This window comes from Novipirellula rosea (assembly GCF_039541335.1).
GTDB classification, from domain to species: Bacteria; Planctomycetota; Planctomycetia; order Pirellulales; family Pirellulaceae; genus Novipirellula; species Novipirellula rosea.
The window spans coordinates 1-57,671 of record NZ_BAABGA010000058.1; the positions used below are offsets into that span (position 1 = coordinate 1).

42 protein-coding genes and 1 other RNA gene (1 of these 43 running past the window's edge) are annotated in these 57,671 nt (G+C 54.6%); 16 read left to right on the top strand and 27 right to left on the bottom strand.

What is annotated here, in order from left to right; genetic code table 11:
• Positions 1–459: 459 nt before the first annotated feature.
• Positions 460–2,631 (bottom strand): Tex family protein, encoded by a 2,172-nt coding sequence (locus ABD971_RS22205; RefSeq protein ID WP_345325679.1) that lies wholly within the window; start codon positions 2,629–2,631, stop codon positions 460–462.
• A 304-nt stretch (positions 2,632–2,935) separates the two neighbouring features.
• On the bottom strand, positions 2,936–3,478 hold the full coding sequence (locus ABD971_RS22210) for an ATP-dependent metallopeptidase FtsH/Yme1/Tma family protein (protein WP_345325681.1): 543 nt from the start codon (positions 3,476–3,478) through the stop codon (positions 2,936–2,938).
• 87 nt (positions 3,479–3,565) lie between these two features.
• Here ABD971_RS22210 and ABD971_RS22215 point away from each other — a divergent pair, with 87 nt between their 5' ends.
• The gene (locus tag ABD971_RS22215; protein WP_345325683.1) at positions 3,566–4,660 is read left to right on the top strand and encodes a linear amide C-N hydrolase; all 1,095 of its coding nucleotides are present in this window, start codon (positions 3,566–3,568) and stop codon (positions 4,658–4,660) included.
• A gap of 186 nt (positions 4,661–4,846) precedes the next feature.
• Positions 4,847–5,374 (top strand): TFIIB-type zinc ribbon-containing protein, encoded by a 528-nt coding sequence (locus tag ABD971_RS22220; protein WP_345325685.1) that lies wholly within the window; start codon positions 4,847–4,849, stop codon positions 5,372–5,374.
• Positions 5,375–5,592: 218 nt separating this feature from the next.
• Here ABD971_RS22220 and ABD971_RS22225 read toward each other — a convergent pair whose 3' ends face one another.
• Entirely contained in the window at positions 5,593–6,453 is an 861-nt protein-coding gene (locus ABD971_RS22225) for an NAD(P)-dependent methylenetetrahydromethanopterin dehydrogenase (protein ID WP_345325687.1), read from the bottom strand.
• Between the two features lie 342 nt (positions 6,454–6,795).
• On the opposite strand from ABD971_RS22225, the gene ABD971_RS22230 reads away from it, so the two are divergent.
• Positions 6,796–8,316 carry an MBOAT family O-acyltransferase gene (locus tag ABD971_RS22230; RefSeq protein WP_345325689.1) on the top strand — a complete coding sequence of 507 codons (1,521 nt, stop codon included), beginning with the start codon at positions 6,796–6,798 and terminating at the stop codon, positions 8,314–8,316.
• 10 nt (positions 8,317–8,326) lie between these two features.
• Positions 8,327–9,331: a Rossmann-fold NAD(P)-binding domain-containing protein gene (locus ABD971_RS22235; protein ID WP_345325691.1), complete on the top strand. Its 1,005-nt coding sequence runs from the start codon at positions 8,327–8,329 to the stop codon at positions 9,329–9,331.
• Between the two features lie 128 nt (positions 9,332–9,459).
• Here the strand turns inward: ABD971_RS22235 and ABD971_RS22240 are convergent, their stop codons facing one another.
• Entirely contained in the window at positions 9,460–10,893 is a 1,434-nt protein-coding gene (locus tag ABD971_RS22240) for a Gfo/Idh/MocA family protein (RefSeq protein ID WP_339946337.1), read from the bottom strand.
• Between the two features lie 331 nt (positions 10,894–11,224).
• Between ABD971_RS22240 and ABD971_RS22245 the strand changes: the two genes are divergently transcribed.
• From ABD971_RS22245 to ABD971_RS22260, 4 genes are all read left to right on the top strand, one after another.
• Positions 11,225–12,586, top strand: coding sequence for a leucine-rich repeat domain-containing protein (locus ABD971_RS22245; RefSeq protein WP_345325694.1), 1,362 nt, complete (start codon positions 11,225–11,227; stop codon positions 12,584–12,586).
• 64 nt (positions 12,587–12,650) lie between these two features.
• On the top strand, positions 12,651–13,196 hold the full coding sequence (locus tag ABD971_RS22250) for a DUF2760 domain-containing protein (protein ID WP_345325696.1): 546 nt from the start codon (positions 12,651–12,653) through the stop codon (positions 13,194–13,196).
• Positions 13,197–13,595: 399 nt separating this feature from the next.
• Positions 13,596–15,380, top strand: coding sequence for an Hsp70 family protein (locus ABD971_RS22255; protein WP_339946340.1), 1,785 nt, complete (start codon positions 13,596–13,598; stop codon positions 15,378–15,380).
• A gap of 113 nt (positions 15,381–15,493) precedes the next feature.
• Positions 15,494–19,015, top strand: a complete 3,522-nt coding sequence (locus tag ABD971_RS22260; protein ID WP_345325698.1) for a tetratricopeptide repeat protein — start codon at positions 15,494–15,496, stop codon at positions 19,013–19,015.
• A 513-nt stretch (positions 19,016–19,528) separates the two neighbouring features.
• Here the strand turns inward: ABD971_RS22260 and ABD971_RS22265 are convergent.
• From ABD971_RS22265 to ABD971_RS22320, 12 genes are all read right to left on the bottom strand, one after another.
• Positions 19,529–20,503 (bottom strand): DKNYY domain-containing protein, encoded by a 975-nt coding sequence (locus ABD971_RS22265; RefSeq protein ID WP_345325700.1) that lies wholly within the window; start codon positions 20,501–20,503, stop codon positions 19,529–19,531.
• A 151-nt stretch (positions 20,504–20,654) separates the two neighbouring features.
• Positions 20,655–21,074, bottom strand: a complete 420-nt coding sequence (locus tag ABD971_RS22270) for a hypothetical protein (protein ID WP_345325702.1) — start codon at positions 21,072–21,074, stop codon at positions 20,655–20,657.
• Between the two features lie 97 nt (positions 21,075–21,171).
• Positions 21,172–21,678, bottom strand: coding sequence for a hypothetical protein (locus ABD971_RS22275; RefSeq protein ID WP_345325704.1), 507 nt, complete (start codon positions 21,676–21,678; stop codon positions 21,172–21,174).
• Between the two features lie 43 nt (positions 21,679–21,721).
• Entirely contained in the window at positions 21,722–22,309 is a 588-nt protein-coding gene (locus ABD971_RS22280) for a hypothetical protein (protein ID WP_339946345.1), read from the bottom strand.
• Positions 22,310–22,825: 516 nt separating this feature from the next.
• Complete coding sequence (locus ABD971_RS22285) at positions 22,826–23,590, bottom strand: cupredoxin domain-containing protein (protein ID WP_345325706.1); 765 nt, start codon at positions 23,588–23,590, stop codon at positions 22,826–22,828.
• 104 nt (positions 23,591–23,694) lie between these two features.
• Positions 23,695–24,306: a hypothetical protein gene (locus ABD971_RS22290; RefSeq protein ID WP_345325708.1), complete on the bottom strand. Its 612-nt coding sequence runs from the start codon at positions 24,304–24,306 to the stop codon at positions 23,695–23,697.
• Positions 24,307–24,986: 680 nt separating this feature from the next.
• A complete protein-coding gene (locus ABD971_RS22295) occupies positions 24,987–25,568 on the bottom strand; it encodes a hypothetical protein (RefSeq protein ID WP_345325710.1) in 582 nt (193 codons plus the stop codon).
• Between the two features lie 567 nt (positions 25,569–26,135).
• The gene (locus tag ABD971_RS22300; RefSeq protein WP_339946349.1) at positions 26,136–26,318 is read right to left on the bottom strand and encodes a hypothetical protein; all 183 of its coding nucleotides are present in this window, start codon (positions 26,316–26,318) and stop codon (positions 26,136–26,138) included.
• Between the two features lie 104 nt (positions 26,319–26,422).
• Entirely contained in the window at positions 26,423–27,217 is a 795-nt protein-coding gene (locus tag ABD971_RS22305; RefSeq protein WP_345325712.1) for an SMI1/KNR4 family protein, read from the bottom strand.
• Positions 27,218–27,490: 273 nt separating this feature from the next.
• Positions 27,491–28,114, bottom strand: coding sequence for a hypothetical protein (locus ABD971_RS22310; protein ID WP_345325714.1), 624 nt, complete (start codon positions 28,112–28,114; stop codon positions 27,491–27,493).
• A 98-nt stretch (positions 28,115–28,212) separates the two neighbouring features.
• Entirely contained in the window at positions 28,213–28,836 is a 624-nt protein-coding gene (locus tag ABD971_RS22315; RefSeq protein WP_339946352.1) for a hypothetical protein, read from the bottom strand.
• 2,071 nt (positions 28,837–30,907) lie between these two features.
• The gene (locus ABD971_RS22320) at positions 30,908–32,371 is read right to left on the bottom strand and encodes a sulfatase family protein (RefSeq protein WP_345325717.1); all 1,464 of its coding nucleotides are present in this window, start codon (positions 32,369–32,371) and stop codon (positions 30,908–30,910) included.
• Positions 32,372–32,642: 271 nt separating this feature from the next.
• On the opposite strand from ABD971_RS22320, the gene ABD971_RS22325 reads away from it, so the two are divergent.
• Positions 32,643–34,088 carry a sulfatase-like hydrolase/transferase gene (locus ABD971_RS22325; RefSeq protein WP_345325719.1) on the top strand — a complete coding sequence of 482 codons (1,446 nt, stop codon included), beginning with the start codon at positions 32,643–32,645 and terminating at the stop codon, positions 34,086–34,088.
• Positions 34,089–34,226: 138 nt separating this feature from the next.
• Here the strand turns inward: ABD971_RS22325 and ABD971_RS22330 are convergent, their stop codons facing one another.
• Genes ABD971_RS22330 through ABD971_RS22340 form a run of 3 tightly spaced genes read right to left on the bottom strand, consistent with a single transcriptional unit; the run spans position 34,227 to position 39,159 of the window.
• Positions 34,227–37,373 (bottom strand): efflux RND transporter permease subunit, encoded by a 3,147-nt coding sequence (locus ABD971_RS22330; RefSeq protein WP_339946355.1) that lies wholly within the window; start codon positions 37,371–37,373, stop codon positions 34,227–34,229.
• Positions 37,370–38,542: an efflux RND transporter periplasmic adaptor subunit gene (locus tag ABD971_RS22335; protein WP_339946356.1), complete on the bottom strand. Its 1,173-nt coding sequence runs from the start codon at positions 38,540–38,542 to the stop codon at positions 37,370–37,372. The genes ABD971_RS22330 and ABD971_RS22335 overlap by 4 nt, the downstream gene beginning before the upstream one ends.
• A complete protein-coding gene (locus ABD971_RS22340) occupies positions 38,539–39,159 on the bottom strand; it encodes a TetR/AcrR family transcriptional regulator (RefSeq protein ID WP_345325722.1) in 621 nt (206 codons plus the stop codon). The genes ABD971_RS22335 and ABD971_RS22340 overlap by 4 nt, the downstream gene beginning before the upstream one ends.
• 460 nt (positions 39,160–39,619) lie before the next feature.
• Between ABD971_RS22340 and ABD971_RS22345 the strand changes: the two genes are divergently transcribed.
• A complete protein-coding gene (locus ABD971_RS22345) occupies positions 39,620–40,837 on the top strand; it encodes a DUF1559 family PulG-like putative transporter (RefSeq protein WP_339946358.1) in 1,218 nt (405 codons plus the stop codon).
• A gap of 113 nt (positions 40,838–40,950) precedes the next feature.
• A complete protein-coding gene (locus tag ABD971_RS22350) occupies positions 40,951–41,133 on the top strand; it encodes a hypothetical protein (protein WP_345325725.1) in 183 nt (60 codons plus the stop codon).
• Positions 41,134–41,370: 237 nt separating this feature from the next.
• On the opposite strand, the gene ABD971_RS22355 is transcribed toward ABD971_RS22350, so the two are convergent.
• The 3 genes from ABD971_RS22355 to ABD971_RS22365 all read right to left on the bottom strand — a co-directional run bounded on the left by ABD971_RS22355 (position 41,371) and on the right by ABD971_RS22365 (position 47,859).
• Positions 41,371–43,620 (bottom strand): serine/threonine protein kinase, encoded by a 2,250-nt coding sequence (locus ABD971_RS22355; protein ID WP_345325727.1) that lies wholly within the window; start codon positions 43,618–43,620, stop codon positions 41,371–41,373.
• Between the two features lie 608 nt (positions 43,621–44,228).
• The gene (locus ABD971_RS22360) at positions 44,229–46,940 is read right to left on the bottom strand and encodes a PQQ-dependent sugar dehydrogenase (RefSeq protein ID WP_345325729.1); all 2,712 of its coding nucleotides are present in this window, start codon (positions 46,938–46,940) and stop codon (positions 44,229–44,231) included.
• A 73-nt stretch (positions 46,941–47,013) separates the two neighbouring features.
• Positions 47,014–47,859 carry a sugar phosphate isomerase/epimerase family protein gene (locus ABD971_RS22365; RefSeq protein WP_345325731.1) on the bottom strand — a complete coding sequence of 282 codons (846 nt, stop codon included), beginning with the start codon at positions 47,857–47,859 and terminating at the stop codon, positions 47,014–47,016.
• 254 nt (positions 47,860–48,113) lie between these two features.
• On the opposite strand from ABD971_RS22365, the gene ABD971_RS22370 reads away from it, so the two are divergent.
• On the top strand, positions 48,114–48,716 hold the full coding sequence (locus ABD971_RS22370; RefSeq protein WP_339946628.1) for a DUF2141 domain-containing protein: 603 nt from the start codon (positions 48,114–48,116) through the stop codon (positions 48,714–48,716).
• A gap of 89 nt (positions 48,717–48,805) precedes the next feature.
• On the opposite strand, the gene ABD971_RS22375 is transcribed toward ABD971_RS22370, so the two are convergent.
• Together ABD971_RS22375 and ABD971_RS22380 are read right to left on the bottom strand one after the other, a co-directional pair.
• Positions 48,806–50,167: an EF-hand domain-containing protein gene (locus ABD971_RS22375; protein WP_345325733.1), complete on the bottom strand. Its 1,362-nt coding sequence runs from the start codon at positions 50,165–50,167 to the stop codon at positions 48,806–48,808.
• 61 nt (positions 50,168–50,228) lie between these two features.
• Positions 50,229–50,975, bottom strand: coding sequence for a hypothetical protein (locus ABD971_RS22380; RefSeq protein ID WP_345325735.1), 747 nt, complete (start codon positions 50,973–50,975; stop codon positions 50,229–50,231).
• A 318-nt stretch (positions 50,976–51,293) separates the two neighbouring features.
• Between ABD971_RS22380 and ABD971_RS22385 the strand changes: the two genes are divergently transcribed.
• Together ABD971_RS22385 and ABD971_RS22390 are read left to right on the top strand one after the other, a co-directional pair.
• Positions 51,294–52,568, top strand: coding sequence for a prolipoprotein diacylglyceryl transferase (locus ABD971_RS22385; RefSeq protein WP_345325737.1), 1,275 nt, complete (start codon positions 51,294–51,296; stop codon positions 52,566–52,568).
• Between the two features lie 84 nt (positions 52,569–52,652).
• The gene (locus tag ABD971_RS22390; RefSeq protein ID WP_339946624.1) at positions 52,653–53,387 is read left to right on the top strand and encodes a methyltransferase domain-containing protein; all 735 of its coding nucleotides are present in this window, start codon (positions 52,653–52,655) and stop codon (positions 53,385–53,387) included.
• A 60-nt stretch (positions 53,388–53,447) separates the two neighbouring features.
• Here ABD971_RS22390 and ABD971_RS22395 read toward each other — a convergent pair whose 3' ends face one another.
• Complete coding sequence (locus ABD971_RS22395; RefSeq protein ID WP_345325739.1) at positions 53,448–53,573, bottom strand: hypothetical protein; 126 nt, start codon at positions 53,571–53,573, stop codon at positions 53,448–53,450.
• Position 53,574: 1 nt separating this feature from the next.
• On the opposite strand from ABD971_RS22395, the gene rfbB reads away from it, so the two are divergent.
• Positions 53,575–54,630: a dTDP-glucose 4,6-dehydratase gene (rfbB, locus tag ABD971_RS22400; RefSeq protein ID WP_345325741.1), complete on the top strand. Its 1,056-nt coding sequence runs from the start codon at positions 53,575–53,577 to the stop codon at positions 54,628–54,630.
• A 94-nt stretch (positions 54,631–54,724) separates the two neighbouring features.
• Here rfbB and rnpB read toward each other — a convergent pair.
• An RNA gene (gene rnpB / locus ABD971_RS22405) (RNase P RNA component class A) lies at positions 54,725–55,165 on the bottom strand.
• Positions 55,166–55,394: 229 nt separating this feature from the next.
• Between rnpB and ABD971_RS22410 the strand changes: the two genes are divergently transcribed.
• Complete coding sequence (locus ABD971_RS22410) at positions 55,395–56,708, top strand: MerR family transcriptional regulator (RefSeq protein WP_345325743.1); 1,314 nt, start codon at positions 55,395–55,397, stop codon at positions 56,706–56,708.
• A 133-nt stretch (positions 56,709–56,841) separates the two neighbouring features.
• Here ABD971_RS22410 and ABD971_RS22415 read toward each other — a convergent pair whose 3' ends face one another.
• Positions 56,842–57,671, bottom strand: partial view of a serine/threonine-protein kinase gene (locus ABD971_RS22415; protein ID WP_339946620.1) — the 3' portion only. The gene runs 673 nt beyond the window's last position; the window shows 830 of its 1,503 coding nt (coding positions 674–1,503); its start codon lies beyond the right edge, outside the window; the stop codon is at positions 56,842–56,844.

The following is a 57,671-nucleotide window of genomic DNA, read 5'->3' on the forward strand; positions in this document are numbered from 1 at the left end:
AAGGGAAGCTCTCGCTCCCCCGAATAATGTACATCGAATGCTAGTACCTCAGCATTTTCCGTAGTTTGGGAGAGGTCGAGCAGAGCCTTCAGCGATGCTCGGGTGAGGGCCGTCCGAGCAAGCCAGCGGCCCACTGCAAGTTCCGTTGCGCGGTCGGCCCTCACCCGAACGAGGCCTAAAGGGCCCGCTACTACCTCTGCCGAGCTGAAGCTCGGCAGAGGTGGCTTGTTTCGTGTCACCTCTCCCAAACGTAGTTTGGGAGAGGTCGAGCAGAGCCTTCAGCGATTGCTCGGGTGAGGGCCGTCCGAGCAAGCCAGCGGCCTACTGCAAGCTCCGTTGCGCGGTCGGCCCTCACCCGAACGAGGCCTAACGGGCCCGCTACTACCTCTGCCGAGCTGAAGCTCGGCAGAGATGACAGTACGCGATCGTCTTGGCAGATGTTATTTCAAAAATAACCGATTAAAACTTGCGTGTCACCGAGATTCGTTTGCGTGGCAGATCGATCTCCAGCACTTTCACTTTGGTGACATCACCTACCGCCACGACTTCGTTTGGATCTTGTACAAACGTGTTGGCGAGTTGTGAAATGTGAATCAGCCCGTCTTGGTGCACTCCGATGTCGATAAAGGCGCCGAAGTGAGTGACGTTGGTAATCACACCTTCGAGCACCATGCCGGGCTTCAGATCCTCCATACAGTTGACGCTGTCATCAAACTTCACCGCACGGAATTCACTGCGTGGGTCGCGTCCTGGTTTCGCCAACTCGGAAATAATATCCGCCACCGTTGGCAAACCAAATCGCTCGTCCACAAACTCGTTTGGCTTCAATTTCTGGCTCAGCGTTGCATTGCCAACCAGCGAACTTGAATCGGTCCCCAATTTCTTAGCCATCTGGCTGACCAACACGTAGCTTTCTGGATGCACGGCGGAATTGTCCAGCGGTTCATCGCCACCGCGAATTCGCAAAAAACCCGCCGCTTGCTCAAACGCCTTCTTGCCCAATTTCGGCACCTTGCTCAACTGTTTGCGATTCCCAAAGCGACCGTTCGCGTTGCGATACTCGACAATGTTCTCAGCCAACTTGGGACCGATCCCCGCGACATAGGAAAGCAGCGGAACGCTCGCCATGTTCAAATCCACGCCGACGCTGTTTACACACGACTCGACCGTACGGTCCAGGCACTTGCGAAGCTGCGTTTGATTCACATCATGTTGGTATTGCCCGACGCCAATCGATTTCGGATCCGACTTGACCAATTCCGCGAGCGGATCTTGCAAACGACGCGCGATACTGATCGCACCTCGCACCGTGATGTCCAAATCAGGGAATTCCTTTGATGCCAATTCACTTGCCGAGTAGATCGATGCTCCCGCTTCGCTGACCATCACTTTGGTAACGTCAAGCTTGTGTTGGCGAATCAGATCGCCGACGAAACTGTCGGTTTCTCGCGACGCCGTCCCATTGCCGATCGCAATCAATTCGACATTGTACTTTTGGATTAATGCCAACAACGCTTTACCGGCAGCGGCGGTATCATTTTTCGGCGGCGTGGGGTAAATGGTCGTGTTGGTCAGAAATTTGCCGGTTCCGTCGACGACCGCGACTTTGCAACCGGTACGAAAACCGGGGTCAATGCCAATCGTCACCCGTGGACCAGCTGGAGCGCTCATCAGCAATTCACGCAGATTTTTTCCGAACACTGCGATCGCTTCCTCGTCCGCTTTTTCCTTCAGCGTTTGCATCACGGTCGATTCGGTGGCGGGCATCAACAGCCGCTGATAACAATCGTCCACGGTTTCAAGCAACTCGTTGCGAAATTCGAAATCACGATTAGGCACAAGCTTTGGCTTCAATTCGGCGAGCACTTGCGAATCTTCGAGCTGGATGCCGACTTTCAGCACCCCTTCGGACTCGCCTCGCATCATCGCCAACAAACGGTGCCCAGGGATCTTTGCGGCCGATTCGTTGTGGTCGGTGTAAAGCTCGAACTTTTCGGCTTGATCTTTCTTACCCCGTTTGATCGACGACGTGATCCGTCCTTGCGAAAAAGCCTGTTTTGTCATCCAGGTCCGCGTGTCGGCGTCCTCGGACCATTGTTCGGCGACGATATCCAGCGCACCTTTCAGCGCCGTGTCGGTATCGGGAACCTCTTTGGCCGCGTTGACAAACGCCTTCAAAACATCGTCTTTCGATTTGCCAAGCTTGCTTTGGCTGAGCAGCAGTTCGGCCAACGGACCAAGACCACGCTCCCTCGCGATCGTCGCTCGGGTACGCCGTTTCGGTTTGTAGGGCAAATAGATCGCTTCGAGCGTTTGCATGTCGCTGCAATCTTCGATCTGTTTGCGAAGGGCAGCCGTGAGCAACCCTTGCTCGTCGATCGTCTTCAGCACCGTCGTTTTTCGTGCCGCAAGTGCCATTGCTTTTTCCAAGGCATCTTCGATCGCACGAAGCGCGATTTCATCGAGTCCGCCGGTGGCCTCTTTTCGATAACGGGCAATAAACGGAATCGTATTGCCAGCATCGAGCAGTTCGACGGCCGATTGAACCTGTTTCAGTGGCAATGACAGCTCTTTTGCGATCGCTTTGGTCGCAGCATCGATATCAAACACGTTTTCCGTTTTCGTAGCCATCGGGTTTCTCAATGAAATGTTTTGTCGATTTTGTCAGCAGGGCGGCGGATTCTAGCTAGCCGCCACTTCAATGTCATTAGCATCTTTGAAAGCAACTTGGTCGCCTGTATCGCTAGGTGCGGGCGGCTCGAAAACACTCGAAAGTCTTGACGACTCCCATTACCTAATGCTTCGTCAATCTTTGATTTTGGGGTAGTGGAGCTTGCTAAAGATCCTTCCACAACCATGAAACAGGGAGCTTTAGCAAGCTCCACTACATTAGAAACCCCAGTTGTAAGACTGGACCAAACACTAGCACGTTTTGCTATTTGTCATGCTGCTTGATGGCCATATTGAAAAAATGCCGAACGGCACGGCCGCTGATCGTCGTTTTCGAGAGTAGTTCTTCCGCAATCAGCATGATCGCTTTCGCATGCCCCTCTTCACGGAGAATGTGCGCAGTTTTGTCGACCAAGCGGCGTTCAATCCGCTCCATTTGCTGTTGCGTTCCAGGGCGTGTGTGCAGCAACCGCCGAGCGGTACGCAGGTCCTGAGCCGCGCCCGATTCGCAATATTCGCCGGTGATGATCGCTTCGGCGACCATTCCCGCAAACAGGATCAACACTTCGTCCTCGAGCCAATCTCGGCTCGACTTGGTCCGCCCTTTCTGGATTTTACAGGCCCCCAGCCGCACTCCCTCGACTTGCAGTCGCCGCGGCGAAATCGTCACTTTATCGATCGGCCGACCTAGCGACAGTGCCATCACGGCATGCCCCGCTTCGTGATAGGCCGTCGCAACCAGCCCCGGGCTCGGACGCTCGGTGGGTTCTTCATCCGATTTTTCCATCGGCTGTGGTTCTTGTTTCATTCCTTCAGTGTATCGGACATAATGGCTTAAACAAACGGCGTCACGGCATCTTCCTTTCTCTCTCCTGCCACAAACGAGGTTCCCGCGATGACATCACGGAACATTCGAATTTCGATCCTGCTCGCCGCGTTCGTCTGCACGCCCTCGTTGAGTGGTGAAAACGTTGCCGATGCATGTACGGTGATGCGATTTTCATTCGATGGTCGCATCGTCGTCGCACGCAATCATGATTGGGGTTTCGGCGAAGGCTTAGTGGTGGTGAATCCACGCGGAATTCAAAAGCAGGCGATCTCGCCGGTCCAGCCTGCCAAATGGGTGTCCACGTACGGCAGTGTGTCTTTCGTGCAATTCGGACGCGAAATACCGTTTGCAGGAATGAATGAACAAGGACTAACCGTCGATCTGCTGCAACTGATTCAAGCGGAGTTCCCGGTCATCCAACCGGGTAAACATTCAGTGAATGTGGTCCAGTGGGTGCAATATCAACTCGATACCGCCGCGACGGTAGCGGACGTGGTCATCAGTCTCGAGAAGATCTACCCGACACCGATGGTCCCCAGCATCGAACGAGTTCACTACTTCGTCACCGATGCGTCGGGCGACGTTGCGACGATCGAGTTTTTGGACGGTAACCCCCACGTGCACCGCGGCAACGAGATCCAAGATTGTGCGCTCGCCAATTCAACCTGCATCGATTCACGAGAGGCGTTTCACAATCAACAGTGGCGGAACAATAGCGAGCGACGGTATTACCAAGCCGTATGCCAGGTCCAGATGGCGAACGAGGAGGTCACGCCAGCGGACTCGATCGAATATGCTCGCCAATCTTTATCGAAGGTGGCTCAGCCCGGTTTGACGCAGTGGAGTATTGTGTATGAGCCCGCTGAAAAACGGATTTCCTTTTCGACCCGTGTGGCGAAAGAGCTTCGCACGCTCGACCTCGACGATCTCGACTTTGACCCCGCCAGCGATGCGATGACCGTCGATATCGACAAGGATGTCGCGGGTGATCTGATGCCATATTTGAAAAAATATACAGCGAGCGACAACGCCAGGATCGTCAATTTTGCGTTTGACCGAACGATGCCCAAAAGTTTCGTGCGAACCGCCGTCAAGCAGCTCGTGCTCAACTACCCCGCCACATTGAGCGTGGTAGGCGAATCTGCTGCTGTCGGTGAGTAAGTCAGCGGAATCAAGCAAATTTGGGGTGATCACCATCTCTGCATCTTGTTTTCTTGCTTGATTTCTCCAATTTTGCGCCCTGTCTAGCCAACGTTCATGCCTTCGGTATTAAGGCACGACATCGCGGAGCTGCTATGTTGTTTTACACATCAAAAGTCTAATGTCCGCTGCGATAGAGGAAGGTCAATGTTGGAAAGCTTAACTTGCAATTCGTGCGGGGCACCGATGCAGGTTCCCGAGTCAGCCCGATTCGTCAAGTGCAATCACTGCGGTGCTCAATTGGCGGTGCGTCGCGAGCGTGACGTGACCTTCACCGAGGCGGTCGACAAGCTAACCGAAACAACCAAATCACTGAGCGACCAAGTCAGTCGGTTGACAGCGAACCAGGAAATCGCAGACCTTGATCGACAATGGGAATTACAACGCAACGACTTTATGATCACCGGAAAAAACGGTCGCTCCCATCTTCCGACCGAAGGAACCGCGATGGTGGGCGGCGTTGTCGCGGTAGTGTTCGGTGGATTTTGGACCGTGATGGCATTTGCGATTACATCACGATCGCCGTTTGGCATGGCCAAGATTTTTCCGCTGTTCGGCCTGGTGTTTATCGCTGTTGGCATTTTCGGCGCGATGCACGCCAGCAACAAAGCGAGCGAGTACAAACGTGCCAAACGTCGCTACGAGTCCGAACGTGCGAGATTGAAACGAAAGTAACCTGTAGGAAGTTGCCCGGAGCCCATACCGTAGCGGAACGCGCCAAAATTTTCGTCCGTGGCCGTGACTCGTCGAAACTCTTGATGGGCTGTTCATTTAATCGAAATGCGAATCGTATTGGTGAGCCGTGGGCCGTAAGGCACCGGGTAGTGTGTGGAACCCGGCCGCTCACGCGCGAGCGGCTCACTAAATCAACAGCCCGTTGACGAGTTCCGCTACTAGATGGTTTTGGCGATCGCGTAGATCTCGCGGTAATCGAGCACTCGGTCGTTGGTTTGAAACAGCGACGCGATCGCTGCCCGATGCGTTTTCATCTTCAATCCGCCGACACCGATCGCGCCGTAGACTTTCAGATCGCCGATCGATTTGCTTTTGTCCGTCACCCCGATGCCCTCGATCCCTGCGGGCGGCACCGCATTCAAATCGATCGCGACCTTTAATGACGAGCTGCTTTTCAAGGTCGCTTCGTTCACGATCTGGACGCCCGCGGCCCCACACGCAATCAGGATTTTCGCATTGGTAAGCAGCTTTTTCACATCGTCGGGACCATTCGCAGCGGCTGCGGTGACCGATCCCCCTTCGGTTTGCTCTGCGATCGCGTCGGCGACTTCGTTTGCCCGATCCAGCGATCGGCTGGTAACAATCACATTGGCGCCATCGGCTGCCAGTAAACGAGCCACGCGTTCACCGACGGGCCCAGTTGCACCCATCACGACCGCAGTCGCCCCTGCCAGATCGACTTCGCGTCCCGCGTAGACCACGGCCGCTGCCGCCGTGGTGTTGCACCCGTTGGCGTCGAGCATGACGGAATTGCGAACCGGGCCGAAAAAGCTCTCCGTCACTTTTTTGAGCAGTGTTTCCGCGTTTCGAACATTCGATCCGCCAATAAAGATCGCCGTGTTCTTCAGATCATCGCCGCCGCGAGTAAACATCGCTCCGTGTACCAAAGGTGTCACGTTATCAGACGCTACCCCTGCATGGCTCAGTAACGCATCAATTCCGGAATCATACGCAACCACACTATCAAACGTGCTGGCGTGAGAATCCGTGTCGAGCTGGATCAAAATCTTTCGGGACATGATGGATTTTCGGGGGTGAGCTGTGTGAATCGTTTTGATGTGCGAGCTCGCAATTAGAATCGCTCGTCGCGGTAGGGGGCAACCAGTCCGATTTTCCTCGCCAAAAATAGCCGTCGCGAAATCGCAGAGAGTTTTGGAGCGGCCGAAATCGGTGGCGATTTTCGCAACGGGCAAATTCGATATTGTGCAATTCCCTACCGCTGCCTGAACCCTTCGCTCGGGCCGGAAATGGCGGTTCAGTATTGACGCTCCTCGTGACGATCCCGTAAGGCATAGCCACAGCCCATCCCCCCAAACACTTGGCCTCCGACTTTCGTCGTTTACTCGTAGCGCTTTCGTCAGATGACTTTCACCAGTTTAACATTTCTGATTTTCTTGCCGCTCGTGTTCATGCTGCACTGGGCACGGCAAAATCGCTACTGGCAGAATTCGCTTTTGGTGCTTGCCAGCTATCTCTTCTATGGCTGGTGGGACTATCGTTTCTGCGGCTTGATGATCCTGTCGAGTCTGGTTGACTATGGACTGGGGATCTTCGTCGCCCACGCAAAAACGCAGGCACAACGCAAACTCGCGTTGACAACCAGTGTCGTTTGCAACTTGGGGTTACTGGGCTTCTTTAAGTATTTTAATTTTTTCTCTGAGAGTTTGGTTATCGCCCTTGGGGAAATCGGATGGACGGTTCATCCGCTGATGTCGGAAATTTTATTGCCGGTGGGGATCAGCTTCTACACGTTTCAAACGTTGAGCTACACGATCGACATCTACCGTGGCAAATTGCAGCCGACAACCAATCTGATTGATTATCTCGCGTTCGTGTCGTTCTTTCCGCAACTGGTTGCCGGCCCTATCGAACGCGCAACCAACCTGATGCCACAATTTTCGCGGGCACGAATATTTTCGAATGACCAAGCCGTTGCAGGTTGCCGCACGATTCTATGGGGTTTTGTAAAAAAGCTGATCATTGCCGATCATTTAGCCGTCTGTGTTGACACGATCTACGCTCACCCCAGCAGTGCCTCGGGGCTAACCCTATTGATCGGCACTGTCTTTTTTGCATGGCAAATCTATTGCGATTTTTCTGCCTACAGCGACATCGCGATTGGGACGGCAAAATTGTTTGGCATCGATTTGATGCAGAATTTCAGTTACCCCTACCTGTCGCGGAGTGTGATTGAGTTTTGGCGCCGCTGGCACATTTCACTGTCGACTTGGTTTCGCGATTATGTCTTTATCCCGCTTGGCGGCAGCCAGGGCACGAAGCTTGAGACCTTCCGCAACCTGATGATCACCTTTGTACTATCGGGTTTGTGGCACGGGGCCGCTTGGCGTTTCATTATCTGGGGCGCCATCAACGGTGCGGCTCTCGTCTTAGAAAAAGTGGTTAGCTCGTATGTTGAAAACGGCCGAAGTCGCCCGTTTTCCATCTTCGGCCATCGCGTAAACCCAATCGAGGGCCAAGCCAACTGCGGCCAACCCCCTGTTGCGGGTCAAGCAGCGCTACAAACGATATTCAGAATGACGTACACGTTTTCCGTCATCTGCCTTGGCTGGGTATTCTTTCGAGCAGCATCCACTGCCGAAGCGTTCACAATTTTGTCAAAAATTGCAACGATCCCATTGCACGATCTCAACGCCTCCGCGTGGAAAGCGACATTGGCCACTCATCCGTTGATCGAAAAAATGATGATTGTTTTGATCGGCTACTCAATTCTGGAATGGACGATGCACCTCAATCTCGTCCCATTACGTTTCCTGCAATGGCCCAAGCCAGCTCGGTGGGCCGTATTCACGCTGGCCATCTGGGGCACGCTCCAGTTCACGCTGACCACGAAAACGAATCCTTTTATTTATTTCCAATTCTAAGGCACTTACGATGCGCACGTTTATTCGAAACGCAAGTCTGTTTTGTGCCATCCAGCTCGTGATCGGCGGCTTGCTGATTCTGAACGCGACTCAACAGCCGCAGTACGGATTCATGGCGGCATTCGAAGACAAGATTCGCTTGTTACGCGAACATGACGAACCGACCCTGATTGTTCTTGGCGGTTCAAATGTGGCATTTGGAATTGACAGCCCCACCCTGCAACAGCACTGCGACATGCCCGTCATTAATGGTGGACTCCATGCCGCGCTGGGTTTGCAGTTCTACCTGGACGTGGCGACCGATTGCGCCAAAGAGGGAGATGTGGTCGTGCTGATGCCAGAGTGGATGCTGCTTACCGGAGGGACCAAGCCGGCCCCTGATCTACGGCTATCCATGGTTCAAGAGTCCCCCGCATCTTGGCGATACTTTTGCCATCTGGATTGCAGCGAACTCAAAACATTCGTTGACGACCAAGCGTTCTGCGTTCTTACAAGCCTTGTACAGTCGGGGAGCAAGTTGCCAACGGAGTCTCGGATTCAACGCAAATTTGAAGAGGCTCAGCTCCCAGACGCTTACTCTCGATTAAAGTTCAATGCAAACGGAGACTTTGTCGGACACCACGACCTGGGAACGACGAAAGAAATTGAGAAGATGAAAGCGGATGTAAAATTCAAACCGGCCGTAACGCTGGAGGCAGCGGAGCGAATCAATGCCTGCGCTCAAACGCTTAGAGAACGCGGTGCTAAGGTCTACTTGGCCTACTGTCCGGTCCCTGAACCTCATTTTGACAAGCACCAATCGTCTTACGATTCCCTTCACGAATTACTGACCAAGAATCTTGACGTCCCAGTTCTGCATCATCCCGACCAAGTCAAATACCCAACGTCCTATTTTTACGACACAGTCTGCCACCTTAACCTCACTGGCAAAATGACACGGACTAAATTGGTTGCTCAATCACTGCACGGTAAATTCCGTGTTGCCAGCAAACCCGTAGAGAAGACGCTTCGATAGCCCGGGCAATTCAACCTCATGCGGAGGGCTGATGACAGGCTGGAAGCCTATCCTACGTTAAAACGAAAAAACCGCACTGGCTTTTGATGGCCTGTGCGGTTTCAAGTCACTTTAAACAAAGCGTTGCGTTAGCGCGATGCGGTCGCTGCGACCTTGGGGATTTCCCAGCCTTTGCGATATTCGCGTTGCACGAATTGGTTGACTTCGGGCACGTTGGTGCTTCGCATGGTCTTCGCGTCCCATTCGATTCGTTTGCCTTCGCCCGCTCGTAGTGCAAGGTTGCCGACCAAAATGGTTTCGGTCAAGCGGCCAGCGTAATCGAAGTTTGCCATCGTGCCGGGCTCGTAGTCGCCTTTGACCGATTGCACAAACTCCCATTTTTGACGCTCATCGCCACCGCCCTTGTAAGGAATACGTGGCAACGATTGTGCTGGTGGTTTGAAGTCAACGAACTCACCACGTGGCAACAAGATGTACTGGGCACCGTAATCATCCGGTGAAAACAGAACGCCCTTGGTGCCGACAAGCACAGCACCACTGGTTTTGCCACCACCGGCACGTTGGTTGGCAATCTTTTTCTGGAACGATTCAGGCAATTGCTTGATGATGTCGTCCGATGGCAATTCGCCACCGTCGTACCAGTGGAATTTGCAAGCGGACAAGCCATCACGCTCGGGGAACTCGAACATCAACGACGAGCTGGCGGGGAACGTTTCACCTTCGAAGATACCGGGGTTCTTGACCGCGGTCACAGCAACGGGATCCCACAAATTCAGAGCCATCACCGACAAATTGGTCGTGTGGCAAGCCATGTCGCCGAGTGCTCCGGTACCGAAGTCGACCCAACCACGCCAATTGAACGAGTGGTATTCGCCTTTCTTGAACGGACGCATCGGTGCGGGACCGATCCAAGCTTCCCAGTTCAAATCCTCTGGAATTGGATCTTCGCCGGCCGGACGTCCCTTGCCTTGTGGCCATACGGGACGGTTGGACCAGATGTGGATCTCGGTGACGTCACCGATCACGCCACTGCGAATGACTTCGACGGCTTCTCGCATACCGTCGGCCGAGGTGCCTTGGTTGCCCATTTGGGTGACCACGCCCATCTCCGCAGCGGTCTCGCGCATCAAGCGAGCTTCGCTGATCGACCACGTCAGCGGTTTTTGGCAATAAACGTGCTTGCCCATCCGCATCGCACGAACCGCAGCGGCGGCGTGGGTATGGTCCGGAGTGCTGACGGTGACAATGTCAACTTTGTCGCCAAGCTTGTCGAGCATTTCGCGAAAGTCGGTGAACTGTTCCGCGTCTTTGAATTCGCGTCCCTTCTTGGTCAGCGTGCCGCCATCGACATCGCACAAACCGACGATGTTAACGCCTTGTTCGCCGATGTGGCTGGTATCGCTGCCGCCTTTGCCGCCAACGCCGATACAGGCCGCCGACAATCCTTGCAGCGCCGAGTCCTTGCCGTGGCTAATCAACGAAGTGCCCGACCAGAAACCAACGCCCGCAGTAAATGCGGCACTTTGGCCAATAAAATTTCGACGTGTTGTTTTCTTGCTCATCAAAGGTCCTTAAGGAGGGAATTACAGGATAGGGTAGGTTGAGAGAATGGGCCGTAAAACCGCAAAACTACCATAACAAGGGAGTATCGAAGCGGCAACGATCCGCATTGTAGCATTTTAAATCGACTCGACATGATTGCCACAATCGGCCCCACGCTTTAATATTTTCTCGAGCAAAAAAGAACGCAAATAACATCTTTTGTCAGGCGGACGCCGCTCGACTTGCTCCCCAATTCAATTGTCCCTCGACGAACCGGCTCCCTTTCGACAACTCGCCAATTCGATAAAATGGCGGCCCCACCTCCTTCATCCCTCAGCCCAAGCAGCTTCCATGACCCAAAAACACTCCCTCGACCGTCGTTTTCGTCCAATCGTTGCTGGAACTCTCAGCTTGGCGATTGCCGTGCTGAGCGGGTGCTCGCGCTCGGATTCCGATGGAGTGAATACGCAGTCACAGCCAGGCGATTCGGCTGCGGTTGAGCAGCCCAAAACCGCCCCGGTCATCGCGGATAATGACGAGGATGTCGAAGCGTTGGAGGAAGCGGGATATGTGCTCGAGAAAAACAAAGCGGGCAACGTCGTCGAGCTTTCAGTTTCCAGCGACGTCAGTATCGCCGAATCGCTAAAGCATTTACGAGGCCTTCCCAGCGTCGAAGTGGCCATTTTCAACGGTCCCGGCGTTGACGATGAAGGAATGCAGGCGATCGAGTCACTCAGCAAACTCAAGCGATTGACACTGACCGATTCGGCGATCAGCGATCTCACACTCGAATCGGTCGGCAAGCTCGAAAACCTCGAAGCTTTATTTCTGCGTCGTACCGGAGTGACCGACGCGGGGCTCGAAAGTTTGACGTCGCTTAAAAAGCTGCGAGCGATCGATTTACGTAACACCAACATCGCGGACGCGGGACTGGATTCGTTGGCGAAAATCAAATCGCTAGCCGATATCCAACTCGAAAAATCAAAGGTTACCGATGATGGCGTCGCAAAACTCGATGGACTCTCTCTGAAATCGTTCAATGCCAACTACTGCACCTCGATCAGCAACAAGTCGCTCGAAGTGCTTGGCAAAATGAAATCACTCGAATCCATTCAACTCGATTACACCAAGATCGACGACGAAGGGATGCCAGCACTCGAAGGACTTTCCAAATTAAAGCGGCTTCGCATTCGTGGTTCCGATGTGACCGGCGAAGGGCTCAAGTCGATCGCCGGACTGAAGACGCTCGAGCGTTTGGAACTCCGTGATACATCGCTTGATGACGACGGAATGAAAATCATCAGTGAATTGCCCAACGTCAAGTTCCTCGATATCAGCGAATGTCGGCTGGTCAGCTCCGAAGGCCTACAAACCATCGCTAACTTGACCAAATTGACCTACCTCGGGCTGTGGGAAACGAAGACCGACGACGAAGCGCTGAACACCTATGGCAAATTGACCAATTTGACCGAACTGAATTTGATGTCGACCAAAGCAAGTGACGAATCAGTCGACACATTGATGAAATTGCAAAACCTTGAACGTCTGAATGTCGCCGGAACGAGGTTCACCGACGAAGGGTTCAGCAAACTTGCATCGCTACCCAAATTGAAGTACATCAACGTCGCAAACACAGACATCGGATTCTTGTTGGTCGAAGAGTTAAACGAGAAATATAAGAACCTAAAAGTCGCTGAGAGCGAAAACGAGTAACCCCGGGATAGGCTTTAGCCTGTCATCACGATACCTTTACAGCCTTATTTTTAGGGACATCAGGATGGGCTTAGGAATCGCCTTTCGAGCGTTTTCAGCAGCAATTTTCAACAAACAAGCTTCCGAGCGAATTCGCCAGGCGCTGCAGCCTGAAACGTCGCAGGAAGCAGAACCGAAATTGCTGCCCAAAACGGAACCGCAGCCCGCAGCGGCCCCCAAACCGGTTGCGGCCAAGCCCGTGCGAAGCGATGCGATCACGCTGTTGTCGGCTCTGCAACGCGAGGCCCGCTTTGTCGATCTGATCCAGGAAGACCTGACCAAATTTGCCGATGCGCAAGTCGGTGCCGCCGCTCGCCCCTGTTTACAACAGTGTGCATCCACGTTGACAAGATTCTTTGAACTCGCGCCGGTCAGCGATGTCGGTGAGGGATCGCAGATCGAAGTCGGCGAAGATGGATCGCCCGAACGCTATCAGTGGATTGGCGAAGGCTCGTCGACCTCAGGCAAACTGATCCACCAAGGTTGGCAAGCCACGAAGGTCGAGTTGCCCAAATACAGCGGCAGCGAGCGTGATGCAAATGTGATCGCACCGGCACAAGTCCAGCGATAGAAAAACATTCGTTCCAAGGCTCCCACCTCGTCTTTGCACGCTACCCAGGCAGGAGCCCAATTCCGTGAACGATTTCGTAGCGGAACTCGTCAAGAGTTTCGGGAGGAGGACTTGGGACGAAAGTCTTGACGACTTCCGCTACGCCAAATAAGTGATCGAAACTCTTGGCGAGTTTCGCTACATTGATTGTCGCAGCCGATAATCGACGCGTAACGCAGCACGAGACTGGACCGCGTTGGTGATAGAGGCCGAGATCGGGTCACAATCGCGTACTAATGGGTATCCTCGCCGCTTCGGCAAAAGGCCACGTTTGCACGGTTCGAATTGGCGGCGACAATACCACTGGAGGGGCCATCCTCCTCGACTTCTCTCTCGATAGACTCCACAGACTCTTCCAATATGAACGCCCGTTACAGTATCGGAATCGACCTCGGCACCACCAACTCGGTGGTTGCGTTTTGCCCGCTTGATGCCCCTGACGATCTTCAACTGATGAAGATTCCGCAGCTCATCCAGCCGGGCCAAATCGAAGCCCGCGATTCACTTCCGTCGTTCTTATACCTGCCGCGTGAATCCGAAGTCGAATCGTTGCGAACCGCCTACAACCCGGATCCCGCCGGCGGCGTGGTCGGTGCCTATGCCCGATCTCAAGCCGCCGACAATCCGCAACGGGTTGTCGTCGCCGCCAAGAGTTGGCTCTGCCACAGCAGTGTCGGACGCACCGATGCGGTGCTGCCGTGGCAATCACCGCCCGAAGTCAACAAGGTATCGGCATACGAATGCACCGTCCGATTCTTGTCGCATCTGGTCGCCGCGTGGAATGAACAACACCAGGACGCTCCGCTGCGTGAACAGCAGGTGGTATTAACCGTGCCTGCATCGTTTGCACCTGCGGCGCGTGAATTGACACGGCAAGCCGCGGTAGCAGCCGGACTGCCCGAAACATTCGTGTTGCTCGAAGAACCGCAAGCCGCCGTGTATCGTTGGTTGTCGGCCAAGGGTGACGATTGGCGACAATCCCTACGTGCCGACGATGTGTTGCTGGTCGTTGACGTCGGGGGCGGAACAACCGACCTGACCCTGGTAACGGTCTCGCAGAAAGATGGCGAATTGAACCTCGAGCGTCTTGCCGTGGGGAATCATTTGCTGCTTGGCGGTGATAACATGGACTTGGCACTCGCTCACTTCGCCAGCACCAAGTTCGCTGAATCAGGCCACGAATTGGATCCCTGGCAAAGTGTTGCACTCTGGCACGCCTGTCGTGATGCAAAAGAACAACTGCTGTCGGCCGATGGCCCCGAACAACAAACCGTCTCGGTGTTGGGACGCGGCAGTTCGCTGATTGGCGGCACGATATCCGCAGAAATCGGCAAGGCGGAAACTCAGCAGTTGATCGTCGAAGGTTTCTTCCCGAAATGTGAAGCCTCGGCGCGTCCCGAACACAACGCGGCTTCCGGATTCCAGGACATCGGACTGCCTTACGAAGCCGATGCGGCGGTCACGAAACATGTTGCCGCCTTTCTGGCCGACCAATCGGGCGACGATACTGCGACCAGCGTCACGCCAACGCATGTGCTGTTCAACGGCGGTGTGTTTCGCAGCGAAACGCTTCGCACGCGAATGCTCGACACGATCAACGGCTGGTATGACGACGATCCCGTCGTGCTAGGCGGACTCGACGATCTGGATACCTCTGTCGCGATGGGGGCTGCCTATTACGGATTCAGCAAACAAAGCGGCGGAATTCGTATCCGCGGCGGGACAGCCCGCTCCTATTACGTTGGAATCGAAACCGCCGGATTGGCGATTCCCGGGGTACCACGACCGCTGCGTGCATTGTGCGTCGCCGCTCGAGGGATGGAAGAGGGGACCGAGACCGAGGTGCCGAGCGAAGAAGTCGGTATCGTCGTCGGCAAACCTGCCCAATTTCGTTTCTTTAGTTCCGCGGTCCGCTCGGATGACAAAGCCGGTTCGAAACTCGATCGCTGGAACCAGGACGAAGTGGTCGAGATTGAACCGATCACGGTCCATTTGACGTCCGAATCGACATCAGGCGAAGCCTTCATTCCCGTGAAATTTGCCAGCCGAATCACGGAACTTGGCATGTTCGAATTGTGGTGCCACAGCACGCGAGGCGACGAAAAATGGAAAATGGAATTCAACGCCCGTGAATCGGCCAAATAAGAATTGGGCGAGACGTGGTTTGCGGTTAAGATGATTGCCACCTGGGGCTCGGGCCTGCAAGCGATCTCGCTCGTCGGTATCCCAGGGGCAACCCTTCGCATCGGATAACGGACGTGTCTCAATCGAATCCTTTTTCGGAACAATATCCGCACCCTCAATCCCAACCGGCACCCGCGTCAACCAAGCGTGTGTTGATCATTGTCGCCGTCATCATGGCGGGAATTGCGTTGTTTTGTGCGGGTGTCGGCACCATCGCCTTTGTCGCGATGCAGCGAATTGCACGCCCAGCACCAGAAGTCGAACTGGAGCCACGCGAAGACGCATTTACGCGAGACGCCGACAATTTCAATCGATCGCTGGATCGATTGTTCGACGAGAAACCGACGCAAGCACCGCCTACCGTCGACCCGGCGATTGCCCAGTTCATTGACGACAGCAACGCGAAGCTCGAAAATGGTGAGGATATCCCGTTCAGTCTGACGCTGTTCATCGAAGCCGTCGCGATGAGCGACCATAGCGGCGGTTCGCTCAGCATCATGAATCGCTTGGCGCTGCAAAATTGGCTATCGCAATTCCAACCCAATCCCGATTCCATCTCCGGTGAAATACGCCTCCTCGATGTTCGTCTTGACTCGACTGGCAAATTGGCGGTGGTCGACTTGCTGGGGTATTCCGATTCCGATCAAGCGGAATCGTTACAGTGGTTCTTGGTCCATGAAGGCGGCGAGTGGAAATTCTACGACTGGCAGCGACTCGAGTTCGGTCGCCGACTTTCCGACGAGTACGCGTCCTATCTGCATGGCGAGTCGCCGCTGGACGAGGGTTACGACAACGCGTTGACGGAGTTAAGCGAAGCAGAGGTTGCATGGTATGACGGCGATCCCGAGCGAGCCAAACAGATCATCCGCAACGCCGAAAAAATGCCGATGCTTCCGCAAGACCGTCCGGTGCTGCAGTTGCAAGCCGCCTACACTTGGATGCGATTGGAACAATTCGATGAAGCGGTGAGAGTCTTAAAATCGGTTGAAAATCCCGACTCATTATGGGGCGTGTGGCCGTCGTTGGCTGTCTGTTACTACAACCTCGAGCAATACGAACCCGCGCTGCAAGCGGTCAACAAAGCTCAAAATCTATCACCGAATCATCCCAACGGATTCTGGATCGCATCGCTGATTCATGACGAATTGGATCAAAACGACGAGGCTGCCGACGCCGCGATGAAAGCACTTCGAGTCTGTCCTTTGGATTCGGTGATCTTCTACAACGCGATCGCCCAGGGACGTCCGCAGGATGTCAAAAAACTGGTCGATATCATCGCCGAAAATGACGAGCAATATCAATGGACACACTTAGTCTCGCAAACGTTTCGTAAGTCTTCGGAATTCCCTGAGGCTGTTGTCGCCGAACTGAAGCAGCGTGAAAACTTGCCAGCGGGTTTGCTGGAAATCGCCTTAGGAAATTTGGCTTGGAGCGACGAACTGCTCGACCAAGCCGCCGGACACTTCTTGAAAAGCCAATCAATCGCGGAATCCGAATACATTAAGTCAATTGCAAACGAAAACCATCTCGATGTTCGATTGCAAGAGGATGACTTCGAGCAACTTTTCGCAGAATCGAACGCTGCCGACGCCCTGTTCCGCAGCCTCGTACTTCGTGCTTACGATGATTCGCTGTACTGTGACGTCGAAAAATTGCAGACCGCCTTGCAGTCTCACTCACCCGAGAACGAAAACGGCTGGCACACCGCACTCGCCGCTTGGGCAAATTACACCAACGGTGACTATGAACAAGCAGTGACATCGTTCGATGCATTCCTCGCGTGGCACAGTTCCGCAGAATCGGATCCTAATCGGGATCTGGAAAACAGTGAGGAACTTGAAAATGCGGCCGAGCCTGAAGCCCTGGAAGAAATTGACGCGGACGATGACGCTTGGATCGACACCGTAACAGCCGATTATCTCGTCGACGCGCTGCTACAGCTTGGCCGTCCGCTAGAGATTATCGAGCGTTGGCCCGAGGACACCGGCAAACATAACCAAATCGGCAGCTTTCTACTGCTTCGCGTGAATTCGACGCAAACGAATCGCTTTCTCGAAACCACATCCACGACTCACTCCGATTCGGTTCAGATCCAACGACTACGACTGCAAGCTGCACAGTCAATGGACCGAAACGAAACCGCGCAAGCCACGGCGTATCATCGCGAGGCCATTCAACTGGCATCATCGGTTTACGATAGCGAAGAAAGCTATTACCTCGACGAACTGATCCGTCAATTCGCCCGTGATTTAGTAGTCACAAAAAACATTGCTACCGGCGATGTTCTCAGCGACCTCGAGGACACGATGGATCTCGATGTCTTGGTGAATGCCGCAATTCGTGAATCCATCCGACTATCGGACGACGACGAGCTTGCCGCTTGGTTGCGCCGTGCCGCACAACGACCGCAACCGACGGACGATTCCGATGCCGCTTTGAAATCAGAAGTAGCCGACTACTATCTAAGCAAAAACCAACTCGAAACCGCAATCGACGCCTACAAACAGAGCGTACAGAATTCGGGTGATGACTCGTGGAGCCTGCCTCGACGTATCGAGTCGGCGATCGTCGCCATGGTCCGTGCCGGGCAGGTTGAGGAAGCAAAAAAGTGGGTTTTGGCAAACCCGATTCCCGACAGTGAAGTCGCCGATCAAGCCATCGTCGACATTGCAAACGGTGATTTCACATCACTACAGAAACACCTTGCTGCCGTCGACAAGGCAACAGCGACCGATTGGCTGCAACGCCAATCCCTATCCACTAGTTTGACTCGCCACATCGAATCACCCGAGATCGACAAGCTCGTCCGCCAGTATCCTTTCCGAATCTCTTATATCTCGGCCGCTTCATCTGGAGAGCTGTTCCGTGATGCCAAGTCGCCAATCGAGCCTAACGCAATTGCAGCCGCAATCGAAGCAGCCCTTGGCGAATCGTTTACCGCAAAGGTCGTGTCGGACGAGGAAAACAGTCGCAAGAAAACGTCGGAGCAGGCATGGCTGTTTCAGTCGCCCGGCGGCCAACGCATCTTGGCCAGTTGGAGTGAACGCCAATATAAAACGGAGAACCTATCGGATTGGCTCGCCGAACAATTGAGCGAGCCGGTCACGCGGATCAAGTTTGCAATTTTGGACGACCAACCAAATCCCACGCGACGTCTGTTTGCAATAGCGTCCGGGCAAGCAGGCGACGACATGATTGCATTTACGTGGTCCGGTGGCAACGAAATTTGGTCAGGGCCTCAATTGAAAGAACAATTGGTGTGGACTGACCGCGTTCCGGTGCAGCGTGCCAAACAAGCACCTCCGATTGTAGAGATCCCGCTTGAAGATACGGACACCGATTACGAATACGTGGCGATCGACGAGTGGGACCAGCACCTGAAGGATGCCGGCGCGAGCCTCGATGCGATATTGACAATCAATGCAAACGGAGCTCGTGAGACGATTCCATGCACGATTAGCAAAGTCGACGCCGAGGAGTATGACATCTACGTTTCGCCCGCTCGCGCCAGCGTCCTATTGCCATTCGTCAAAGCGGGTTTCACCTACACATGTGGCCCCAGTAATATGTCGATGCCGAAGACCAAGTCAAAATGAGCATGGCGGACCGGCAGCCAAATTCCCCGTAGCGGAACTCGTCAAGAGTTTCGAACCGCCACCCCATTACAAATCGAAGCACCTTATACGAATAGGCCAGTTCGCTCGACTCGCGCGACAGCAGCGAGTGATTCGCAAGCAATTGCGTTGACCCATCAATACTCTACTCGCGACTTGGGGCGAGTAGAATGATGTTTCCTCTCCGTCATTCCAATCTTGCTGTCTGTCATCCGTTATCACCAGAGGCGTGCAAACAAACCGAATCAGTCTGCACCGCGCTGCCCACCGAGCACTTCTCACACCTCACACCGCAAGGATTACCTGCAACGCGACGCTAAACGATCGACAGGTATGTTCCACCATTGCAATGTCCTATCGGCAGGCAGAGGCGAATCATCACGGTTCAGCGGACGGTGACGAGCGACTCCACTACAGTTAAGACGGGAACCACCGCGGCTGCGGCGTCACCGCCGGAGCTGCCTGGAATCCCAAGGTAAACTTGCCCGGGGCAGGTTAGGGATGGGGGCGAGTCGTAGCTTCGCCGTTCTCGTGCCGCCAAGGCCCGTCACGCTCTTCGATTTCGTTGTAGGAATAGAAATGGTCCTTGTCGCGTGCGAAGGGACCGTGGCCACTTGGATGCTGAACGCTCGACGGGAAGAATTTTAGATACTTGCTTCCTAGGACTTCAAATGTTTTCGGATCCGCACCAGCGATAATATGCCGCTCCCAGTAGACTTTTTTGCCGTCTTTCGCATAGCCTGCAAACTTTAGGTCCTCGAAGGTATTGGGATCGACGGTGTCAATGCGTTTGTTGCCAAAAAACACATTGCTCGCGTCGCGGTTCCATCCCTCAGTAGCATAGGGGCCTTTGTGATAACGGCCTCCAGACCAAACGTTGGAGATGTAACCCGGCGACGTTGCCTGGAACGTCGCGGCCACTGCTGGAAGCGTAGTATGTCCTAAGTACGCATGCTTGTCGTCGACCGAAAAATCCCCTTTCAACCGTCGAAACGAACCGGGATCCGCTCCTTCGATTTTGATGGCACGGTAATAAACGTGATCTTTATCGCAAGCGAATCTCCCCGCTTCGTCCAACAATCGGAATGTGGCGGGGTCGGCGCCTAGTATCTCGATTTCACGGACAAGCTTTACAAAAACGTGGTTTTTGTCGACAGCGAAAAGCTCTCCTGGGGGATGGTGCTCCGGAAATACCTGTTCAAAAGCACGAAATGTCTCGGCGTCAGCATCTTCGACGGGCGTAAGCCCCCGTTTACCTGTAAACGGGATGAATCCTCCCGCGAAAACGGCTTGTCCATCGATCACGTGAAAGCCGTAACTTACGGGTTCGTTCTTCTTTGGCTTGATGGATGCCTCCGAAGGTGACTCCAATCCCTGCGTTTCAGTAACGCTTCGGTAGGCAAAATACGTGAGGCCCACGACCAGAATCACGATCGACAAACCGATGATGCGAATCTTGTGTCCGTGCATTATGTAGAGGCCCAAAGGTTGATTGTCGGCCAAGGCAGCGATGTGTTGGCCGTGTGTTGGCTGTACAACGAGCCGCTTGCCATCAGCGGGCGTGGAGAGTGATGCATCCACTGCTGAAAACGGATCACCGCCACTCCGTTGTATCCGCCTGTCACCCGACGTATTGAGGCATCGCGAACATCGTGAACGCCAAGGTAACGGCTTCAGTGGCGGTAAGCAAGCAATCCCCAACACGAACGAGGTCGGAGTTGCAACCACGAAACCAGAATACAGTTACGACGAGCACTATCATCGCCGCAACGACCATTCGTTCAACGTGGGTTAGTGTAATGCCCCAGACAATGGGAGTGTGCCAATACGACGCGCCAGTTTCGGGCAGCGAAACAATCAGCCAAAACATGTGCCAGCAGTAGTGGAACACGAGATAGACAATAACCGTGGTGTGAATAGGTGAAGCCACGAATAGTGGGTCGCGAGCAAATCCACGCGGGCGTTTCGTAAAACCGCGATTCAGCCGCCAGTCGGCAAGCCACAGTCCAGTCGCGACAACAGGGATCAACAACAGAATCAAGGTGGATCATCCCAATCGTTACGAGATGGAACGGCGTGTGTCTATTGAGCCGGTTAACGGCGGAATTCATGGCGTCGCGGAGTTTGAGCATCCAGATTTAGTCCGACCAAACAATCTCTTTTTTCTCGATGAAAAACTGTTCGGCTAGAGATCTCAAGCGAACAGGTTGCGTGGTTGCTTTGCCGACAGGGACCGGTACAGAAAGATGATAACGCAAATTGACTACTTTCTTACCGAGTACGTCGTCCTCAAGCGACTGTTTCTTGAAACTGGCCGAGGTCGCACTTAGGTAAAAGTGGTAGCCAGCGGGAAAACACTCCTCTGCGAGGACGACTTGCAATGCCTTCACAATCAGCATCCGATCTTTTTTGTCGCTCTTTGCGAGCCGCTCGATTGCCACCGCAACCGCCTCGCGGAACCGACCAACCGTAATTGGTACAGGGTCAAGCACCGCGTATTTGGCCTGCAGTTGCTCATTGATCCGCAATACGGTTTTGTCCAAGCTTCGCTCGTCCGGTGGAACCGGTTCCGACGCACCGCTGCTTCCAACAAAGCACAACAGGAGAATCAAAAGGGATCGCGAAATAGTTTGCCATCGAAACATCGATAAATCTCGAATTGTGAACGTACGGGACGATCGGCCGCTATCACCTAGGGAGGCCGATGGATCGTCCATTTCTGAAACCTCGCTCGCCCAGATGCGTTACCCCTGATGGTTCCGCCTCCTTGTCAGCGGAGTTCACTTGGACATCAAGGAGATCAAGTTGTTCATCCAGTAGCGGTTGCATGTATTGCGCATATTCTGGCACTCGCTCCATCGTCGCGCGCAAATCACGTACTCGAGCAACCGCTTCAGCAACATCGTCCGGAATGTTGTTGTAGAACGACCATTGCCACGTGCAGCTACCAACGTGTGCAGATGCAAGGCGACCATCAATGGTCACGATCGTGTGCTGGTCGTAGCTGCGTTCGGAAGTGAAGCCGTAAATCACACAGCGTCCATAGTTCTCGGACCATTGTGGTGACGCGATTGCAAGCATGTCTTGCGTCGTAGCGTCAGCGGGCAATATCCCGTCAGCAAGCGCGATCACGATCGGATCACTCACGGACCGCATCGCACGATAGTTGCGGAAGTCATCAAGCGATCGAATACCGGAAGTACCACAGTAGAACGCTACAGCAACCACAGCGGTGATTACGAGCAGCGTGATTGTTTGTAGCGTCCGAACAGGCATTGTATTGTTGGTAGAACGTCGGTTGTCACCCCGTCCGCGTGGAAGGGGCACCATCAGGCGAAGAATTTTCTTAGAGGTCTCGGTACCCCGTCCTGGCGGTCTTGGTGCGGGCTTTATCCCGACCTTCAAAACGATTGCACACCAACAGGATACCAGAGTTCGATCGGCGGCGAATGATTTTCCTACGAACGCTGAAGCATTGACCGGCGACTCCGTTGACTCTGCGACCTCCGGTTCACCACGCCCACGGCGCCGAATCATGTCGAGCTTTGACCGCACCAACGCGAACCACAAGATCGGCCTCGCAATTTGGCGATCAAATCATCGCCCGTGCAGATCACGCGCACCAATTCGACTGCAAAATTTCGGCCATGCCAAAACAAGAACGTTTTACGTGCGCCAAATAGTGACTTACCAGGTTGGTTAGTGAGATGCTGCCCGAGTGGTTGAGCAACCACTGCCCAAAATTGCTTTCAAAGCCTCGATTTTCATCGCTTTGTTACCTGGCGTTTTAGTTCAGTTGGGCTGTAGTGACGTAGCTGGCACAAGGATATCCCCAAGATCGTTCACACCCTCGACAAGATCGACACTGAATCGGCTCCGCGGCCACTCGGTCTCCTCGCCCAAAATACCCACACGATTAATTCGCCCAGCCTCGTGAAAGACTCGGAACGTCAGCCTTGTATTTGCGGGCAATCCCGCAATGCGGATGCTACCCTCCGAATCAGAGCAGGCTACAAATGGATGATCCAGAACGAACACGTAGGCATGCATCCATGGGTGTCGATTGCAGTCAACCGGAATGGGTGCGGGCTCCGGTCGAGGCACTGGAATCAATCTAGACACGCCTGGTGGAATCTGCACGTCGCGTGGCTGGTTCGCAAAGAAACTGAGGACGGGATTGTGTTGAACTCGTCCGCGATTCACCAGTTCAATCGCATCCCCGGCTTGAGCAATCAAAACATGAGGATCAAACCGATCGTTCGACATTGCCAAACGATGCCTGTTGTCACTTCGTGCAAACGGACCGAGTTTTGTTTCGCCACGGTCCGTGTGGGCGTAAACGACAACGTTTCGGATTCCTTTTGATACGGGATCAATTATCAGTCGTTCATCCAGCACAGGACCGCCAGCTGGCGCGAGGGCAGGTACGATGTTGATCTGCTTGACCGGGGGTGGGACGCCGTCAAAGACGAAACGCATTTTTAGCGTCGCAGTCTCGCCTTGGACATTTGTAACGGCAACCAAGAAGCAGCAAAACGCAGCAACGATATATTTCAAGGGTAAAACTCCGTTAGTCACACAACACCGACCGTCACCAATGGAAGGACGGTAAAGCATCCAGTCGTGTCATTTTGCAAGTCTATTTCTGAGACATCGGGTTTCTATGCATCGTCGGGAGGAACACGCTGAATCGTGAAATCTCGATCGAGCTTCAAGTCATAAAACTCCGGTATCGAAACGTCAATCTGGACGTGCAGAATAACATGTTTCTGCGTCATCTGTTTGACGGTGATGAACGACTCACGAATATCTGAACGAGCGGTGATGGAACCAAAGTGATCTCCGAAAGTGGTAACAGTGAATTCATGGGGCAGCATGAGGGTGAACCGTTGCTCATGCGGGTGGAGCTCACCAGAGCGTGTTGCGGGAACCGGTGAAAGCGTCAATTGGTCACCTTCGACAACATCCAGCGGTAGCTGGAAAGCGACGACGTAGCCGCCATTTTGTCCATACTTCTCGTGCTGCGATTGGGAGTGATGCAGTACCACACAACTCCCCAGGCCATTGATCTGACCTTGGTATTGCCAACCGGAGTCTCGACGTTGCTTCGCAACCCCATTGGAATAATCGTGCCAAAAAAATCGATCGACAGCACGGTTGTCATCTTGGCGAGCAGGGAGACGCCAAACAGTAAAGAACGCTGCAAAGATGCCAACGACCGCAGTGATGGCGACGAGGACTAATAACGTGCGAACGACGAATCGTGTATTCAAGTTTTTCATTCGTCAGAACAGTAGCGATCTGCCGGTCGGGGGAGTTGACGAGCATGAACGCGACAAAACGCCCCATCCGCAAAAGGACAAACACGGGCAAAAACATGCTTGGCAAAAATATGAAGACAAAAGAATAATGGCACTCAACACTCCGATGTTTCAATCTTCCTGTCGCAACAATTTTTCTGTCCGTCACATAGTATTGTCTAGGTATTGTCTAGCACGTTCGAACACGACGAGGCAGCCTGCACCTCGCTCGCTGCCAAGCACTCCTCACTCCTCACTCCGTGTCTCCGTGTCTCCGTGTCTCCGTGTCTCCGTGTCTCCGTGTCTCCGTGTCTCCGTGTCTCCCTGTCTCCATGCCTTGCATCCACCCGCTCGTGTTCAAGCCATTTCCTGTCCGCAACGTGCACGTGCGTCTAGCTATTTCAAGAGCGGTTCGGAGACCTTGCTAGGCTTTTCATCGCCAGAGCCCATCCAGAATTCACCAGTGGTTGAGTCAATGACATAGTATCCGAAGCCGATACCGCCTGTACCGTTTGTAAATGCGGAAATTTGGAAACGCCCAGCCGGCGAACGACCGGCATCACTGGGCGGGGAGAGTAAGGTTGTCCATTTCAAATCCGGCCGCACGCCGCGCTCCGTGTGAATGCCATGGTTGCCCGCAATGTTGGGCCGGCTCACCAAAAACCAGTGCGCTGAGTGATTGAGCTTGAATTCGGATCGACATAGTATGTTGCGCCACCCCCGTCAGGCTCGCTGGGACTGTAGTATACCAGCGATCCTGCGGGACAGTCCCATCCAATGTGACCGAAGCGCAAATCGAACATCTTGCAATCGACAACCTGGCCTTCGTCCATGAAGCCACCACGTTCGACCGCAGAGTATTGGCCGTACTCCTGCCATAGTTCGTCAAGATAAGACCTAAATTCACGTTCAGGCAGTTCGTACCGTGCGAAGTAACCATTCGCGTGTTTGTGCATGAAGATGTCGGTCGCTTTCTCCGGCAAGTATCTACGCGACCGAAAATCAGGAACGTCGTCATAGGAATCGTAGTGAAAGGCTCCAAACCTGACGGTGTCGACCGCCATCATGATACCCGTGCAAGAGGGAATGAACGCGATCAATCCGAATGCTGAGCCGAAGACGAAAGCTTTCGCCCTAGTCAATTTTGGAGGATACGGAAAAGCCGTATAGGCAAGCACCACAAACAGCATTACACCGCATGTGATCTGAAACGGTAGTATCACAGGCCAAAGCATGTACTTTTCAATGTCGAACGATCAGTCCGATAACGGCAACGATCACCCAGTCGCCGCAATTTTAGTTTGTGTTCACGAATCGATCGCGCCGGCGATTTCGGTGCATCGTATTGTTTCTCGATGTTTTGCCGCTGGCCACCCGGATGTTTTGCCGCTGGCAGCCCGTTGATTGTAGCGAGTTGATTGACGTGATCCAAATCCTCGTTCGGCGCACTGCCTGCCCACTGTACACCCATCTTCACAGCACAAAAACCGGCAACGAATGAAACCACAGATAGACGCCGATGAACACAGATTAGCTCCTCACGCATCTGCGTGAATCCGGTTTTATCTGTGGTTCCCACTTCTCAAGTTCCCCGTTTTGCAATCCGACACTCGTCACGTTTGCAGCACAAAAAAAACATCCTCGGCTTCTATCCGTCAGACCACGTTGGACCGCCAAGTCCAATTCATCGAATACTTATTTCCAATCGGAGAACGGTAGCAATGTGCAAGCAGCGGGAGTTGACTTGCAAGCAGACGAAATCGGCGACCACCGCCGCTCCGTCACCATCGCATGGTTACCCGTCATTTGGAGTGTCGAGTTGCAATCAAGTCCGTCTTGCCACCGTTCCATTCAGTCGGCATGGTTTGCTCGCCAGCAATTGCGCCTCGCGGATCCAGCAGATGGATGACCACGCGGTCCTGCGGTCCGCCTGCGTGAGCAGCGACGGCGATCGCAGCAAGCAAAGTTGCAATTAGAATTCGCATTAGTTCAGTCGGGTAACGGCGGAATTCACGGTTGTGGCGGGAGTTGATCATCCATTTCGAATCGCACGGCCACCACCACTCCCGTGCATTTCTCTGGTTCGGCATCATTCTTGTTTTAAAGGCTCACTCTTGAATTCGGAACCAACGATTGCTGATATAACGCGCAAAATCGCAGCTTCTTGTTCAGGTGGGTAGATTGATGTAACGACGAATGTTTGATTGGCTTTTCTTTTCCCGAAGCGAAACTCCGCACCCAAATCCACAGCAAACATAAGCGCGCCGTGCTCGTCTCTATCCAACCTTGACGGCTGAATCAACTCTTCGCATCGATCAAGGAATTCTTCCAAGGTGTGGATCGAGCCAATTGGCGAAAGCAATCGTTGCTGCATATTCGTCTCTACGACTGGGCGGAACACCGGAGAAGATGGTCCAAGCTCTTCAATGCTACCATCGACAAATCTATGAAGAAACAGGTTCCCAAATCCAAGCGGTATCTGCGTAGGCGACGAGTCTGCCCAATCGTGCGAACGCCACATATGCCAAAGCGTTTCTGGCTGGGAAGGTGAGGAAAAATAGTAGTCACCCCAAGCGGTCTTGGCGAAAGGGACAGCATCATGGATGGAATTGCGGGGGATAACAGCGAGTTCATCCAATGAGTCGCAAAATGACAACCATTCGGCCAATACTTGCTTACGTAAAAAGGGCGTCTGCTCCGTAATCGCTTCCGGAGTCAGCACGTCGATGTCGTCCAGGCTGCCGTAACCGAATTCTTTCACAAATAGAGCATAACCTTGCGGAAGTTCTCCACAGGACCGCTCGATCTCATCAATTTCAGCGTCCGTTGCAATGCGACTATGCTGTGAAACGCGATAGATCAAACCCCAATCGAGTCGGTTCAACTTGTGATCTTCAATAGCTGACCTCGCGTTTGGCGTCGATTGCTCTTGCTTGCGATTGCATGCCGCACTAATCAGAATTGCGAACGCTAACAGCAATAGAGTTTTAGAATTCAGGTGCAGCATTCTTCAAGCGACCATCAGCCAGATCCGGAAATCTGGAATTAGCGAAATCATCGAAACGTAGAATAGACGAACGACCGCCATCAGCGGGTGGCGGGAGTTGACTTTTCTTGCACAAAACGCTGGGCACCGCCACTCCGGTGGATGGCATGGTTATCCAGGGTTGTAATGCGTCGCGTTGACAATCTGCGGTACGGAGCGAATTGTTCGCCCCTTAACGTCTAGCTCGCACCACAAAACGGCATGCTCAGAGCGGCCATCACCCTTTCGACTTTCAAAAGGCGAGTAATCTGGTCCCGGACGAGCTCCCCAGTTCCATACCCAACGTCGTTTAGCGAATTCTTCAAGTGGTGTTTCCGCGTAGATATTTCCCGGGGAGATCAAAGTCACCTTGGCGCTCACTCGCAAAACTTCGTATTTCTTCCCCGGAGCGACCGTGACCGTCTCTTCACCAAGTGCCACAGTCGCTTTGTCGCCTCCAATCATTCCCGTTTCCTGTCTCGAACCGAGGTGGAGAGGCCAATGAGTTCCGTTCGATCCGGAAGCACACAAACGAATGCGATTTGGCGAGTAGGTCTTGGGGACGTCCGCAGCTGTTGATGTGCCATTCACAATCGTGATCACAATATCGAAGTTCTCCAACCGTTTCCAATCGCCGTCAGGAGCCTCAATATCGGATTGGAGGATTAGTTGGACGCGAACATCCAATTGGGCGAATGCAGCACCGCCTGTCGAACAGGCAGCCACACAAAGAAAGAGGAGAAGTCGCAAGAGCATGGGTATCTCACGTGGATAACGACACGGATCACGCGGTCGCCGCGAGCAATCCACCACTTCATTAACCACGACTCGGCGACTCGTCGTGCATCCGATTGTTATGGCTTCTTCTTTGGTGTGATCCAGAACATCAGACCACGAGAGACCCCCTCGGGTTCGCTATGGGTGGTTGGCGAAGTCTGTTCATATAGCCGCCGACGATGAAGGATGATCGGTTCATCAAACTTGCAGACCTGTGGTCCGCTTCGTCCAGCGGTTTCGAGAGACGCCGATCCGTTTATGAACTCTTCACGTGATAGCGATATGCGATCGCGAACGGTGTTTCCGTTTCCAAAATTAATTTGCAACATGTAACCAGCATCAAGATCGTTGGTAACTGACGCGGTGATCAATACACCATTCGGTTCGGACGGTATTTCGATACCCAGGAACGATGCCGACGGCGCACCACGCTTTGGAATGTCCTCGGTAACAATGCCCGCATCAAATTGTGTTCCTGGCGGCGCGAAGACACGCCATGACCAGGAGAATTGATCAGTTGTCGGAACTTCGATGACATTCACTCTTGAAACGTCCACAGGAACGAGAAATCCCATCTCTGCTCGCAACATTTCAACTTCGCGCCGCAGTCCGGAATTGCGAATCTGCAATAGCACGATGCCGAGACTTAACGCGATCACCCCAATCGCAACAAGGGTCGTTCGTAGTGAATAGCGTTGCATTCAGGTCAATGCCATAACGAAGTATTTATCGTTGGTTGTGGTGGCGATAAGTGGGGCCTGGGGGTGTTATCGCCGTTTGGACCTTCGGCTCCCTCGGTGACACGTGGAGTGTTATCGCCGGTGCGAGGGAATGTTATCGCCGGTTGGCGACCGCTGAGTATGAGGGGACTTGATTCTTGGGTCAAGCAAAATTGTAAACAACTCTTCCATCCGAGGCATTGACCTGTGATGCAGTCATGCAAAAAGTCAGCAAAGATAGTGCTGCGGCGATGCAGGACGGCGGTAAAATCGATTCAGTACTCCGAAATGCCAACGTTGCTTTCAATGGCCGTGGGAGTGGGCGATGGCCTTTGCTGTGGGGCCACCGCAACCGGGACGGAATCTGCTCCACAGGACCGATTTGACCAGCTTCTCTTTGCCGAATCGGTGTGTTTGCCGAAGGCACTGGAGCGGAAGTATCCCGGAGCCGCACGTGATTTGAAGTGGCAGTCATCAACGCAGAAGTTCAAAAGCACGTCACCTCACATATTTTTCTCACGGTAGCGAGCAGGGGGAGGTCCCGCGAGCATCCGTCGCGGTGGGTTGTTTCTTGTCATGCAGTTGCTCGGCGCTGCGAGTGAGAGGGGGAGGGTGGGTGGAGCTTGGAGTTGGACGAATTGAAAAAGTTAAATTGACAATTGCAAATTTTAAAATGGTTGAAGGTGACGTCTGGACGAGACTGGTGAAGAACCATTGAACAGGAGATAAGGGAGACAACAGAGATGAGGTGTTTTGTAACTCTGTTTCCTCTGTTTGCTCCTGTTCAAATTGTCTGAGCAACTAGACCGCGCAATCGTCGCTTTTGTTGGCGATGGAGAGCTGGTGGCTCGGGCGAGGTTAGATTTAAGAAACCAGTACGGCGGGATCTTTAGCAAGATCCACTACGGGACGGTGGGGCTAGACGGAACGGACGCGGAATTGATGCGCGGTACGAGCGAGCTGGTGACAGGCCCTCACCCGGACGAGGCCTTGAGGGCCCGTCCGACCTCTCCCGTGCTGCGCTCGGGAGAGGTGGCAGATGGAGAATACGTGACTCGTAACTCTGTTTCCTCGGTTTGCTCCTGTTCAAAAAAAAACGCGCAACAAGACCGCGCAATCGTCGCTCTTGTTAGCGATGGAGAGCTGGTGGCTCGGGCGAGGTTAGATTTAAGAAACCAGTACGGCGGGATCTTTAGCAAGATCCACTACGGGACGGTGGGGCTAGACGGAACGGACGCGGAATTGATGCGCGGTACGAGCGAGCTGGTGACAGGCCCTCACCCGGACGAGGCCTTGAGGGCCCGTCCGACCTCTCCCGTGCTGCGCTCGGGAGAGGTGGCAGATGGAGAATACGTGACTCGTAACTCTGTTTCCTCGGTTTGCTCCTGTTCAAAACAGACCGCGCAACAAGACCGCGCAATCGTCGCTCTTGTTGGCGATCGAGAGCTGGTGGCTCGGGCGAGGTTAGGATTAAGAATTCAGTAGGGCGGGATCTTTAGCAAGATCCACTACGGGAAACTGAGGCTAGGCGGAACGGACGCGGAATTGATGCGTGATGCGAGTGAGCTGGTGACAGGCCCTCACCCGGACGAGGCCTTGAGGGCCCGTCCGACCTCTCCCGTGCTGCGCTCGGGAGAGGTGGCAGAAATGGAGAATACGTGACTCGTTACTCTGCTTCCTCGGTTTGCTCCTGTTCAAAAAAGACCGCACAACAAGACCGCACAACAAGACCGCACAACAAGACCGCACAACAAGACCGCACAACAAGACCGCACAACAAGACCGCGCAATCGTCGCTCTTGTTGGCGATGGTGAGCTGGTGGCTCGGGCGAGGTTAGATTTAAGAAACCAGTACGGCTGGATCTTTAGCAAGATCCACTACGGTTGGGGGCGTGTTGCGAGACTCTTAACGGCTTGTTGATTTACTGAGCCGCGACGCGTCAGCGGCCGGGTCCCGCGCGCTACCCGGTGCCTTACGGCCCACGGCTCACTGTTGCGATTTGCATTTCGATTAAATCAACAAGTCGTTGACGAGTTCCGCCGCGAGGGCGGGTTAGCGGGGTAGCTTGCGAGACCCTAGACGTTCGCCTTGCGGAGGACGGACGGGAACGTTGAGTCCTCCCATTGCTGACAATTCGTCGAACATTTGACGACTCATTCGCTCGATCTGCTCGCGATAGCCAGGCACCTCAATCAAGTTGTGCCGCTCGTGGGGATCGGTTTGCAGATCGTAGAATCCGTTTTGATCCCAGACACCGTGGTAGTAGACGTACTTGAACCGTTCATCCCGAATGGCAAACAGCGTGGGGGTCGCTGGAAAATTCCATTCCCAGTGGTACTCGTACAGAATGTGGTCTCGCCAAGCGACGCTTTCGCCTCTCAACAGTGGCAAAAATGACTTGCCGTCCACTTTGGCGTCCGCCGGAATCGCGACCTTCATCGCATCCAACACCGTCGATGCCACGTCGATGTTTTGGATCATTGGATCGATTGTTTTCCCAGCGGGCAGATTGGTCGGAGCATATGCAAGCATCGGAACACGAATCGATTCTTCAAACGCATCGCGTTTATCGTAAAATCCATGCTCGCCCAGCGCGAATCCATTGTCACCCATGTACAACACGAGCGTCGAATCGAGTTGCCCGGCAGCTTTCAGTTTATCGAGCACCCGGCCAATGTTTTCGTCAACACTATGCACCGTCTCACAATAGTCGCGATACAGCGCGTCAAACGATGGGACCGGGTCGTTATCAAACGCACCCGTTTCCATGTGGTCAATCCCGTGAATGCTGTAGCGGCGATCGCGAATCCAGCGCGACTGTGTTTGATAATTCTCTTCGCTGTTCGCCATCGTTTCGGGATATTCGATTTTGCTTTCCGCGTATCGGCCCAGATGCCGCGGAGCAGGCTTGAACGGATAATGCACCGCCTTGTAGGACAAGTACAAAAAGAACGGTTTCGATTGCTCGTCGCTTGACTGCGAATCGATCCACCCGATTGCTTGATCCGTAAGAATGTCGGCGTTGTAACCTTTGAAATGACGCCGGTCGCCATTGATGTTTAATTCGGGATCAAAGTATTCGCCCTGACCTTTGAAACTAACCCAGTGGTCGAAGCCAGGTCGTCGCTCGTCGCTGTCATGTCCCATATGCCACTTGCCCACAAACGCGGTTTTGACTCCCGCATCTTGCAAGTACTCGGGAAAGAATCGTGTTCCCTCAGGCACCGGACGTTGGTTGTCGACGACGCGATGAGCGTGCATGTAACGGCCCGTCAAAATCGACGCGCGGCTGGGCGAGCAAAGCGATGTGGTGACGAAAGCGTTGCGAACGTGGACGCCTCCGGCGGCCATCCGGTCCAGATTCGGAGTCTCTAGAAAATCGGGAGCCTCGTCCATAAACCCCATGAAATCGTAACGGTGGTCATCACTGAGGATGAACACCACGTTGCGAATTTCGGCCAGACATATATTCGTGTGAATCACGAAAAAGCAAACAACGAGAGCGCGTAGATTCATATTTCTGCAACGGTTCGAGTTTGGGTGTGGACACATCCACGCCATCGGACATCTATGTTAGCGGTCTTCCGGCGAGGATCTTCACCGCGAGTTGCGGTTTATAATACTCGCTGTGCGCGGCAATGCGAACGTTCGTCCCACAAGTGCATTGACGCTACTATAACGAAGCAAACGGCGTCACGGCAGCATCCGAAGCTTGATCTGGACGTAGTCCCCCCTTAAGCTCAATCCCTTCGAATTTCGCTCCGATCACGAAACCATGGAAAAACCCTTGAACCGACACGTGACTTTGTGGTTCGCATTCGTGCTGATGGCGTTGACGTCTCCGCTACAGTCCGCCGAACGCCCCAACATTTTGCTGATTGTTTCCGATGACCAGGGTTACAACGACCTGGGGATACTCGGAAACGGCATCTTGACCCCGGCGCTGGATCGGTTGGCAAGCGAAGGCACGCGGTTGACCAATTTTTATGTGGCATGGCCCGCCTGCACACCGTCACGAGCAAGTCTATTGACCGGACGTTATCCGCAGCGAAACGGTGTCTATGACATGATTCGCAACGAGGCTCCGGACTACGGTCTCCGTTATTCGGCCGAAGAGTATGCCGTCACCTTCGAGCGGGTTGGCGGGATGGATGAGCGTGAAGTGATGATTCCGTCGGTGTTAAAATCGGCAGGTTACAAAAGCGGCATTTTCGGAAAATGGGATCTCGGAACGCTGAAGCGATATCTCCCCACCTCGCGTGGCTTTGACGAATTTTATGGGTTCACCAATACCGGCATCGACTACTACACGCACGAGCGATATGGCGTTCCGAGTATGGTTCGTAACCTGTCGCCCACGATCGCGGACAAGGGGACCTACTGTACCTATTTATTCCAACGTGAGGCGTTGCGGTTTATTGACGAGCATGCCACGACCGACCCGTTCTTTTTGTACGTGCCGTTTAACGCGCCGCACAATTCTTCGGCCTTGGATCCCGAGATTCGTTCGTCAGTCCAGGCACCTGAGAAGTACAAAAAGAGGTACCCGCCGGTCGATCCCGAAACAAGAATCACCCCAAAATATAGGTACGGAACCCCGGCGACCGTGGCGACGCCCGATGCGCGACGTCGCGACTACCGCGCTGCGGTGACTTGCATGGACGACGCGATCGGAACGATGCTCGATGCCTTGGAACAGAAACAGATTCTCGATAACACGATCGTCATCTTCTTTTCCGATAACGGTGGCAGTGGCGGAGCCGACAATGCACCTTTGCGAGGCCACAAAGCACAAACGTGGGAAGGAGGCATTCGCGTTCCATGCATCGTGCGTTGGCCCGCCGGGGGTGTGAAGGCTGGCGAAGTCAACGATGCGTTTTTGTCCAGCTTGGAACTGTTGCCGAGTCTTGTCGCGGCTTCGGGTGCTGAGCTACCGAAGGATGTGGTCTTGGATGGCTTTGATTGGTGGCCCACACTCCGCGGCGAAGTCTCGTCACCACGCGAGGAAATGTTTTGGAAGCGGCGGGATCTAATCGCAGCCCGCGTGGGTAAATGGAAGTGGGTGAAAATGGGAAAGAGCGGAGGCTTGTTCGATTTGGACAACGATATCGGTGAACAAAACGATCTGTCCCAATCGCATCCCCAGATTCAGGCGATGCTGAAGCAACGTTATGCTAACTGGGTGAGCGAGATGGAATCCGCCGAGCCACGCGGCCCGTTCCGTGACTATTGAAGCAGCCAGCCACGCTCTGGCGAGCGTGGCTACATCGCACATTTGGGTTAATGGGTGGCTGTAAATGCTGCTCGGCACTGCCCGATCATGCTAGTTCGAAAGTCTTGACGACTTCCGCTACAACCCGAAAACGGGTCGTTAAGCCAGATTCGCTGTGGGCTGTTTCTTCTCGCCTGACAGATCCTTTGTGAACGTATCACGCAAGGTGACTGGTGCAACAGTCTGCGGTTGCTCCGGATCATCATGCCGATGCTGGGCCGCCAGCAGCATGTACAGCGCTGGTACGACAAACAGTGTAAACACGGTACCGATCGCCATTCCGGCCACTAACACGATACCGATACTGTTTCGAGCCTCTGCACCGGCGCCCGTGACAAACACCAAGGGCAAATGACCGAGCATCGTTGCCGCCGATGTCATCAACACCGGTCGCAATCGTGTTTGCGCCGCTTCGAGGATTGCCGACCGCTTTGGCACCCCCGTTTCCTGAAGAGAATTAGCGAACTCGACGATCAAGATTCCGTTCTTGGCCACCAACCCCACCAACGTGATCAGCCCTACCTGGGAATAGATATTGATCGTAGTCAAATCCAAACAGGTCAGCGTTAGCACGCCGGTCATCGCCAACGGCACTGAGCCAAACAGCACGATCAACGGGTCACGAAACGATTTAAATTGGGCGGCAAGCACTAAGTAAATCAGTACCAGTGCAAAGCCCAACGTAACAGCCAATGATGCGCCTTCGCGGCGGATTTGCCGAGATTCACCCGAGTAATCCAAGGTCGCCGACGAACCGACGACATCACTGGCAATCGCCTCCAACGTGGAAAGCCCCTGTTCTTTGGTCACCCCAGGAAACACGGCCGCAAAGATCTTTACGGCACTTTGCTGCTGAAATCGATTCAACGTTCGCGGTGCGGTTTCCGGCTGGACGGATGCAAACGTCGACACCGGAATCAATTGCCCCGAAGGGCTTCGGATCTTCAAGTCCATGAGTGAACCGGTCGATTGTCGATCCGCGGCTTCGAGCTGCGGGATGACGCGATACGAGCGATTGAAGTAATTGAATCGATTGACGTAGCCGCCCCCCAACAACACCCCGAGCTCGCGGCCGACCGCAGCTTGATCGAGTCCGAGGTCGGCCAAACGTTCGCGGTCAACGACCACTCGCGCCTGAGGCAAGTCGACTTTCAAATCAGTATCCACGAACATGAACAGATTCGCCTCGCGTCCGCGTCGCACGATCTCTTCGGCCAGTTCACGCTGACGCTCTACCGGCAGATCGCTCTTGAGCACCAACTCGACGTCATAGTTGCCCGCTCCGGGAAGGGGAGGCACGAGCACCGGGAACGCTTCTAGACCAGGATTTTGCGATGCGATGCCGAACACTTGCGGCAATATCTGTTGAGTACTGCGAGCGCGTTCGTCCCAATCCTTGGTGATCACGCCACCAAAACCGCCACCGGCGGTAACGACGGCCCACATGTATTCGGATTCTTCGATTGCCTGAAAGCCGGTCGCCAATTGGCCCGCCCATCGCGTCGTAGAGCGTAGTGTCGAATCCGGAGCGGCGGCCAACATCACGGCGATCGCCCCTTCGTCTTCGACCGGCGCCAATTCTTTGGCCGAGAATAGGTACAGCGGAAATGCGGCCGCGGCGGCAAGCAGCGTGGCCAACGCAATGGACCATCGCAATTCCAGCACCATCGACAAAACGCTCGCGTAGCGGCGACGCACCGCAGCAAAAATGCGATTGACCAGCCGAGTCATGGCTCCTTCGCGGCCATCGGCCGGTAACAAATACGCGCTCATGATCGGTGACAGCGTGACCGCGACGACGCCGGAAACGACCACGGCAGCCGCCAACGTGAAGGCGAATTCGCGGAACAGCATCCCCGTCAACCCTCCTTGAAAACCGATCGGTGCATAAACCGTCGCAAGCGTGATTGTCATCGCCAAAATGGGACCGACCAATTCACGCGCTCCGACGAGCGCCGCCTGGATTTTGCCGTGACCGTCTTGCAGATGACGCTGCACATTTTCGACAACCACAATCGCATCATCCACGACCAAACCAACCGCTAACACGATCGCAAGCAGCGTCAGCAGGTTGAGCGAAAACCCAAGCAGGTACATCACGATCGCGGCGCCGACCAAGGACACCGGCATCGCCACCAACGGCACCAGCGCCGAGCGAACCGATCCCATAAACAGGAATACGACAAATCCAACAATCACGATCGTTTCGGTCAGCGTTTTGGAAATTTCTGAAAGCGATCGCCGCATAAACTTGGTGCCGTCATAGGCTAGTTGCATATCGACGTGGCCGGGGAGTTCCGGTTCCAATTCCGCCATTGCCTCGTGCAATCGCGTGGCCACTTCAATCTCGTTGCTGCCGGGTAACGGCCACACGCTGACGTAAATCGCTTCGCGACCGCGGTACATCGCCGTCGCCGTAGGCTCTTCGCTGCCGAGTTCCACACGAGCGATGTCCGATAACCGGATGATCGTGCCCGGTCCGTTGGCCGAGGCGGGGGCCTGCCAAACGATCAAATCTCCAAATTCTTCAACGCTTCGCAAATCGGTGTTCGTCAGCAGGTCGATCTGGACCGTGTCGCTTTTGACTTGCCCGATCGCCGCCAAAAAGTTGTTACGCTGCAGCGCCGAATAAACATCGCCAGGCGTCAAGTTCAATTCGCTCAAACGCTCCGGTGAGATCCAAATTCGCATCGCGGGCGTCTGCCCCGCTTCGATCCCTACCTTCTGTACCCCAGGCACAATCGATAACCGCGGCTGGACATTGCGAGTCAGATAATCGGTCAGTGCGGGTAAGTTGAATCGATCCGACGTGAAGCTCAAGTAGAACGACGCGTACGGACGATCAGCGCGAACCAATTCGATCGTCGGCGGTTCCGCTTCGGCAGGCAGCTCGCTTCGCACTTGCTGCAATCGTGCGTTGACCTCCGCCAACGCTTTGGTCGAATCATGATTCAAGTTCAACCGCACCGTGACAGTACTGATCCCCGCGATACTGCTGGACTCGACATAATCGATGCCCGCTACGGATGAAACCGCACGCTCGATCGGCGTCGTTAGAAATCCGCGGACCGTTTCAGCACTGGCGCCAAAATAAACGGTCGTGACCGTGATCGAGGTGCTTTCCAATTTAGGAAATTGCTGGATCGGTAACGACGTCGCACACCGCACGCCGACCAGCACCAAGATCAAGTTAACGACAATCGCAAGCACTGGATGCCGAATAAATAGGTCGGTAATCGCTTTCACTTTGTTGTCCCCGCGTCGCCTAATGCATCCGCAGCTCGGACCGAGGCGGTTTTCGTTACCGCTGTCACATCGGACAACAAGGCACCGTCGTATACTTTGAACGATCCATCGGCGACTACTCTTTCCCCGTCTTCGACCCCCGAGATGATACGAACGTTGGGATCTTCGCTGCCCGCAACGATCACGTCACGCGACTCAGCTCGCAACTGGCCGTCTCGCTCGGATACGACATACACCAACGTCCCGCTGGGACCACGACGAACCGCCGTCGCAGGAATCAATCTCGCCGTGATCGCAGGACCGTAGGGCACCGTCACTTGCACCGAATCGTTAGGTTGCAATATCGCAGGCGGATTGTCCAATCGAGCCCGCGCGGTCACCGAACGCGAGATCGCGTTAGCCGACGCGTCCAACGCCACAATGGTTGCCGTCAACGGCAATCCCGCCGTTCCGACCCTCAGTTGGACTTGATCGCCAATCGTCACTGCGTCCGCCACGTGCGATGGCATCGCGAAGTCGACTTTCAAGTAGTCCGCGATCCCTTCGAGGGTGGTGATCTCGGTGCCTGCGACCAAGTATTCGCCAAGATGCAGATCAAACAGTCCGACACGTGCCTTGAACGGTGCACGCAGCGTTTTCTTGTCGATACGAACCCGCAACTCGTCAATCATCGCTTCGGCTCGTGTCAATTCCGCTTCGGCGACGTCCAGTTCCGATTCGCTGTTGGCGTTGGCGCGATTCAAGCGGCGGGCTCGCTGTAACGCAGAATCTGCCAACTTGCGTGACGCCTCCGCACTTTTTAATTGAGCCTGTTCGCTGCGATCATCCAATTGGATCAGGACCGCGTCCTTTTCGACTTCACCGCCCGGTTCCATCAGAACCTTCGTGACAGCTCCGGCCAATTCATTTCGCAACGCAATCGACTCGGGGGCCAACATGTTGCCGATGACCACCGACGTCTGGCGAAACGTAGTCGATTTGGCAGCCGTGACGGTTACCGCAACAGGCATTTCCGGTGGCGGCGGTGCCGACATCGACGCTTTGATCTGTCGGCCTTTGGCATAAGCGATGCCCGCTAGCAGCCCGAGGACACCGGCGACGACGACAACCGATCCGATCGCCGTTCGCAGCCAACGGCCGCGAGATCGTTTTGATGGCACTTGATTCATGTTCGTCCGTTTTCACTCGGATTGGGCTTACTTGGATTGGGCTTCGTCTTCATCGTTATTTCGCTCGAAATTAACTGATTCAACTTTTTGCGGATTCGCTTCGTTCGCGGAACGATGGTCTCGTTCGCCGCGATCATCGATTGTAACCAGACGCCATCAAGTGCAACGACAATCAAATCGGCGAGATCGCGTGACAACCCGTCGTTGCGGATTAAATGGAATAGGGTTTGATAAACCTCATCGACCAGCGATTTGCTTCCGTCCCCCTGGATCAATGCCACCATCACCGCAGCACAATCGTTGTTCGCGTCAGGTTCGGAATCGCTTGGTTCCCCCAGAAAAAGATCTAAAATCGCTTTAGCCCGCTTTCCCGTCCCAGCCGCATGCTGGTTCGCGGTCTGTTGGATTAAGTCCAAGTAATCACGAACGGATTGTTGAAGAAACGCGTCGACCAACGCTTCTTTGGTAGGAAAGTGATGCATCAACCCTCCTTTGCTGAGTCCCGCTTTGCGACAAACCGCCGAGAGGGTCACCGCAGGCAGTCCACCGTGCAGGATTAATTGCATCACCGAATCAAGGATTCGATCAGTCGTTTCAGGTGCTTTCGTCGTAGGCATTCGCCAATCGTACCGACCGGTCGGTCGGTATACAAGCGGGTCCAGCGGGAACTCCGTTTCACTCGCTTTAGGAGTACCGCGCGCCCCATCAACCGAATGGATTCTTCGAACGTGCCCGCGCGCGTTTGGCACTGTCACATTGACCGGTTGCAGGCTGACTGTTGCCTGATTCGATGCTGTCGGCAGTGACCTATCCGAAAAAAGGTGTCGGACACCTTTTTGCAAGGATAGGCAAGGTGGGGGCACTGGAATGCCATCGAAAAACGCGAAAATCTTGCTTTTTCAACTGATTTGGCAATTATTCCACTCGCTAAGGCTTTACAACGCCATTTAGGGGCCCCTAAAGTTACTGGAAGGTCCATTGCGGGCCGGCAAAGCGACTTTCGGGCCCATTGCGCCGATAGCATGCTTTGCACACTTATCTATTTATCTGCTCGTCTACTTATCAACAGGTCATGTTATGTATTGGAAAAGAAGCAAACACGGGTTCACCTTGGTGGAACTACTGGTGGTGATCGCAATCATTGGCGTTCTCGTCGGACTCTTACTTCCGGCTGTCCAGGCAGCGCGTGAAGCCGCACGCCGAATGAGTTGCAGCAACAATTTCAAACAACTTGGTCTGGCCATTCACAACTATCATTCCGCATACAAGCAAGTTCCGACCCATGGCACCGGAACACAGCCGGATCCACCCGACAGTTGGTTCAGAACCAGCACGCAAGGAAACCGCTATCGGCTGAGTATGTTGGTGCCTGCATTGCCATTCATCGAGCAGCAGGCGTTATGGGAGCAGATTTCGAATCCGAATGCGTCCCGGACCGATGGCAACACCTCGGCGGCGGTGGGAACTCCGGCAGCACCTTGGCCGGCGATGGGCCCGACGCCCGACCAGATCCAGTACATCCCGTGGGCAACAGAGGTCAAGGCTTTTCGCTGTCCTAGCGATCCGGGCTTTGGGCTTCCCGCGTTAGGCCGCACCAACTATGCCGCCTGCGTCGGTGATTCGTCGTGGCAAGTTTACTTCGGCCCCTACAACAACAACCGCAGTAAGATCACAACGGCGCGGAGCAAGATGGCGAGAGCTTCTCACCGAGGTTTCTTCAAGCCGCTGCAGGCCACTTCATTCCGAGATTGTTTGGATGGTTTGTCCAACACGATCGCGATGGGCGAAATCATGACCGACCTGGGTGACAACAGCAATCGCACCCAAGTGACTGAAAATGGGGCAAACACCAGCGCCCCTGGCATTTCGCTGGGTAACATCCGCAACAACCCGTCACGATGTTTACCATTGGTTGACCCCGAGCGTCCCAGTTTTTGGAACCCTACTTACAAAATGGTTTCGCGTGCTGCCTTTGGTCGTGGCTACCGATGGGCAGACCAAGGGCCGTTGTTCAGTGGCTGCATGACGATCCTTTCGCCAAACCGTGAGATCTGTGGACCTTTCAACACCTTGGGCACCACGCTGATCGCTACGATGTCGAGCCATCATCAAGGGGGATGTCATGTGTTGATGGGGGACGGGGCCGTCAAGTTTGTCACCGATTCAATCGAAGCGGGCGATCAAACAGCGCGATCAATCAATCAGGCCTACAACCCTGGCGCCAAGAGTCCGTACGGACTGTGGGGAGCGCTGGGCACACGTGCTAGCCGAGAAACGATCGATAGTGACTTCTAGTTGACAGGCTTACCATTTTCTCGCCCTTTGGTTAAACCGCGAGACTTTCCAAAGGGCGATTCTACGGAGCTAACCCCCATCCTTAAACGCCCTCATTCCTTGAGACCCATCCAATGAAAATTCTATCTGTTGCTGTGTTGCTCTTGTTCGGCTCGATCCTCTGTGGATGCGACGACGAGTCCAATCGAACCGTCACCGATGGTGCCGATGCGCAAGCAATCGCCGACTATGAAGCCGCGCTTGCGGCGGCAACCACGGGGGTATCGGAAGAAGAAATGACGGAGGAAGAAGATTGACAATGATGCACGGACACGAGTCTTCATGATTCGCCATCCGGGTGTCTACACGCTCAGTCCATCGCCGGCGGTGACATGCAAATTAGAACAAGTGTCTAAATTGCATCTCCCTTCGGCGATTTTTTTTGACTCGGTAACCTTAAGATGCTCGGCACTTCGCAGCGTGAAAAAACGACATAAAACCGGTGGCTCGCTCTGCTGCAAAAAAACGCCTTGGGTTGCCACAGCAATGATGCCTTATGAGGGGTCGTCACTTTCGCTGGCGAGTTGCGTCAGGTCCAGCGTGGCTTCGACGGCAGCCGGAGCGTTCGCTGCATCGTCGCTGCGACTGCGGACGCCGGAGCCTCGTTCGTGGCGTCCCCACCAGCGATCGCCATCTTCGATTGTCCATCGTTTTGCCTCTTTGCACCGCAGCAGCAACTGAGCGAGATCGCGGGCAGTCTGAGGCCGCTTGGCTCGCGATTTTTCGAGACAACTCAGAATCGCATCTTCCAGATCGCTGGACACTTTCGTGTTGCCGCGTTTCGATGGAGCCACGGGAGCTTCGTCAATGTGTTTCTGGCACAGCTCGGTCAAGCCGTCCGCAGCAAACACCGGTTCTCCGGTCAACAAGAAGTAAGCCACGGCGCCGACGGCGTAGATATCAGTGCGAGCATCGACCGACATCGGCGCCTGGATCGCTTCGGGCGACATGTAAAGCGGCGTTCCAGTCAGCGTACCGCCGCCGAGCATCGCCCCCGGCGTTTGCGGTTCCATCGCTTTGACCAGACCAAAATCAAGCACTTTGACCACATCGGGCTCACAACCGCGTCGGTTCAGCATCACGTTGGCGGGTTTAATGTCACGATGTACTAAGCCTTTGGAATGAGCCTCGTAGAGTGAGTTGCAAATTTGCAGCAGGATATGGATCACGCGTGGTTCGGGCTGCGGTCCGTACTTGCGAACAAGCTCTTGCAAATCGATCCCATCAAGGTATTCCATCGCATAATAAAACACGCCTTCGGGTGTACGACCGTAGTCGTAGATTGCAATCGTGTTGAAATGGTTCAACTGGCACGTGATTTGGACTTCGCGTTCAAAGTGTTTGATTGAGTTTTCATCGATACGATCGGCATGCAACAGTTTGATTGCCGTTGGCCGCCGCATCATCGAATGTCGGCCTTTGTAAACGACTCCCATGCCTCCTTCGCCAAGTTTGCCTTCGAGCGTGTATTGCCCCAACTGCTGAGCTTCGATGACGGCCGCGCGAGCTTGACGTTGTAAACGAGCGACCACAACCATGAACACAAAGATGGCGATCGCGCTAAGAATCAGCAGCAGGTAGATCAGCAAAAACGTTCGCTGCAAAATCACCAAGGGACGGAACGCCTGCGCCGCTTCGACCTCGGTCGTCACCCCGATTCCGTATTTCGGCAGCCAGGTCCAAGCGCCGATCACAGCGACGCCACGATAATCACGATAACCATCAACATCGATTCCTGAGTTGCCCGCGAGTGCCTCCGCTGCATTCTTGGTCATCGGCAATTGCGATCGCCGCACCTCCGGTCGCTCTCCGCGAGTCATATCGACACCGGGATCACGCACCCTCAGTTCGAGCATCGATTGCGACTGCTCGCGATCGGGCAACAAGCCGAGCAAAATCAACTCTTCGTCAAACCGGCTATTCGAGATCATCAGCCCTTCGGAATTGAAGGCGTAGGTCTCGCCGGACGAGCCGACTTGGCCGAGTTGCAATATTTGCGTGAATTCGCGTTCGGGTCGAATCTGCATTCCCAACACACCGATGATCTGGAACGACGCGTCGCGGATCGGGGCGCAGACGTACATCGTGGGAACGCCCATACGGTTGCGTCCGTCGCTACTTTTGAGCATCACCACGCTGGGAAAGGGGGGCGATACGATCGTGTCTCCATCAAGGGCGTGGTCCAAAAAGGTCTCGTACTCGGGGATGTCCTGCTCGCCAATCAGCGCCGCGTGCGAGGACGAGACGATGCGTTTCGTCTTATCCGCCACGATGAATCCCACGTAGTCGTGAGCGGCCATTGCGGCAGCTAATTCCGTGGCAAGTTGCGAGTGAACATCCAATGCATTGCTGACATCCGGCGACGCCCCTGCGACCGAAGCGGGCGTTTTTGGCTGCAGTATCTGATAAACGGTTTGACGGACCTGAGCGTCATTGGCCAACGATTCGGCGGTGGACTCTTGAACCGCGAACCATTTTTTCAACATTTCGGTTTCCAGCGTCACCAGCGACTGAAGCCCCGAGCTGACGTTGGCCTTGATCGTTGTTTCGATCGCGTGGCGGACACCGAATCCAATCACCGACAGGATAAGTACCGCGATGATGGGCCAAATCCAAAGCTGTTTTTTTAAGAACACGCCCGTCCGCGTCACCGTGTTCGAAATGCTTCGCGAAGCCCATGTCATGTGAGCTTGCGGTTCGGTCGATGGACGTGTCGAGCGTCGAAACAGATTGAGCGGATTCATGGAGGATTTTTTTCGCACGGCGTCGGCATCGCACGACGTCCAATGAGAGCCCCGAGCGATCTGAATTCAGAAGCTTCTAGAGTAATCGAAAATCTGCGAGCTGTCCGAGAGAGCAAGGAATGGGGGGAGGACACGCATGGCGTGGGGGGAATGCCACGCGGAGAAGCATTTCGTAGCGGAAATCGTCAAGAGTTTCGGGGAGCACTCGCAGTGGATCGAAAGTCTTGACGGCTTGTTGCTTTAATCCAAACGCAAATCGAAATGGTGAGCCGTGGGCCGTAAGGCACCGGGTCGTGCGTGGGACCCGGCCGCTGACGCGTCACGGCTCATAAATCAACAAGCCGTTGACGGGCTGTTGATTTAATCGAAATGCAAATCGCAACAGTGAGCCGTGGGCCGTAAGGCACCGGGTCGTGCGCGGGACCCGGCCGCTGACGCGTCGCGGCTCAGTAAATCAACAAGCCGTTGACGACTACCGCTACGAAGCAAAAATGCTTCACGGTGTTGGGGAAAAGTCGGAAGCAGCGGAAGTCCGCGGATCCGAAAAATAACGACGTCCCCCAATGATCCAGCCGTCTCGACGTCGGCGTGATCCCGCAACCGATGCACTAACGCCTCGGTTCAAAGCGGAGCGAATCGAGGTTCATCAGTCCGCCGCGTTTCTCGGCATTCTTGAAGACCACATACAGTGCGTCGCGTGCATCGGACTCGGTTAACTTGATCGTCTTCTCATAGAACGCTTCCCAGTCGCCGTTGACCTCGACCGGAGTGCCGCCGAGCAGATCACCAGTAACACTGCCGCGACGAATTTCGATGTCGCCTCCGGCGCCTGCGCTGGCCACACGCACCGTGATCGAACCGACTTGATCCAATGGAATTTTGTCGAATCGAAGGAAGCCGTCGTGCTCGATCGCTCCGACAAACTTACCGCCTTCGGCTTTGCTGGACCCCAGCGGTCTTGCCCCTTTGATTTCGGCTGCGGACTCGGCTTGCAATTGACGACTGCGAAGCATGACCACGCCGGTGGCGGAAAGTTTGGGAATGTCGTCACGGCCTCGATCAGTATAGGTTGCCTCTAAACGAATCTGGTCCGTTTTTCCAGCGGGAATCAACGAGTTGTTAAACCCTTGGGCGGAGGGATTTGCCGAGTCCGGGCTGACCGAAAAAACGTACTCCACCATCTGCTGGACTTCGCTCGGGGTATGTTGCGAATGGGGCAACATGGCGACTTTCCCCCAGACTCCGGTGGAACCTTCGATCACGCGTTTGATTGAAAGTTCTAATTGATGAGGTTGGTCTTTGTATTTCTTGGCGATCTCGACAAAGGCGGGGCCAACGAGCAATCGGTTAGCAGCGTGACAATTCAAGCAATCGCTTTTGCGAATCAACGCCAATCCCGCGGGCACATTTTCGGCGGCCGCGTCCTCACCGGAAGCTACCGGCACCGCTTCGACGAACAACCGCGTGGCGGCCGCCGAATCGATCGGATCGATCTCTCGTTCTTCGGCCTCGTCAAAGTCACTCGTTCCATCTTCGTGATCGCGTACGACCAAACTAAAACCAACCGGTTGGCCGGGTGTGAAGAAATCGCCGTCGTGGGGTCGAAGAAATTCGACTTCGGGCCGCGAATTACCTACGATCACCGGAAGCGACGTCACGCTGGTGGCGCCCGCTGGGTCACGCACCTCTAATTCAATCGTATAGACACCCGCATCGGCAAATTGATGAGTGAAGCGTGCTTGTGAGCCAATCAACTCGCGTTGTTCCGTTTGACCGTTACTGGATTCCGTCGCACTGCTGCGAGTCGCGGTCCAGCGGTAACTCAGCGGATCGCCGTCTTTGTCAAAAGAGCCTTCGGCTGAAAAATGAGTTTCAATCGGTTCACGACCGACGCTGTTCTGGACGCTGGCTGCCGCAACCGGAGCACGGTTGCCGCGTACGTAATCAATTCGCACCAAGCGAGCATCGGGATTGACGCCCCAAGTCTCGCCGTATTCGATCACAAACAATGCCCCTTCGGCGTCAAACTGAAGATCAATTGGTCGCACGAACGTCGTTTCGGGCATAAAACGTTCAAGCTGCTGAACATTGGAATCTTGATCCAAGTGGACCGCGATAATCCAGTGACGAGACCACTCGTATGCAAACAACGTGCGGTCGTATGCTGCCGGAAACTTGGTGGTCGATGGATTTGATTCGTCAAAGTAGCACACGGGGCCAGCACATGCGGTTCGACCGCCGCTGCCCACTTCGGGAAAAATTTCCGAGGTCGCGGCGGGGTAATAGATCATTGCTGGATTTGCAGGCGGCAAATTTTTTGCCCCGGCATTGTTCACCGAATCGTTGATCGGAGCCGCCGGATCTTGCGACGCCCCCACCGTCCCAGTGACGAAATCGACGATCGAATAGGCTTGGTTGTTGCCGATAAAATAGGGCCAACCAAAGTTGCCCGCCACACGCGCCTGATTGACTTCGTCGTACCCGCGTGGTCCCCGATCTCCGTCGCGACCGGCATCCGGTCCCACGTCGCCCCAATACAAATACCCCGTCCGTGAATCGATGTTGATCCGCCATGGATTACGGCATCCCATGACATAGATTTCGGGGTGCCCGATCGAACCATCCTTGGGAAACAGATTGCCATCGGGGATCGTGTACGTGCCATCGGGCTCGGGATGAATTCGCAGCACTTTGCCGTTATAGCTTTTCGTATTGCCCGCCGTCCGCTGCGCATCCCAAGGTTCGCGATCGGCTCGTTCGTCCAGCGGCGCGTAGCCTTGCGAATCGTTAAACGGATTGGTGTTGTCACCGGTTCCGATATACAGATTTCCATCGGGACCAAACTCCAAGGATCCCGCATGATGGCAACATTCTCGCCGTTGTTCTTCGTACGAGAAAAGTCGCTTCTCGCTCTGCAGATCAAGTTGATCGTCCACGATCGTGAAGCGACTAATCCGTTGGCCGGGAAAATCGGGTGGCGAGTACTGCAGATAAACCCAGTTGTTTTCGGCAAAATGGGGATCGAGTGCCAAACCAATCAACCCGTTTTCTTGCGCCGTCGTGACTTCCAATTTCCCAATGACATCCACATCACCCGACTTGGGATCAATCCGTTTTAGCACGCCGGCCAATTCGATCAGAAAGATCCGTCCATCAGGTGCGATGTCCAGTTCCATCGGTTGAACGAGATTGCCTGCGATGGTCGACTTTTCAAATCGACTCGGATCCACCGGCTCGCCCACCGCGACCGTGGTCGCCAGCACACTGAAGCACAATGACAGCGTGAATCCCCGAAAAGGGGTAGAGATCCAATGCAGCATGAAAGGACTCGACAGCGGCGAGGGGAAGGTGGGAAAGCAAAGGTGGGCGAGGCAAGGGAGGCGAACCGCAGGGTTAGCCGAGCAATTCGGATTTCAGCTTATTCAGCAGCCCGATTGCATGGCTGATCTCTTGTTTTTGACGCTCAGGATCTTGGGGGATCTCGCGTTCGATGGTCAGCGGCCCGGTGTAGCCGATCTCTTTGAGCGTTTGCAGATATTTTCGAAAGTCGACCGCACCGTCGCCCAGTGGGACTTCGGCACCCCAAGTCTCACCCGGCTTGTCGCTCCAGGTCGCATCTTTGCAGTGGATACTGCGAACATGCTTGGACACCTTCTTCAACGCGTCGATCGGTTCGCCGCTGCCGTAGAGGATCATGTTGGCGGGATCGAAATTGATCTTCAGGTTTTCGCGTTTGACTTGTTGGATAAACTCCAGCAACCCCTCGGCGGTTTCTTGGCCTGTTTCCAAGTGCAGATATTGTTGATTGTCGCTGCAATAATCACACAATTTTCGCGTAACGTCGACGATTTCGGCATACCCTTCGTCGCTGGGATCCTCGGGCACGAAACCGAGATGCAAGGCAACGGTGTCACAACCAAGCTGTTTGGCAAAGTCCGAGATTTCAAACATCTCTTCCAAGCGACTTTGCCGTGTTTCTGCGGGCACCAAACCGATGGTTTTAACAACGGTAGGGATGTCGGCGTAACTTTCGCCATCAAAGCCACCGAACACGGCGGTGCAGCGAACGCCGAGTTCGGCCAACTGAGCCTTGAGTGACTCGGCCGTTTGCGCGGTCCGATTTTCTCGATGGGGGGCATGCAATTGAATCGTGGGAACTTTCAATTCCGAAATCACGTTCCAACCGACTCCGAGTCCCGCATCGACGGAAGCGAACACACCAATGGGCCAAGTTTCCATATTGAATCTCTATCGCAAAAAGGACGTAAACGGTGAGTGCACAGCCTAATACGTTGACGGACTGAAAACAATCATATGCGTCGTTCCGACCTTGTCGTTGCGTGGTCGGGGCAACGATTTCAATGCTGCCCCTGAATGCAAAATCACGATAGAATGATACTGCGGATCGAGCCGGGCGAATCTCTCCGCTTGTGAGCGCTCGCCCCGCAAATTCTCTTCCTCCCTCTCGTAGCTGAAAAATCGTAGCTAAAAAAATGCAGAACCAAGACGACGCGAACTTTACCGACACGCTCACCGATCGAGAGCCAGCGAGTGTATGGGCTCAGAATCATGGCAATGTGCTGATGATGTTTTTGGGAGGATTGATCGTATTGGGTTCCGCAATCTTGCTGTACCGACAATCACGTTTCGTCGCGCCACGGTTTCCGCAATCGTCGTTGATCGGCGAAGCGAAATCGACCGACGAGTCGTCCGGGCTAGAGAATCATTCTCAGATAACCGATTTTTTGTCGGTGACCGTTGTGGGGTCGGATCAAGACAATGGCGACGTCATGGTGGCTGTCTACGATTCGGCGGACGCGTTCGCAAATCAAACAAGCCCGCGTTGGTTGGACAAAGCCACGCTGCGTGAGGGGACTGCGGTTTTACAGTTGCCACTGATTAATCTTGGGCCCGAATTTGCCATCGTCGCGTTCGCGGACCAGAATGCAAATGGTGGATTTGACCCCCAATTGAACGAGCGCATTGGATTTTCGGGGACGTTAGATCGAAGTCAGATGGAGGCGGAAGATGCCTTTGAAAAGGCGCGGATAACGCCCCCGTTCGAATCCTTTTCGGTGACGATTAATTTGCTTTAATGCGACCGCCCATGACACGATCGTTGTTATGACGATCGGTATTAAAACGATCGTCACTGAGACAATCGTCACCGAGACAATCATCGTTGTTATTTAGAACGAGATTGCATCCACGACGCGTACTCGATGATCGTCACGCGGCCATCGCGATTCCCATCCGCAGCGGCTGGACTCATCAACATCGTCGACCACTCCGACGCGGTTAACTCTTGGTCCTTGTTCTTGTCGTAACGAGAGATAATTCGCTCGGCGTACTTGATTAGTTTCTCATCCGGCTTCGCCCCTGATCCGCCCGCCGATGAAGCCGAGGTGGATGCTGCGGACGAGCTTGTGGCACTTGCCGAAGCGGTTTCGGTCGTCATTTGGCTGCCCAATTCCACTGCTTGCCGGGCCTCTTCGACTGTGATGATGCCATCACGATTGAGATCGGATCGGAAAAATTCGGCGACCGTAGCATCGGACCATTCGCTGGCAAATTCGGCCATTTCCACTTGCCCATCCCCGTTGGCGTCTTTGTCGGAAAAGAATCCCGGTGTGCCTTCGGGCAACGCGCGAGTCGAGGTGACGCGATACGATTGACGTCCGTTATAGAGATCGACCTCTTCGACCGTTTTCTTGCGATCTCGATCACGCCGGCGGCTTTCTTCGCGTTTTCGCTCAGCCTCATTAACCTCGTTGACCTCACGTCGACGGGCATAGCGAACCGCCAATTCGTCCGCCGAGAGTCGGCCATCACGGTTACGATCAAAATCCAAAGGATTGCCGCCGAAACGTCCTCGCGCCAATTCTTCTTTGGTCAAGAAACCATCGCGATCACGATCGAACTCTCGCATTCGCTCTGCGGCTTCCTGTTTGTCTTTGGCACTAATCGCCACGGACATCAATTCGGAAGCGGCACCAAAGCCCAGCAGTGGGACGGGATCGACTTCGACTCCGAAACCAGGGACCAACAATTCTGCGGTCCAGGCTTCATCGCTGCTATCGCGACGGCGATCGCTGCCACCGCGATCACGGCTGCGGTCGTCGCCGCCGCCACCTTCGCGTTCCTCACGCATTTTTTCAAACGCTTTGACAATTTTGTCCAATGGAACAGGCTTGCCAGCCACCACGCTGCTGTCGGTTTGCGAGACACGGCCAATGATAAATTGGGCAGGCCCTTGTTGTTCATCGGGATCGAGCACCCCGTTGCCATTGGAGTCGAGTCGCTCGAGCATCGATTTGGGGTCAAATCCACCGCGACTGCCACCGGGAGGCCCACCTCGGCCCCGATCAGAGCCACCACGGTCTCCGCCTCGGTCTCCTCCGCCTCGATCTCCTCCACCACGGTCTCCGCCACGGTCGTACCCACCTCGACCGCGATCTGGGCCCTGTCCCAGCGCCAGCGGGGCAGCCACGATAGCGGATGCGAGCGAAATGCAGAAAACGGCAGCGATTGGGCGTGTTGTATTCATGCTTGATTTAACCGCGGCGATGGGAAAAGGTTTCGCTGCAGATATTGTAATCAAACCTGGGTTATTCGCCCGATTCGCTGAGCGGTACTTCGCTATACAGAGCCAACATGCCACCGATCTCGTCGATCTGCTGGCGATCCTGCTGGCTGAGCGTCGAGATAAAGCTGTGGCTCGATCGAAAGCGGTCGACTTGGATGCCGCGGCGGATCGTGAGCGTCGTTTCCTTGGGGATTTTTCCGTCCGAGGCAATTCGTTGACTGAGCGTCATGCGGGCAAACGGGGGCAGCCCCCGCCGATGAACCAAGTTCAAACGCGAGGCCAAGTCGACAAACTGGCCGTATCGCACTGCCATTTCCGCTTCGCCGGGAGCTTGCGTCATGGTTTCATAACGAGCATCGCCAAACGAAATCGAATACTGGCCGCCCTCTACTTCGGGGGACGCCAAGATCCCGAGCCGCTGCTGCTGCTCGCTGGTTTCGGCCGCCGCACGTGCTTGAGCCGTGATTCGCACCAAATCTTCGGTATTGATCGTCGTTCGGGTCTTTGCCTCGCGATCGAGCAAGATCACTCGCTTGCGATCGGGATCGTAAACGGTGACGTAGCGGTCTTGGATTTCCGCCAAATCGTAAGTTAGATTGCCAGCAAACAGGATCAAATGCTTAGCGGCCGGCTTGGAGCTTAGATTTTGGTAGATTTCGGTGGTGACACGGAAATCGGCCGAGTGGGCGACGCCGCCAATCAAGACGGCAAAGACCATCATTGCGAGCCAACTTGCCATTCGGTAGCGGTGCTTGAGCATGGGAAGCATGACAATCTCGGGTACGATAAACAAAACATCGACGGATGTTTCTCTGGATTTCGAGGCATCCACCTGGACGCTTTCACCGTCAACAGCGTAGAAAATACGCCGACGACACGTCCAGACCAACCCAAACCTCACCGTTAACGATTGCGACACCGCCCCGCGCTGGGGATGCTCCGTCGCAGCGAACCGGAAAACAGGGCATGGAAACGGGTGGGGGGCACACGAATGCAGAGATTCGATTCGTGACAGCTCGGCCTCCCACGTCCAACCCAATCTTCCAACGTGTGATCTATGCCCACATTTACGTAAAGGCGATGGCCCATGCGGCGCACCCTGTTACTGATTCCACACGACATTGCCGGATTGCCAATCTTTGGCTTCGGTTGGGTCTTAATCCTGCTGGTGTTGGCACTGGTGGTTCGCGGCGTGATGATCAAGCGTCGCGGAGGCTCCGTCAGCGGTTTTATTGCAACCGAAGGCTTGATGTGGGGCCTGTTTGCGGCCGCAGTCGCTTTCATCTTGCCCAGCGTCGAACTCAAAAACGTCGATGGCGAACCGGTCGGAATGGCGATTCGCGGCTATGGCGTGATGCTACTGCTTGGGGTGTTGTCGGCCGTCGGGTTGGCAATGGTTCGAGCCAAGCGGCGGGGGATCAATCCCGATGTTATTTTGAACATGGCACCGTGGGTGTTCATTGGCGGCATCGGCGGCGCCCGTTTGTTTTATGTGGTTCAGTACCATGACCACTTTGTAGTCGACTCGTTCGCCGAAACGGTTCGCCGGATGTTGACGTTCACCGAAGGCGGTTTGGTCGTTTACGGATCGTTCATCGGTGGATTTTTAGCAGGCAGTTACTACATCTTGCGTCATAATTTACCGCTGCTGAAATTGGGCGATGCGATTGTGCCCTGTATGTTCTTGGGACTGTTCTTCGGCCGCATCGGCTGCTTGATGAACGGATGTTGTTACGGCGGTCAATGCGAAGACTATTGGGCCGCACTTCGCTTTCCCCCCAACAGTCCGGTATACCAAGACCAAGCATTGCGGGGGGACCTGATCGGTTTGCAATTTGACCCGACCTCGGGTGAGATATCCGAAGTCGCAAGCGACAGTTTGGCCGAGTTCGCGGGGATCAAAGAGGGCAGTATTGTTGAACAGATTCGTCTGGACGACCGTTATCAAGAAGGTTTCTCAAAAGATCTGCCACGCGAACAGACACCTCGCGGCGTGGTGGCGATGATCGATGGAAAAATCTATCGCTGGACGCCTCAACAACTGCCGCTGCGTGCGATTCCGGTCCAACCGGCCCAATTGATTAGCAGTGTCTCGGGAATTAGTTTGTGTGTATTGCTGTGTGCGTTGTCGTTGGTTTTACGGCGAGACGGATCGATCATGTTGCTGGGGTTCGCGGCGTACGCGGTGATGCGATTCGTACTGGAAATGATTCGCGTGGACGAACAGGGGCAATTTGGAACCGATCTGTCGATTTCCCAATGGGTCAGCATCGGGGTCTTGTTGTTGACGATCGTTGCCGCCATTTGGCTGTACGGCCGCAAACAGGATGACACGCCCAAGTCGATCGCCGAACCGACGTGATTCTCCGCAATCATGTCCGCGAAACGCAAAAATGGTATCCTGAATTCGCTAAGTCATTCGAACGGATCAAGGTAATGGCGAAACATGAGTTTCGATCGAGTACGCGAACCGGTATGGATTGACGATCCATCGCTCGACGCAGCTGAATTTCAGCGAGTGCGGATGGACGAGCTACGGCTAAACCAAGTCACTCGCGTGGCCGACGCGTTGTACCCGCTGATAACGCGGTACCAATCCAGTGCGGCGGGAGGACGCCCGTTGACGGTGCTGGATGTTTCCAGCGGCAATGGCGATCTGGCCGTGCGCTGGGCGGTCAAAGCAGCACGTGATCGCCGCGACATTCGCATTACCACCGTCGACACCAACCGTCACGCGATCGAAGAACAACAACGCCTAGCCAAACGATCGGCGGTGGAAGTACGGAGCATTCAACTGGATTGTTTTCAATCGCCACTGCCTCATGGTTTTGACGTCGTCATCAGCACAATGTTGATGCACCGCTTGGATGATTCGCAAGCGTTTCGCTTATTGCAATCGATGCAAGTTTCTTGTCAACGTGCGATGATCGTTTGCGATTTCAAACGCAGTCGCTTGAATTGTGCGTTGGTGAATGTCGCATCGCGTTTGCTGGTCCGTTCGGCGGTGTGTCGTCACGACGCGGTGGCTCGAATTCATTCATCGTTTAGCGAACCCGAGATCGCGCGCATTGCCCGCAGCGCACTGGGTCGCCCCGTTAATATTCGTCCTCTGCTGCCGTGCCACTTCGTGTTGGTCGCTGACGAAGCGGTCCAGACGGAAATGGTCCCCGCGTTTGCTTAACACAACGCCTGGGTTAATTTGGATGCCAAGGGCACGATTAATCGCTGCGTTCGGATCCTCTCAGGCGTCCAAATCGGTTAAATTATGGGGAATGGTTGCGATCGCTTTCAAAACCTCGGTTTGCTGACTATCGTTTTGGAAACGTTTTTCTCCGCTCGCACTCTCCTTCTGTTTGACCGAATCCATCATGAAAATCCTTGTAACCGGCGGATGTGGTTTTATCGGCACCAATCTGGTTCGTCACTTGTTGGCGGATACAGATCATGACGTCGTTAACTTGGATAAATTGACTTATGCAGGCAACCCACACTCGCTTGCCGATGTCGCCGATTCGCCTCGCTATTCGTTTGTTCAGGCGGATTTAGCGGACCCGGTCGTGGTCGGCGAAGTGATGCAAAAAGTCGATCCGGATGCGGTCATGCATTTGGCCGCCGAATCACACGTGGACCGATCGATCGATGGCCCCTCCGAATTTATTCAGACCAATGTGGTGGGCACGTTTAATCTGCTCGACAGCAGTCTGCGGCATTACAACGAATTGGCAAGCGAGCGGCGTGACGCGTTTCGCTTCCTGCACGTCTCGACCGACGAAGTGTATGGTTCACTCGGCGATACCGGAATGTTTACCGAAACGACTCGCTACGATCCGCATTCGCCCTATTCGGCAACCAAGGCGGCGTCGGATCATCTGGCTCGCGCCTGGAAAACCACGTTCGGCTTGCCCGTGCTGATCACGAACTGCTCGAACAACTACGGCCCGTATCATTTTCCGGAAAAGTTGATTCCGTTAATGATTATCAAATGTCTGAGTGAAGAGCCGTTGCCGGTTTATGGCGAAGGGCTCAACGTGCGAGATTGGTTGTATGTCGAGGACCACGCTCGAGCGCTCGTCACCGTGCTGACTCAGGGAACACCGGGCGAAACCTATAACGTTGGCGGCAACAGCGAACGTCGCAATATCGATCTGGTCCATGCGATCGTTGGCATCTTGGATGAAATTCGGCCGCGCGCGAATGGGGAAAGCTATTCCGAGCTAATTACCTACGTCAAAGATCGTCCGGGGCACGATTTTCGATACGCGATCGATTCCAGCAAAATCCAAAACGAATTGGGCTGGAAACCGCAGCGCACCCTCGAAGAACGCTTGCGTGAAACGGTCCAGTGGTACTTGGACAACGAATCGTGGTGGCGTGATATTTTAAATGGGAAATATCAAATGCAGCGATTGGGCGTTGCCGAATAACGATGTCGGCCGTGTTGCGTAGCAAGTAATCGCCCACGTTGTTTTGCTCGACGGATCCAGCGTTTGAGGCGGCGACGAACCTTCAAAAAAAAATGCCGTGAGCGGGGTAGTAAGCCGGGTTCTGTGACGCAAGCTTTCGCTCGCGCCGACGACCATTTATCTGTGCACGACGATTGCTCGCCGCCTCAATTGCGACCTACCCGAATGTCGGTAACGAAACGGATCGCTTCGCGGGCACGAACCTCGAAAGGCTCGCACCACTGCACTCTGTTTGGTCTAGCTCCGGATGGGGTTTACCAAGCCGATCGAGTCACCTCGACCGCTGGTGCGCTCTTACCGCACCGTTTCACCCTTACCACGCGTCAAAGTCGATCGTCGATGAACGACGATCTCGTAGGACCGTTCGGCGGTCTGTTCTCTGCTGCACTTTCCCTAGCCTCGCGGCCGGTCGACGTTATCGACCATCCTATCCTGCGGAGCCCGGACTTTCCTCCAGTTTGCCCAAAGGCACTCCAGCGATCGTCTTGCCCGCTCACGGCAAACGCACAGAATGATAGATCCACTCGCTCGCGACAAGGTTCGTCTCTAGAGTGTTTGCCAAGTTTGTGGATAATGATCGAACCAGCCCGATCGACTCGACCGCCTTATGGAACCGTTCGATTGCCCCCGGGCGTGTCGCAATTGACCCGGGCGTGTCGACAATGCCCCCAACGCGCCGCAAACCGAATCCGATTCCCTTTTTTTTCTGCCCGCCCCCCCAAGAGATGACACGCTTGAACGAGCCAATCGATTCCAACGACTTGGCCGACGCCGATCTGGCTGAGAACGACTTGGCGGACAGCGCGGGAGTGGCAGATCCGGCGGCAGAGGGCGAAGCGGAGACAGGAGCGCTTCAAAATCTAAAAATTGCCCTGGTAGGGCGTTTTGGAAGCATGACGCGTCGTGAAGCGGCCAACCTGCTGCGTTCCTATGGCGCCACGATCGTCGAACAACGGGCTGCGGACGTTGATTGGGTGGTGATCGGTGCCGACCAGTCGCCGCTACTCGAATCGGACCTGTTGAGCGAGTCGACGCGGCATGCAATCGCCACCGGGACCCGCGAAATCGTTTACGAATCCGAATTGTGGCAACGATTGGGGCTGGTCGATTTCGAGCAAACGGCCCAGCGGTACTACACGCCCGCGATGTTGGCCCATCTACTGGGGATTTCCGTGCGGGTGGTCCGGCGTTGGCAACGGTTGGGATTGATCACGCCCGTCGAAACGATGCACCGTTTGCCCTATTTCGATTTTGCCGAAGTTGCGGTGGCCAAGCGGCTAGCGAATTGGATCGCGTCAGGGGAAAGCCCCAAGGCGATCGAGCAGCGGTTGGCGCAGTGGGTTGAACTGCTGCCGGATATCCATCGACCGCTCGAACAGCTCTCGATCTTGGTCGAAGGCGAATTCGTGCTGCTGCGGCACGGTGAGGGCTTGGTCGAACCGGGTGGCCAATTGCGGTTCGACTTTGATGCCCTCGATGATTTCGAAACCGAGACGAAAGACGAAGATTTTGCAGCGGGGCATGTGTTGTCGATGGTACGCGAGGACGACACCTCGTTTCCTGTGGGCAATCGCGCGCTGGATGACTCCGACGCGTTGCTGGTGGCCGCTTATCAGGCCGAGGACGAAGACGATCTGCAGCGAGCGATCGATTTCTACCATGCGATTCTTGCGCGAGACGGACCGCGAGCGGATATCAACTTTCAAATGGGTGAATTGCTGTATCGAATCGGCGAGACGATTGCGTCACGCGAACGCTATTACAGCGCGATCGAAATCGACCCCGAGTTCGTCGAGGCCCGTGCCAGTCTAGGAATCGTGCTTGCAGAAACGGGACAACCCGAACTCGGGGTGGCCTCGTTCCAAGGAGCCTTGCAAATCTTTGAAGACTACTCCGACGTGCATTACCATCTCGCTAAGACGCTCGATTCGCTCGGTCGAACCAGCGAGGCGATCCACCACTGGACGCGTTTCTTGGAACTGTTCCCCGATAGCCCCTGGGCAGACGAAGCACGTCTGCGGCTTGCCGAAAACCCGTAATGGATCTTGCAAAAGTTCCTTTCGTACCCAAGGAAGCAGTCAGTCAGGAAACTGTAAGCCCAAGAAACAGGGAGCTTTAGCAAGCTCCACTACGTGGGAACCCCAATTTGGAGACTAAAAAAGCCGCGTGAACCTAGTACGTCCCGGCCGGCCGGCGGTTGACACCGACCAACAACTGGCTGAGCGCTTGACGCAGTTCCCGAACCTTCAGCGGCAGTCCCAACATTTTGCGATTTGGTCCACGCAGCGCGGCTTGAATCAAATTGGTTTGTCGTCGATCAATCAATAGGATGCTGGGTATACCGGACGTTGTTTCGTCCTGGGCAAACCGGTTGTAGGCATCGACGGCGTCCGCCCCCAAGTCGGCGGCGCCAAAGATCACGCAATCCGCAGGCTGCTCGTCAGCGGTAGCAAAGCGGGCCAACGCGCGATTCGGATCCTGAATGATCAGCACGCGATATCCCCGTGCTTTCAAACGGTCGCGAATGGCGTTTTGCAGCCCAATCTTTGATTCGACCAACAACACCACATAACCTTCGCCCTCGTTCGAGGGAATCTCGTCATCGTCTTGGTGTTCCGCCATCGGTTGATGGTAGTCATCGGGGCTGTTGCCGGTGATCCCGCGCTCGAGCATCGTGATCGCTTTGCGAACTTCCGCATTCAGCTCGGCGGCCGACTGGTACCGCTGGCTGACATCAAACCGCATCGCTTTTTGAACAATCTGGTTTGCCACTCCAGGGACGTCGGGGGCGTAGTCCGTCAGCGGTTTGATATCGATGAAACGGTTGACGTTCAAACGCGCCAAGCGGTCGCGAGTTTCGCTCAGTGCCGGCTCGCCCGCCAGCATGTGATAGAGCATGTTTCCGGCAAAGAAAACATCGCTACGCGGGTCGTCTTTGCGGACGCCTGAGCCACGTTCGAGTGCCGCGTAATCGATCGCCCGGGCGTTCGGACAATCGGCGA

Coding starts and splice junctions, on each gene's coding strand:
- ABD971_RS22220 (WP_345325685.1), top strand. CDS start 4,847: ATGTTGGAAAGCTTAACTTGCAATTCGTGCGGGGCACCGATGCAGGTT.
- ABD971_RS22320 (WP_345325717.1), bottom strand. CDS start 32,371: ATGAATCTACGCGCTCTCGTTGTTTGCTTTTTCGTGATTCACACGAAT.
- ABD971_RS22395 (WP_345325739.1), bottom strand. CDS start 53,573: ATGGATTCGGTCAAACAGAAGGAGAGTGCGAGCGGAGAAAAACGTTTC.
- ABD971_RS22205 (WP_345325679.1), bottom strand. CDS start 2,631: ATGGCTACGAAAACGGAAAACGTGTTTGATATCGATGCTGCGACCAAA.
- ABD971_RS22255 (WP_339946340.1), top strand. CDS start 13,596: ATGAACGCCCGTTACAGTATCGGAATCGACCTCGGCACCACCAACTCG.
- ABD971_RS22340 (WP_345325722.1), bottom strand. CDS start 39,159: ATGCCTACGACGAAAGCACCTGAAACGACTGATCGAATCCTTGATTCG.
- ABD971_RS22245 (WP_345325694.1), top strand. CDS start 11,225: ATGACCCAAAAACACTCCCTCGACCGTCGTTTTCGTCCAATCGTTGCT.
- ABD971_RS22315 (WP_339946352.1), bottom strand. CDS start 28,836: ATGCAACGCTATTCACTACGAACGACCCTTGTTGCGATTGGGGTGATC.
- ABD971_RS22360 (WP_345325729.1), bottom strand. CDS start 46,940: ATGCTGCATTGGATCTCTACCCCTTTTCGGGGATTCACGCTGTCATTG.
- ABD971_RS22250 (WP_345325696.1), top strand. CDS start 12,651: ATGGGCTTAGGAATCGCCTTTCGAGCGTTTTCAGCAGCAATTTTCAAC.
- rfbB (WP_345325741.1), top strand. CDS start 53,575: ATGAAAATCCTTGTAACCGGCGGATGTGGTTTTATCGGCACCAATCTG.
- ABD971_RS22230 (WP_345325689.1), top strand. CDS start 6,796: ATGACTTTCACCAGTTTAACATTTCTGATTTTCTTGCCGCTCGTGTTC.
- ABD971_RS22365 (WP_345325731.1), bottom strand. CDS start 47,859: ATGGAAACTTGGCCCATTGGTGTGTTCGCTTCCGTCGATGCGGGACTC.
- ABD971_RS22335 (WP_339946356.1), bottom strand. CDS start 38,542: ATGAATCAAGTGCCATCAAAACGATCTCGCGGCCGTTGGCTGCGAACG.
- ABD971_RS22235 (WP_345325691.1), top strand. CDS start 8,327: ATGCGCACGTTTATTCGAAACGCAAGTCTGTTTTGTGCCATCCAGCTC.
- ABD971_RS22225 (WP_345325687.1), bottom strand. CDS start 6,453: ATGTCCCGAAAGATTTTGATCCAGCTCGACACGGATTCTCACGCCAGC.
- ABD971_RS22210 (WP_345325681.1), bottom strand. CDS start 3,478: ATGAAACAAGAACCACAGCCGATGGAAAAATCGGATGAAGAACCCACC.
- ABD971_RS22355 (WP_345325727.1), bottom strand. CDS start 43,620: ATGAATCCGCTCAATCTGTTTCGACGCTCGACACGTCCATCGACCGAA.
- ABD971_RS22375 (WP_345325733.1), bottom strand. CDS start 50,167: ATGAATACAACACGCCCAATCGCTGCCGTTTTCTGCATTTCGCTCGCA.
- ABD971_RS22275 (WP_345325704.1), bottom strand. CDS start 21,678: ATGTTTCGATGGCAAACTATTTCGCGATCCCTTTTGATTCTCCTGTTG.
- ABD971_RS22370 (WP_339946628.1), top strand. CDS start 48,114: ATGCAGAACCAAGACGACGCGAACTTTACCGACACGCTCACCGATCGA.
- ABD971_RS22265 (WP_345325700.1), bottom strand. CDS start 20,503: ATGCACGGACACAAGATTCGCATCATCGGTTTGTCGATCGTGATTCTG.
- ABD971_RS22310 (WP_345325714.1), bottom strand. CDS start 28,114: ATGCTCTTGCGACTTCTCCTCTTTCTTTGTGTGGCTGCCTGTTCGACA.
- ABD971_RS22350 (WP_345325725.1), top strand. CDS start 40,951: ATGAAAATTCTATCTGTTGCTGTGTTGCTCTTGTTCGGCTCGATCCTC.
- ABD971_RS22280 (WP_339946345.1), bottom strand. CDS start 22,309: ATGCCTGTTCGGACGCTACAAACAATCACGCTGCTCGTAATCACCGCT.
- ABD971_RS22215 (WP_345325683.1), top strand. CDS start 3,566: ATGACATCACGGAACATTCGAATTTCGATCCTGCTCGCCGCGTTCGTC.
- ABD971_RS22345 (WP_339946358.1), top strand. CDS start 39,620: ATGTATTGGAAAAGAAGCAAACACGGGTTCACCTTGGTGGAACTACTG.
- ABD971_RS22385 (WP_345325737.1), top strand. CDS start 51,294: ATGCGGCGCACCCTGTTACTGATTCCACACGACATTGCCGGATTGCCA.
- ABD971_RS22380 (WP_345325735.1), bottom strand. CDS start 50,975: ATGCTTCCCATGCTCAAGCACCGCTACCGAATGGCAAGTTGGCTCGCA.
- ABD971_RS22410 (WP_345325743.1), top strand. CDS start 55,395: ATGACACGCTTGAACGAGCCAATCGATTCCAACGACTTGGCCGACGCC.
- ABD971_RS22390 (WP_339946624.1), top strand. CDS start 52,653: ATGAGTTTCGATCGAGTACGCGAACCGGTATGGATTGACGATCCATCG.
- ABD971_RS22295 (WP_345325710.1), bottom strand. CDS start 25,568: ATGCTTTGGCCTGTGATACTACCGTTTCAGATCACATGCGGTGTAATG.
- ABD971_RS22300 (WP_339946349.1), bottom strand. CDS start 26,318: ATGCGAATTCTAATTGCAACTTTGCTTGCTGCGATCGCCGTCGCTGCT.
- ABD971_RS22240 (WP_339946337.1), bottom strand. CDS start 10,893: ATGAGCAAGAAAACAACACGTCGAAATTTTATTGGCCAAAGTGCCGCA.